The following is a 57,106-nucleotide window of genomic DNA, read 5'->3' on the forward strand; positions in this document are numbered from 1 at the left end:
TCAAGAAGCCAGAACCATTTCGTGAATCCCCTTGCCCGCAGGAACCATCGGCAGAACATTCTCTTCGCGACAGACCTTAAATTCCATCAAAACCGGGCCATCGATTTCAAGCGCCTGCGTGATTACGCCTTCGACATCCGCGACCTTATCAGTCCGCAAACCTGTTGCCCCATAGGCCTCGGCCAATTTAACAAAATCGATCGGCAACTCCATACAGGTCTGACTGTAACGTTTATTGAAAAAAAGTTGCTGCCACTGACGCACCATTCCGAGATAATTGTTGTTTAAAATGGCAATTTTAACCGGCAAACGGTACTGAACCAGAGTAGCCAACTCTTGCGAATTCATCTGAAAAGAGCCATCCCCCGAGATATCGATGACCTGGCGCTTCGGAAACGCAACCTGAGCACCTAACGCCGCGGGTAATCCATAGCCCATAGTCCCAAGCCCACCTGAAGTCAAAAAAGTCCGGGGCTGACGAAACTGAAAAAACTGAGCAGTCCACATCTGATGTTGTCCGACTTCAGTCGTGATAATGGCATCTGCAGCGCTCAGTTCGGAAAGTTTTTCAATGACATACTGTGGCTTGATAACTGACTCAGAAGAAGTATATCGCAACGGATGTTTCGCCTTCCAACCGCTAATGTCTGCCCGCCAGTTGACTGAATTGTGAACCATATCGGAGACTTCTTGCGGATACCCCTTCAGTTGAGTCAGCAGAGAGTTTAAAACAGACTTCAAGTCCCCGACGACCGGCAGGTCAACGCGCACATTTTTACGAATAGACGTTGGATCGATATCAAACTGGATAATCTTGGCTTTACTCGCGAAAGCATCAATGCGACCAGTTACACGGTCATCGAAACGGGCGCCGACCGCCACCAGCAGATCACATTCCGTCACAGCCATATTTGCGGAATAGGTACCGTGCATGCCGAGCATACCCAGAGACAGAGAATGGTTACCAGGGAAAGCCGCCATCGCCATTAAAGTCGTGGTGACAGGGACCTGGAGCAGCTCTGTCAACTGTAACAACTCCGGGGTGACATTCGCCAGGGTCGCCCCGCCACCAACATATAACACCGGACGCTTTGCTTTGAGAATCATCTGTGCGGCCTTGCCGATCTGGCGTTCATTTCCCTCGACCGTGGGCTTATAACCGCGCATCTTGACTGCTTCAGGGTAAACAAACTTCATCGAGGCAACCTGAATGTCTTTCGGCAGGTCAATCAAAACCGGACCTGGTCGACCGGTACGAGCAATGTAAAAAGCTTCCTTGATCATTCGCGGCAGATCGCGAATATCCTGCACCAGAAAGTTATGTTTGGTACAGGGGCGCGTAATACCGCACATATCCGCTTCTTGAAAAGCATCATTACCAATCAGCGCAGTCGGCACCTGCCCGGTAATAATCACCATCGGAATCGAGTCCATATAGGCAGTTGCTATTCCAGTAACGGTGTTGGTCGCGCCAGGGCCGCTGGTCGCGATAACCACACCGACCTTCCCCGTCGTACGCGCATACCCATCAGCAGCATGCACCGCAGCCTGCTCATGACGCGTTAAAATATGGTGAATCTGGGAATCATACAAATCATCATAGATATTGATGACCGCGCCACCGGGATAACCAAAAACCTGGTCAACCCCTTCAAGGCGCAGGCTTTCCAGAAGAATCTGCGAACCGGTCAACTTCAACGGTACCTCCTCACAAATGTTCTTGGCCTTCTCAAAGAGAGGGCTCTCTTAAATATTGAACTCGGCACAAGCCCAAACACAAAAAAATTGAATGCCATATAGATCCGTCAAACATGCAGACCGCTCAGGATCTGGCAGGAAAAACAACCCTGCCCATGCCAGCCGACCTTCCCTTTAGGGTTAAGCCCCCCATCATCTAGCTAAAACCGATACCATTGACCCCTAAATTTTTTCGATTCAAACAGCTTGGCCAAAAAACATTCCAGTAAAACTAAACACAGCCGATACAGTAAAGGGCCTAAGCATACAGCTTAAGCCCTTTACAACCATGTCATATGAATTCGCCCGGGGTCACTAACAGCCTGTGCTCGCGACGAGTTGCTCCATTTCATCCTTGCCCGCTAACTTCATCTTCTTGACATTCAATACTTCAAGTTCTTCCTGAGGGGAAAGGAAGCCTTTTTTCTTAAATTCATCCAGTCGTTTTTCAAACAGGGAGTGTTCTTCATAAAGCAGGCGAAACCGAGGGTTGGTGTCTAACAGTTGTTGCAGAATGTTCTGAGCTATTTCCATCTTTCACCTCCACGCAGGGGTTTAAGGACTGAAAGACCTACACTAAAAGAAAAACACAGCCGATCTCGGTTGTCAATAAATCATCGAAGGATCTGGCCCTGAAAATCAGCCGGTTTTAGATCGATTAATTTCCGCATCTGAAGGTCGAATATAAATCGGGTTCAGAAGAGCCGGCCCATAGTTTCCATTAAAATGATTCTGCCCAGAAGCCAAGACAGCGGCCGCTGAAGCACGTGGCTGATGATGACAGTCTGCCGGGAAGAGAGCTCGCTCCCCAAGTATGTTATCGATAAGCGGACGATAGAGCGCAACTGCATCACCGACCAAAGCGACGGGTCCGGTAAGTCGTTTAAGGGCGGCCTCTGGCGGCAGAACCAGTTCAGGACCGAGCGCAGCGGGGGAACCATTCTTCCAGTGGAAGAGCGCGGTATAGACCTCTTTTTTACGGGCATCAACAAAGACACAGATCGGAACAGGACAAAGCGGCAGGTTCATCGCCAACAGCTGTAAAGCAGAAACCCCGATCACAGGCAGATGCGCCGCCTGAGCAAGCCCCTTGGCTGTGGCCAACCCGATACGTAATCCGGTAAAAGAACCAGGCCCGTGCACCACGGCAATCAAATCAAGCTCGTCAATAGACAGAGCCCCAGCGTGCAATACCTGCTGCACCTGCTCAAGCAGACGCTCGCTGTGCGTCGCCTTGATATTGAGCAACAGCTCCGCGATCAGTTTTGATCCATCCAAAAGAGCGACACTACCGGTACTTGAAGCGGTATCTAGGGCAAGAATCTTCATAAATTCAACTCGACCAGAAAATCCGCGCCAGATCATTATAGAAGGCCAGAATCATCAGCATGATGAGCAACGCCAGCCCGATCTGCTGCAGAATTTCACGAGCGCGAACCGATATCGGCTTACGAAACACCAACTCGAAAACATAAAAGAAAATGTGGCCACCATCCAAAATCGGAATCGGCAACAGGTTCAAAATCCCGAGCTGAATCGAAATAAACGCCAGCACCGACAACACTGCTGACATGTCAGTTTGGGCGGCCTGCCCAGCGATCTGGACCACGGTAATCGGGCCGCCAATATTCTTGGCAGAGACGTGCCCGGTAAAAAGTTTTTGCACAAAGACCAGGGTCAGATCGATAAGTTCTATGGTTCGACCTGCTCCCTCACGGATGGCGGCCAGCGGGCCGAATTTTTTATTGACAGTCTGCTGCTCCGGCCCGATGCCAATCAGCCAGGCCCCACTATCATGAAGCTTGGGTTGCAATGGCATACGTAACTCTTGGCCACCGCGCTCAATAAGGAGGAGAACCTCCTTGCCTTCGGTCTGCTGAATGATGCGCTTCAAATCATACCAGGAAAAGATTTTCTGCCCGGCGATCTGCAGAATGAGGTCACCACGGTGCAGACCCGCCGCTGCCGCAGGCATACCCGGCATCAAACTGCCGATAACAGCCGGCTGTAAAGGAAGTATCCCGATAGACTGCAGACCTTCAAGGCTGCCATTTTCGGCAGGAATGACGACCGCCATTGGTTTGCCTTGACGGACAACCCCGAAGCGCAACGCCTCCCCTGCAAAATTGACTAGCTCCTTGTTGGCGTCGGACCAGGTCAAAACTTGATCATCGTTCAAACTTTGCAAACAATCGCCGGCGAGAAAACCGGCCTGGGCCGCTTCAGAGCCCGGTGTCACGTAACCGACGCAGGCAGGCTGATCAATATAAGCCGGGATCTGCGTCCCGACCATGTAGGTGACAGGCAAAATCAAAAAAGGCAGAATAAGATTCATCATTGGCCCGGCAGCAACAATCGCCAAACGCCGCATCACTGATTTGTCGGCAAATGATCGCTCGCGCTCCGCCGGGAGCAATTCTGCATCTTCCCCGAGTTCCCCACCCCCCTCACCGAGCATCTGGACATAACCACCCAGGGGGATGGCGCATACGAGATATTCCGTTTCTCCCCAGGTTTTTGAGATGATTTTTGGGCCGAAACCAAGAGAAAATTTAAGAATTTTTACCCCGGCAAGGCGGGCAACGCAGTAATGGCCAAGCTCATGCACAAAGACCAGAATCCCGAGCATAATAATTCCGGAAATGATGGTCATCGATTTACTCCTTCTTCAATCAGGTCTGATGCACAGCGTCGTCCCCAGAGATCAGCTTCAAGTACCTGTTCAAGGGCGCTGATGATCTTTGGCTCATGACTCAGCATGACCTTGGCAATAATCTGGGGGATTTGTAAAAAGCCAATCTTCTCCTGAAGAAAAGCCGCAACCGCAATTTCATTGGCCGCATTCATTACGGCGGGACAAGTGCCTCCCCTTTCAAGGGCCTGATAGGCAAGGGACAAACAAGGGAATCGCTGCAGGTCAGGTTCGGAGAAGCTCAGGTCCTCCATGAGACACAGGTCGAGCGGTTTTTGTTTCAAATGCAGACGTTCCGGCCAGGAGAGCGCGTAGGCAATCGGAGTCTTCATGTCCGGAATACCCAATTGAGCAATCAAGGCACCATCACAATATTCAACCAATGAATGAACAATACTCTGCGGGTGAATATGAACCGCGATCTGTTCGGCCGGAAGATCAAACAGCCAGCGTGCCTCGATCACTTCAAGCCCCTTGTTCATCATAGTTGCGGAGTCAATGGTAATCTTTTTCCCCATCTCCCAGTTGGGATGCGCCAGGGCATCTTTAAGACATACCCGTTGCAATTCATCCATGCTGGTCGTGCGAAACGGACCGCCTGAAGCAGTCAAAATTAAGCGTCGGACATCCCCGCTTCGTTGACCTGCCAAAGATTGGAATATTGCTGAATGCTCGCTGTCGACCGGTATCAATTGCACACCCTGTCGGGCGACCTCGGCCATAAACAGTTCTCCTGCAGCAACCAGAATCTCCTTGTTGGCCAGAGCAATGTCCTTACCCGCACTGACAGCTGCCATAGTGGGAACAAGGCCAGCTGCCCCAACAATCGCAGAGACTACCATTTTTACCTCGGGATGCGTAGCACACTGCACCAGGCCATCTACACCACACAGTATCTCAGGGCCTTCATGACCAAGTTCATGTCGAAGTAGTTCTGCTGAAACATCGTCAGCGACTGCAACTCGTTTTGGCCGAAAACGCACGATCTGCTCTCGCAGAAGTCTGATATTTGATCCAGCGGTCAAGCAGACGACACGGTAGCGCTCAGGGAAAGAGGCGACAATATCCAGAGTACTTACCCCGATAGAGCCGGTGGACCCCAGAATGGCCAGTGCTTTTTTATTATTATTGGACATCAGATATTTCTATGGTCTGTCTGAATGGCATATCAGGAGATAACCTGTGCCAGATAATAGGCGAGAGGAAAAGCAAACAACAGACTATCGAGCCGGTCGAGTATACCCCCATGACCGGGGAAAATTCCACCAGAGTCTTTAACTCCGCAAGCACGCTTGAGCAAAGATTCAAAGAGATCCCCGACCTGCCCAACAACGCCGATAAGCGTACCGACCAGAACGATATGACCGAACCCAAAAGCAGGCAGAAAAAGTTTGGCGGCAAGACCGACCCCCAGGCAAGATCCGACAAGGCCGCCCAAGGCGCCTTCAACACTCTTTTTGGGACTCACTGAAGGGTAAAGCTTATGTTTCCCAAACGAAACACCGACAAAATAAGCCGCACTATCACAAGCCATCACCGCAAACAGTACTAAAAAGACCCAGCCGCGACCATCAGGCAGTTGTCGCAGTAAAACCAGATGCCCAAGGAGTAGCGGTAAATAAACAAGCCCGAGAATCTGCCAACCTAAACGAAAGATCAACTGATCCAGGGGACCAAGGTTGAAGAGATACAACAGGGTCAAAAGGAGCAATGATGAAACTAGAAAAAGCAGGAGTAGATCGAAGCGGTGCAGGTAAAGAGGGATAATCAAAAGGCTGCCAGCTATCGAGCTCAAGTATTGCTCTGTAACACGCTCAGCTTGCAGCGCCATGCGATTGAATTCGAGCAACCCGACTAGGGAAAATGCGGCGGCAACCAGGGCAAAGATCCCCGAAGTGGAATAGTAAAGAAAAGCAATCAACAACGGCAAAGCGATCAGGGCTGTCAGGATGCGCTGTTTGATAGGCCCTCCCCTTCTGCGGTCTGTTCCGCGGTCAAGCCGAATCGGCGCCGCCGCTGTCGATAACTCTCCAGGGCCAGACGTAATTCAACAGGCCCGAAATCAGGCCAATAGGCATCAACAAAATAGAGTTCGGCATAGGCGAGTTGCCACAGCAGAAAGTTGCTTATTCTTAATTCTCCGCTGGTTCTGATCAGCAAATCAGGGTCTGGCACCCCGGCGGTGTCGAGGTTTGCATTAAATTCAGTCGCACCAATCTCTTCCGGGGCGAGCTCCCCTGCCGCAACCTTGCGGGCGAGGCGTCGGGCGGCCCGCACAATTTCATCGCGGCCCCCGTAGGAGAGGGCCAGTGTGAGCATCAACTTGTCGCCTGAAAGGGTCTCCTGCTCAGCAGAATCAAGGGCGTTGCGCACCTTAACCGAAAGCCGCTCTCGATCACCGATGACCCGCAATCTGACTCCGTCTTGCAACATCCGCTGACGCTGCGACGCCAGAAATTCTAGCAACAAAGCCATCAAGGTTTCAACTTCGGCCTCAGGCCGGCCCCAATTTTCAGAGCTAAACGCAAAGAGTGTCAGGTAGGATATTTGTTGAAGAACGCACTCATCAACAATCTCAACGACTGTCCTGACGCCCTGTTGATGCCCGGCAACACGTGGCAGTCCACGTGCCTCAGCCCAACGGCCATTGCCATCCATAATGATGGCCAGATGCCTTAATGGTGGGATATTTACGGTTTTATGTATCATCGAATCTGAACAACAACTCACAGCGAGAGGGAAGAAGAGAATAGTTTAGAGGTCGTTAAAATTAGCATGGCTGGACAACCTCCCGCAAGGTTTAAGAATTACCCCTTCGCCTTAAGAAGTTACAATAGAAAAGGCGCCCCATAGGCGCCCTTTCTATTCTCTATTTCCCAACTGTTCAGTCAACGATCGCACTGACCGGACAGCTGTCAACACAGGCGCGGCACTCGGTACAATCATCGCTGATCGCATAGATATCACCAGCTTCAGCAATCGCGCCGAGAGGGCAAGTATCAACACAGGTTCCGCAAGCAATACATTCTTCAGTGATTTTAAGCGCCATCTATCTTCTCCTTGTTGAAAAAGGGAAATCTGAATTCTTCAAATTTCCATGAGTTCCTGTTCTTTATCCTTTACGATCCCATCAACTTTCGCGACATACTCATCGGTCAATTGCTGCACATCCTTTTCACCCTGTTTCATCTCATCAAGGTTAATCTCTTTGTCCTTTTCCAGAAGCTTTAAGGTCTCATTCAGATCACGACGTGCGCCACGGATGGAGATTTTGGCTTCTTCGCCAATGCGACGAACCTGCTTGGCCATCTCCTTACGTCGTTCTTCGGTTAAAGCAGGAATCGGCAGCCGGATAATCTGACCGTCTGATGAGGGGTTCAACCCAAGGTCGGACTTAAATATCGCTCTTTCGATATCGGAAATCAGTTTTTTCTCCCAAGGTTGAATCACAATCAGTCGCGGTTCAGGGACGCTCAGATTTGCAACCTGACTCAACGGCGTTGGGGTCCCATAATAATCGACCCGGATATCGTCAAGCAGCGTTATCGATGCACGTCCGGTTCTGATTCTGGCGATATCACGACGCAAGGCTTGAAGCGCCTTGTCCATCGCAGATTTCCCTTCTCTAAGAGCATCCTTAACCATGTTTTTTAGCTCCCGTAACAATCGTGCCTATCGACTCACCACACACCACCTTCATGATGTTACCACTACGGGTCAAGTCGAAGATAATCATTGGTAGATTATTATCCATACAAAGTGAAGTTGCCGTAGCGTCCATAACCTGCAACCCCATTTGCAATACTTCCAGGTAGGTCAGATCATCATACTTGATTGCATTCTCATCCGTGGCAGGGTCCGCGGAATAGATCCCGTCAACCTTTGTTGCCTTGAGGATGACTTCTGCACCAATTTCCATGGCACGTAAACTGGCGGCGGTATCCGTCGTAAAATAGGGGTTCCCGGTCCCCGCACCAAAGATAACAACCCGACCTTTTTCCAGATGACGTTCTGCCCGGCGACGAATATACGGTTCGGCTATCTGTTTCATATCGATAGCGGACAAAACCCGGGTCGTAACTCCCTTTTTCTCGAGAGCATCCTGCATGGCAAGACTGTTCATCAACGTCGCCAACATCCCCATATAATCGGCGCTAGCGCGATCCATTCCCTTGGAGGAAGCGGCCAATCCACGGAAGATGTTCCCTCCACCTATGACCAGAGCGACTTCGACCCCCTTGGCGACGACCTCAGCTATTTCTGCTGCAATTGCAACAAGGATATCGGGAGAAATCCCATAACCCTGATCACCCGCAAGAGCCTCGCCACTAAGCTTTAAAAGAATTCGACGGTATTTGATTTCAGCCACATCAATCCCTAGCAATCAGGCAAACTTACTTGCTCAAAGCGGCAACTTCAGCAGCGAAATCGTCCTCTTTTTTCTCAATGCCTTCGCCCAGCTGATAACGAACGAAGCGACTTAGTTCAATGGCAACACCTAGTTCCTTGCTGAGCTTTTCAACAATTTTGTTAATTTTATGATCGGGGTCAATCACAAAGTCCTGCTCAAGCAGACAAACCTCGCCAAAATACTTGTTGATCTGGCCAACGATAATTTTGTCGACAATATTTTCAGGTTTTCCACTATCGAGCGCCTTGACCCGCATGATCTCCTTCTCTTTATCAACGATTTCCAAAGGAACCTGCTCGCGCTTAAGGTACTGCGGATTGGCAGCGGCAACATGCATGGCAAACTGACGAGCAAGGGCTTCGACCCGAGGATCCGTGGAGCTGGTTTTTAGCTCAACCAGGACACCGATCTTGCCAGCACCATGAATATAGGAAACAACACAGCCTACGCCGGCATTACAGCGATCAAACCGACGAAGACTCATATTCTCGCCAATTGTTGCAATTTGATGACTGAGTTCTTCGGCAACAGTCCGCCCCGTACCAGGGAATGCCAGGGTTTTGAGTTCTTCAATATCAACGACTTCACTGCTAAGACAAAGTGTGGCAATCCCTTGGACAAACTTTTGGAAATCCGCATTTTTTGCGACAAAGTCTGTTTCGGCGTTCACCTCAACAAGAACCCCCCTGGCGCCCTCGGCGGCAGCAACAACTACCCCCTCAGCAGCAATTCGACCTGACTTTTTAGCAGCGGCCGAAAGACCTTTTTTCCGTAAAAAGTCGACAGCGTCATCCATGTTTCCACCAGTTTCAGCCAGCGCTTTTTTGCAGTCCATCATCCCCGCGCCAGTTTTTTTGCGTAATTCAGATACCATCGATGCTGTGATGCTCACGTCTTCTGTCCTCCATACCGAGGTTTCCGCCGTACAAAAACGGAAAACCTTATTTATGTTTTGTTTACGCCAACGGCCAGGCACTTCTGCCCAGCCGTCGGAATGTCCAGATTGTGCGTCGTACTTTATTCTGGAGCAGGCACGACGACAGGAGTCTCTTCGACAGCAACCACCTGCTTGTCTACAGGAGCCTCTTCGACGGCAACCTCCTGCTTGTCTACAGGAGTCTCTTCGACGGCAACCTCCTGCTTGTCTACAGGAGTCTCTTCGACGGCAACCACCTTCTTGTCTACAGGAGTCTCTTCGACGGCAACCACCTTCTTGACGGCAGGAGCAGCCTTGGCCGCGGGTGCCGTTTCAACGACTACATCCTTACCCTCGGCAGCACCCTGCTTTGCCGCGGCCTGTTTTTCACGACCTTCATCACATGAATCTGCAATGCTCGAAGCAAAAAGCCGGATTGCACGGATCGCATCGTCATTACCAGGGATAATATAATCGATCCCGTCGGGATCACAGTTGGTATCAACAACCGCAACAACCGGAATGCCAAGGCGGTTCGCTTCTTGAACGGCAATCGCTTCTTTTTTGGGGTCAATTATAAAAATTGCACCAGGCAACTTTGCCATATTTTTGATGCCACCCAGGTTCTTTTCAAGTTTGGTACGTTCGCGATCAAGCTGCAGGCCTTCTTTTTTTGTCAACTTTTCGAAGGTGCCATCAGTCGCCATGGTCTCGATTTTTTTGAGGCGATCGATACTTTTCTTGATGGTGGTAAAATTGGTCAACATGCCACCGAGCCAGCGATTATTGACAAAGTATTGTCCCGCACGGAGCGCTTCTTCAGCAATGGCACCCTGTGCTTGCTTTTTCGTTCCAACAAACAAAACCTTGTCACCGGCTGCGACAGTTTCCTGAATAAATTCACAGGCAGAACGAAAATAGCGTACGGTCTTTTGTAGATCGATAATATAAATACCGTTACGTGCACCAAAGATATAAGGTTTCATCTTTGGATTCCAACGCTTGGTCTGGTGACCAAAGTGAACGCCTGCTTCCAACAGTTGCTTCATCCCTACTTGTGCCATTTTACTGCTCCTTGTTACAGTTCGGTTTGAGTCCTCCGCTTTCGTCTCTCCACCACCGGCTCAGGTATCGCTGAGACCCCGGTTGCAGTCAGAAAGCGTGCGTAATGATTAACCCGAGGTCTATACCATGCGCCGCTATTGCAATCAAGAGAAAATTCGTCGCTATCTGATGGGTATTCTTCAGACGAATTAATTTACAGATTTATCCCGGCTGTAATAAGATGCCGCCCATGAACACACGCCGCATCAACCGCTACATTTTCAACGAGACCCTTATCCCGACCCTTCTTGGGTTGGTGGTATTTACCTTCATTCTGGTCATGGGAAAACTCCCCGGACTGACTGAACTTGTTCTGAACAAGGGTGTCCCGCTGATAAGTATCCTAAAACTTTTCAGCTACCTGTTGCCGACCTTTCTCAGTATCACGATTCCGTTATCGTTCCTGCTCGGTGTCTTGCTCGCTTTCGGCAGATTATCAGCAGACAGTGAATTTATTGCCCTGAAATCAACCGGGGTCAGTCTCTATACACTCTTGAAGCCAATTTTATATTTTTCGATTGTGTGTGTCTTAATCACCGGATATCTAACTCTGTACGGTGAACCCCTCGGCAAATCAGCGTTCCGCGATCAACTCTTCACCATAGCCTCCGATCGTGCCGGCATCGGCATCCAGGCTGGGGTCTTTAACGATAGTTTTGAAGGGCTGATCATCTATGCGGAATCGACGGAAGACAAACAGGAACAGATGACGCATGTCTTCATTTCAGATGAGAGAGCCGCGGGGAATCCGGCCAACATTATCGCCCGTCAGGGCCAGTTTATTCATGATGCGCAAAACAAAACCCTGACCCTCAGGTTAAAAGACGGGACAATACACCACCTGGAAAGTGGAAAAACTGACAGCTACCAGACGGTCGGTTTCAGCACCTACGATATTAGTCTTGATCTTTCCAAAGGGTTGGCGGTCAATGCGGAGCGCTCGAAGTCCCTCGGCGAATACAGTCCATCACAACTGATTTCGGCGAAAAGACAGACAACCGATAAGCGCATGGCGACCCGCCTAGCAGTAGAGTTGCACAAGCGGATCAGCACTTCTGTCGCACCTCTGGTTTTCGCCCTTATCGGGATTCCTCTTGGCCTGCAATCGAATCGCTCGGGAAAGGGGGCCGGGTTTTCTCTCGCCCTGGGCATAGCACTAAGCTATTACGTCCTGCTTAACATCTCCGCTACCCTCGCCAGCAAGGGGGGTGTCCCTCCCGCATTCGCACTCTACTTGCCCAACCTGCTTTTCATCAGCGCCGGGATCCTTCTCATTAACCGGACTGCTCGCGAAAAACAATTCAGCTGGCCTTCGCTATGGGGAACAAGTTTTTTTTCCAGGCGTGGGAGGGCTAAAAAGTGAAACAGATTGACCGCTATCTGCTGCAACATTTTCTGCGAATCTTTACTCTGACCTTGATGGCGTGTGTAGGGATCTATTTGCTCGTCGATTTTTTCGAAAAGGCCAGCCGTTTTATCGAACATAAAGCCAGCATGTCTCAATACCTTATTTACCTGATCAACAGCCTTCCCCTGATCATCGTTCAGGTCACCCCGCTGGTCATCCTGATGGGAACAGTGCTCACTCTGGGAAGCCTTGGCCGCACCAATGAAATTACGGCCCTCCGCTCTTGCGGTATCAGTCTCTGGAGAATCGTACGCCCTTTAATGTTGACAGTGGGCCTGATATCAATCGGCTATCTCCTGATCAATGAGGTTCTGGCGCCAATCAGTACCCGTCAACTCACCCGCCTGCTCGACTATCAATTACAGGGAAAACCCGAACCCTCTCTCAACAGTGATCATATCTGGTACCGCGATGGCAACCGCATCATCAAGGTTGCCTTGGCTCTTCCGGAAAAAAAACGTCTACAGGGAATTTCAATCTTCGAAATGAGTAATGATTTCCGCCTTCAATCCCGTACCCAGATCCCGGAGGTTTATTTTCGCGAAGGTCATTGGTGGGCACCAAAAGCTCAAAAACGCACCTTTGATCTCAATTCCGGAGACCTGGTAAGTTCAACGGCATTAACAAAAAAAGTTATCGATTTTGATCGAAAACCCGCTGACTTCGTCCGTGCAGCCGAGCAGAGCCGATTTAAAAGCGCTCTGGATCTCTGGCAGAGTCGCCGCAAACTTTCTGCGGAAGGTTTTGATGTTACGCGATTATCGGTTGACCTGCATACCCGCCTGGCCGCGCCCTTTGCCTGCTTGATCATGGCCTTTCTCGGAGTCCCTTTCTCTTTGGGCCGTGGTCGTGGCAGCAGCATCGCCTTAGGTGTCGGTTTAAGCCTGGCGGTCGGCGTCGGATACTTCCTCCTGCAGTCTCTCGCACTCGCTTTCGGCTATTCGGGTGCCCTCCCGCCGGTTGCGGCAGGTTGGGCGGCAAATTTGATATTCCTGTTACTGGGGACTTATCTCATTCTGAGGACTCAGGATTAAACCGAATTTGTGAACAAATCGAGAAAAAGTCTATTCTGCAGAGAAGAACTGGCGGGATTCCTGGTATTAAACTCTTTTTGTGTCCAAGATTTTTTTGAAACAGCCCCGACCTATGGGTCGGGGCTGTTTATTTTTCAGTACCGATAGTGATCCGGCTTATAAGGTCCCTCAATCGGGATATCAATATACGCCGACTGTTCGGGGGTCAATGTTGTGAGTTTTGCACCCAATTTATCCAGATGCAGGCGCGCAACCTTCTCATCGAGTGTCTTCGGCAAGACGAAGACACCTTTTGCATAGTTTTCGTTATTGCAGTAAAGCTCGATCTGCGCCATGACCTGATTAGTGAAAGAGTTTGACATGACAAAACTGGGATGCCCCGTAGCGCACCCCAGATTGAGTAAACGACCTTCAGCCAACACGATCACCGCGTGCCCATCCGCAAAGACCCACTGATCGACCTGATTGCCGTGTTCAACGGGATTCTTGATATTGATCTTCTTGATTCCCGGCGTTTTCGCCAAACCTGCCATGTCAATCTCGTTGTCAAAGTGACCGATATTCCCAACAATAGCGTTATGTTTCATCTGCGCCATGTGACTCGCAGTGATAATATGGAAGTTACCGGTGGTGGTGACAAAGATATCGGCGCTGGCAACAACGTCCTCAAGAGTCTTGACCTCGTAGCCTTCCATCAGTGCCTGCAGGGCGCAGATCGGATCGATTTCGGTAACAATCACTCGTGCACCCTGGCCACGCAACGACTGGCAACAGCCCTTACCGACGTCCCCATAACCGCAAACCACTGCGACCTTACCCGAGATCATTACATCGGTCGCACGCATGATACCGTCAACCAGCGAGTGGCGACAGCCGTAGACGTTGTCGAACTTGCTCTTGGTTACCGCGTCGTTGACGTTCATCGCCGGGAAGGGCAGAAGGCCATCGCGTTGAAGCTGGTACAGGCGGTGGACGCCGGTCGTGGTCTCTTCGGTCACCCCCTTGATTGACGCCTGGATAGCCGTCCAGTTGTTGCGCTTTTCGGCGATCGAAGCCTTCATGCCGGTCACCAGTTCAACCCAGTCTTCAGGGTCATCGGCTTTTAATTGTGGCACCCCGTCAAGCTCCCATTTAGCACCATTTAAAACCATCATGGTTGCGTCACCGCCATCATCCAGAATCATGTTGGGGAGTTGACCACCAGGCCAGGAGAGAGCCTGCTCGGTGCACCACCAGTATTCTGCGAGGGTCTCCCCTTTCCATGCGTAAACTGGAATCCCCGTCGCCGCAATGGCGGCGGCGGCGTGATCCTGAGTTGAAAAAATATTACATGAGGCCCAACGAACTTCGGCTCCCAGCACAATCAAGGTTTCAATCAGGACCGCCGTTTGAATGGTCATATGCAACGAGCCGGTGATCCGCGCGCCTGCAAGCGGCCGGGCAGCACCAAACTCCTCACGCAGCGCCATCAAACCCGGCATTTCGACCTCAGCCATGCCTATCTCACGCCGCCCGAAAGCAGCCAGTTTCAAATCCTTAACCTTGTAGTCGGTAAATACACTCATTTTCAAAAAACTCCTGTCATCGTTTGTTCCGCCAACCACAGGCGGGAAGATTATGGTTTTTTCAGTTCTGTCAATATGACAGTGTAATCCAATTTTGCACCAACCAGAGGCTCACTCATCACAGAGTTAAAACCAGCCTTCCTCCCCCAGCCAAACAATTCTTCAGGGGTAAATCCAAGCCACTGATCTGCCAACTTTTCACGCATCCACTCCTCCTGATGCCGTAGTAAATCAGCAATGAACAATACCCCCCCGGGTCGCAGTACGCGGAAGATTTCGCGTAACACCGTCGATGGGTCGGAGGCATGATGCAGGACCATATTGAGAACAGCGGTATCGACAGACGATGATTCAAGGGGCAAATGTTCCATCTCCCCGAGGCGCAAATCAATACCGTCGGGATCAAACCCCTTAAGCCGCTGTCGAGCAGCTGCCAGCATTGCTGGAGCATGATCAACCCCGATGACCCGGTCACTCTTGCGACGCAACGCCTCCAGCAATCCACCTGTACCGACGCCGACCTCAAGCAAACAGCTGGAAAGCGGCAAGCTCGTCAGCAACCGATCAACATAATGCGGAGTCGGCAACAGCCGCCGCGCCAGATGATCCCAATCGCGGGCATGACGATCAAAGAAGAGTTGGCTGCGTTCTCGACGTGCCGCGAGTACCGAAAGGACCGCTGCTCGATCTGTCACCGCCTCAGCCAGTTGTTCGAACTCAGGTTTAAGAAAAGGGAGCAGGAGCCCGCAAAGAGAATCGGTCGGCTGCAGCCGATAATAGGCCCAAGTCCCCTCGCGCTTCACCGACAACACCCCAGCCTCAAGCAGAATCTTCAAATGCCGCGAAATGCGCGACTGCCCCATCTTCAGGATCTTTAACAGCTCCTGCACCGTAAATTCACCCTGCTGCAAAATGTTCAACAGGCGCAAACGGGTCGGGTCAGCCAACGCTTTAAAAAGTTCGAGCATTCCTATATCCAAATTTGTTTAATTAATAATATCGAGTTTTCTTGATATATCAAAAACCAGAAAACCGGGTCAAGTCTTTTCCCAAACAAAACCCGGCGGATCTAACCTGTCAGACTGAAGTTATTTTGTTTATCCGAATCCTCCGTTCGACAAAAAGCAACCAGAACCAGGTTGAATAAAACCAGATCCAGAGCAGAACAGTTGCAGCCAAACGTCCTGGTGGGTGGTTGGTCAACAGGTTGTAAATCGGTTCGAAAATTTTGACCCAGGTCATCTTCCCCTGTCCGGGTGGAACGCCTTTTTTGAATTCTCGCTTCGCATCCAGAGCAAAGGCCAATTGCCATGCGTGCCCCTGGACATAACTGCCACTCCGATACCAGACTTTCATTCGTTGACCGAAGGGAAGCCCGAGCATACTACGCCTCACCTGACGAAAAAAGGGACGCATGCGTAAAGTACCACTCACCCCCTGCTGACGATAAACCGAAATTGCTTGGGCAAAGAATTCTTCCCAACCGATACTGCGAAAGCACATGATCAAAGCGTTAAGGAGTTGGCGTTGCCAGAGTCCTTCGGTTTCAAACCGCCGGGCAGAGGTTGAAATCTCGGATGTCAGGAGCTCCCAGCGTCCGATCCGGCGTAAGCGCTCGGCAAAATCCGTATCTTCCATGACTGGCAGATTCTCACGAAAATGACCAACGCGCTGAAAGGTTTCGCGAGACAGCATAAAACCCTGATCACCGTGGATGCATTCCCGACGGGGTAAACGCGCCTTCCATTCATAATAGTAGAAACCAGGAGTTGCCGCATGATGCGAACGGTAACGAAAACGCAATGGAAACCGTCCCGCAACAAGATTACGCTTATGATCTTTCATTTGATCGAGCGCATTCCGCAGCGCACGATCGTCATAAAAACGGCTGTCAACATGCAGCAAGAGAAGCCAACCGGCGTTAGCCTTTAAAATCCCTGCGTTCAACTGCCGCCCTCTCCCCTTGGCACCAACCAGCAAGGAGACGCGAAATCCACAAAATCGCGCATATTCAGAAACCACCGCCGCAGGATCATCAGACGATCCGCCATCACTCAGGATGACTTCAAAATCGACATCTCGCTGGCGCACAAGATCTGTAAGCAGGCAGCGCAACTGTTCATTTTCATTTAAGATGGGGACGATAATAGAAAGTTCGGGGGTCATCAGTATCACTTTGTCAGGAATGATCTCGGGTAAAAAACGGCAGGTCAGATAAAAAGCGCTTCACATAGGCAAATACACTGCTATAAGATGAGTCTTTTTCCAATCCGGCCCGACCGCACTCGGCAGTCAGGACGATACCTTTTTCACCATATCGTATCAAGGGGAATGCCATGAGCGAAATTATTGATGTATATGCCCGCGAAATTCTTGATTCACGCGGCAACCCGACTGTAGAAGTCGAAATTGCCCTCGAAAGCGGCGTCATGGGGCGCGCCGCAGTCCCGAGCGGCGCTTCAACAGGAGAGCGCGAGGCGCTCGAACTTCGTGATGGCGACATGACACGCTACCTCGGCAAAGGCGTTCTCAAGGCCGTTGAGCATGTTAATAACATCATTGCAGCTGAACTGGTCGGCTTCGAAGCCAATGACCAGGTGGGAGTTGACCGCAAGTTGCTTGATCTTGACGGCACCGATTTCAAAAGCAATCTCGGCGCCAATGCACTCCTGGGTGTTTCAATGGCTTGTGCACGCGCTGCGGCCGAAGAGGCAGGCCTGCCGTTGTATCAATATATCGGCGGAGCTAATGCTAAAGAGTTACCGGTGCCGATGATGAATATTTTAAACGGTGGCGAACATGCCGATAATAATGTCGACATTCAGGAATTCATGATCATGCCGGTCGGCGCTGAAACCTTCAAAGAAGCCCTACGCATGGGCGCTGAAGTTTTTCATGCGCTTAAGAAGGTACTTAAAAACAAAGGCTACAACACTTCGGTTGGCGACGAAGGCGGCTTTGCACCAAACCTTGGCAGCAATGAAGAAGCATTACAGGTCATCATGGAAGCGATCAAGGCTGCGGGCTACAAAGCGGGCGAAGACGTCCTGCTGGCCCTCGACGTGGCAGCATCAGAGCTTTACAAAAACGGCAAGTACAACTTTGCCAACGAAAAACAAGCCATCAAGACCTCAGCTGAAGTTGTCGCCTTCTATGAAGATCTGGTCGCTCGCTACCCGATCATCTCGATTGAGGATGGCCTCGCCGAAAATGACTGGGACGGCTGGAAACTTTTGACCGAAAAGCTGGGAGGCAAGATTCAGATCGTCGGTGACGACCTATTTGTGACGAATACCAAAATTTTGAAAGAAGGCATTCAGAAGGGCATTGCCAACTCGATCCTGATCAAACTCAACCAGATTGGCACACTAACCGAGACCCTCGAAGCGATCGAAATGGCCAAACGTGCCGGCTACACTGCGGTTATTTCTCATCGTAGCGGCGAAACTGAAGATACCTTTATCGCAGACCTAGCCGTAGCGACTAATGCTGGCCAGATCAAGACCGGGTCTCTCTGTCGGACCGACCGTGTATGCAAATACAACCAGTTGCTGCGTATCGAAGATGAACTGGACAATGTTGCCGTTTTCGCAGGGAAAGAGGTTTTCTACAACCTGCGCTAACATCAGCTTGAATAAAAAAAGGCCCGTGAGTATGAGACTCACGGGCCTTTTTTTGATAATAGGATTGCCTTTCAGACTGGATAAAGGCGGTAACTGCTCCCCTCTTTTTCCCGCCGCACGCTCCCTGCTTGGTCAAACTTACGCAACCTCTTCTGCAGTTCACGTCGATCACTATCAGGAAAGCGCGCATACACTTCGGCTTGAGACAGTCCTGGGTTCAGTGCGACAAACGCCAGAATCTCAACGCCCAGATCTTCTTCAGTTGTAGTTACAATAGGGGCTTTTTCAGGTGTTGAGGCATCAAAAGGCGGCGTTTCAACAAATGAATGCTCCTCATGTTGATCCGACACTAGGTTCTGTTCCTCGCGAATTTCACGCTCAATGGTAAGAAGACGCTGGTAAACGTAATATCCACCGGCTATCAGGGTAGCCAGAAGCAGCAGCATAAACCAGTGCATAATTCAGCTATCCTCCTCCGAAAAATGATTCTCTTCCTGACCAAACCAATGATCAAACCAGGTCCGGTGATCTTTTTGTGCGAGAATCTTCAAATCATTCGGACCGAGCCAAACGCCCCCACAATTGACACAACGATCGAGCGGCACGCCTCTAAAACTTACGGGTTTCAGTTGCTCACCACACTTTGGACAACAATTGTGACAGTGTGACTTGATAAGGGTCGATTCTGCTTCCTTTTTCATCTGCTCAATCAGTTGCTGTTCCTGGCGATGAAAATATCCATTTTCGAGGGCTTTTTCCCGATCTTCCCAAGCGTCTTTCATAGGCACCTCCGTGGCTTAAAAGTAAATAGGATCGATACCATTATACCCGAAGGGGAGGTAAGAACAACTGATCCGGTCACGAAAGGCGATACCGCCCGGCACCGAAAGCTGCACCTTTCCCGAGCCCTAAAAGTTCACCGATCTTAAGTACTGGCCAGAGGTCCAAGAGTTCATCTCCTTCTAGGGTCAATTTCCCCATCAGGCCTCCGACCTCTTCTTTACGATCAAGAGAACGCCAATCCTGCCAAAAGAATCTGTTGGCCAAAGTCCTTACGCGTGCAGCCTGCTGTATCAGCAACTCAACATCAAAGACATCCTCCACCTCGGCCCAGATAGCACACATTCCGGTTACCCGGCGCAGCAAAAAAGGGAATACCTCTGTAAAGTCAGGTTTAAACAGGGGTCGACCATTTTTTAAAAGACGTGCGGGGGTCAGAAATTCGAGAGTAATTTTTTGCGGAATATGGGTCACAAAAAGTTCTGCCAGGTCAAGGAGTTGTGGGGTCAGGAGATAAGGGCCAGACCGCCACAGCGGCAGAGACTGGAGATTACAGTTATTCTCTATGCTGTCGAGATAAAAGCGACCCCTGTTCAGGGTAAGACCGATTTCTCCAAGAATTTCAAGCAAACCAGAAAAAACCTTGATTTGTCCTATGCCTCGGCCAAAAAAACAGACATTGAGCGAAAGCATATCGCCAGGTTCATAAGAAACAGCCTTCAATTGATCAATCTGCAACACAAACCCAGGCGCTGGCTGTTGAGTACGCCGCAGGATTTCTGAATCGAGCGCTCGCGGGGGGTGCAAGAGTTGGCGAAGTTCCTCCCGCTCTGCATCTACAATTAGCCCTGTATTTAACAGCCGGTTCAATTCTCGCCGCAGACGTAACAATCCATATGCGGGAAGCTCAAAATCCTCCAGCAACCGTAACTTATAGCCCAACAGGGTGTACTCAGCACGATGAAGTATATTTTCCAGCGAAGCGTGATTCAAGAGTCCAGACTCTTCCTTGCGTGCGCACGGCGATTCTGCTATACGTCTATCGCCCTGCCGCCAGACAAATTCGCCAGACAAGGCTGATGAAACGGAGATATCGATGTTCAGTTTTGAGCTTCTAAACAAAGATCCAAAAACCTCTGCCCGTCGCGGACGCTTAAAGACACCGCATGGCACCATAGAAACCCCAATTTTCATGCCTGTAGGGACCCACGGAGCGTTGAAGGCGCTGACCCCAGCGCAGGTCGAGGAAACTGAAGCTCAGATCATTCTGTCAAACACCTATCACCTGCACCTTAAGCCAGGGGAATCTCTGGTTAAGAAAGCAGGCGGGCTACATACTTTTATGAACTGGAAACGCCCTATCCTGACCGACAGTGGCGGGTTTCAGGTCTTCTCCCTGCCGAATAAACGTATCGGTGAGGAAGGTGTTCATTTTCGTCATGAACTGACTGGCGAAGAAATCTTTCTTGGGCCCAAAGAAGCGATGCAGATCGAGAACGATCTGGGCGCCGATATTATCATGGCCTTCGACGAATGTATCCCCTACCCGGCGACCCATGATTATTCTGCCAAATCTATCAAAAAAACCTTGCGCTGGGCCGAAAACTGTTTAAAACATCACGGGCGGAATGATCAGGCCCTGTTCGGTATTGTGCAGGGATCGATCTATCCCGATCTGCGCAAAGAATGCGCTGAGCAGTTGACCCTTATGGATTTCCCCGGTTATGCCGTTGGTGGCGTCAGTGTTGGAGAAGGGTTGGACCTGCTGAAAAAGGTGGTCGAATACACCGCTCCATTCCTTCCCGAAAATAAACCGCGCTACCTGATGGGAGTTGGGCTACCGGAAGATATTCTCGAAAGCATCGAGCGCGGGATGGATATGTTCGATTGCGTCATCCCGACCCGATATGCCCGCAGTGCCACGGTATTTACCAGTCGGGGAAAATTGCGCTTGACCAATCGCCAGTATCGACGTGATTTCTACCCGGTTGACCCGGCCTGCGACTGCTATTGTTGTCAAAATTTCACCCGCGCCTACCTGCACCACCTCTTTAATGCTAACGAAATCCTGTCGGCAACGCTATCGGCGATACACAATGTCCGTTTCTATCTCAACATGGTCGCCAGCGCACGCAAGGCGATCGAAGCCGGAGACTTTACAGGATTTAAAGATGACTTCCTTGGGGACTACGGCTCGACAGCCGAGATAAAGAAAAAAAAGAAATAAAAACAATCGCCTGGTCGATTTAGACCCTCGCCAGCCCGTCCGCCTGTTAGCCCTGGTCTCCGACGCGCAATTCAAGCAGAGAACTTTGCTCGGTCATACAATCCGGGCATTCAAAAATCCGTGTGTCATGCCACCAGGGTTCTTGCCCCCAATAGGCAGGATTGCCAATTGAATCAATATGCCGACACACCCGATTAAAATTCTTGGGCTCATCACATCTCCTGCAATATAGCCAGACCCTCCCCTCAACACAGGCCTGTAAAAATTCACCTGGATTAGACATAGCTTCCCTTTCAAAAGCAACCTCATCAGTGACATTTTAATGAAACTTGAAGAGATCGGCAATGTGCATAAATAAAAAAAGGGTCGACGCGAGTCGACCCTTCAAGATATTACAACTGAGTTTTAGCCTCAGATTTTGGTGATATTGCTTGCTTGAGGACCTTTTTGGCCTTCAGACACGTCAAAACGTACGCGCTCACCTTCGTTGAGGGATTTGAAGCCCTCACCAGAAATAGCCGAGAAGTGTGCGAACACATCAGGCCCATTGTCTTGCTCGATAAAACCAAACCCTTTAGCATCATTGAACCACTTAACAGTACCTTCAGCCATCTTTTCTACTCCTCATTGTTCTTTGTGAAATAAACTGCCTCAAAGTTAAGACAGACAAGCAGGTCATCCCCCCTGATGGGCCGACCCACGTCCTACTCTCAATAAACTCAAGTAATTAAACGTGGAGAAGGCCTCGATGTCAAGAGACATACTCATTTTTTTTTACGAAATAATGAGTACATATGGATTGGGCAGTTGCGGCCGTCAGTCAAATGCAACGACAAATACACCGGGGAAACCACTGTGCGCTAACTTTTCTTTTACAGACTCAGCCATCTGGAGTGAATGGAAATCACCAACACGGACACGATAAAGGGCTCGCCCATCGGTGTCGCTAAAATTAACATCAGTCCGCGTAAAACTTGGCTTTAATTTTTGGGCAAGTCGTTTGGCGTTGCCTTCCTGAGCGAAAGCTCCAACCTGAACGGCAAAGCTGCCGGTATCATAATCGACCGGCGCTGAGTAGATTTTTTTTGCCCCCTGCTGATGAGGATAACCGAGAGCAACAATGTCGACAGGGGCCGTCCCCTGCTCAACAACATCCAGCTCTTTCGCCGCTGAAAAAGAGAGGTCGATAACCCGCCCGGCAACAAAAGGACCCCTGTCGTTGATGCGCACCACGGCCGATTTGCCGTTGCGACGATTCGTCACCCGCACCTCAACCCCGAGAGGCAAAGTCTTGTGTGCGGCCGTCATCGCATACATATCGTAAATTTCGCCGTTACTGGTCAAGTGACCGTTAAACTTCTTACCGTACCAACTGGCTATCCCACGCTGAGTAAAACCCTGATGGTCACGCAGAGGTTGATATCTCTGGCCGTCAACTTCATATGGTTTTTGCCAGCCTTTCAGTTGGCGAGTCTCTGGAGTTTCAATGACTCTTGTCGTATGTGCACTACAAGCGGCCAGGACCAAGGTCAAAAGAACCCATCCAAAAAGACGCATCTGACTACTCTTCGATCTGGGTCATACCCCGAAAACGCTGATAACGTTGTTCGATCAGTTCATCGGGAGAGAGTTTCGACAGCTCTTCCAAATGACGTTTCAGATAATCTTTAAGGGTATTGGCCGCTGTTTTATGGTCACTGTGCGCACCACCAAGTGGTTCGGGGACCACATCATCAATCACGCAGCCCAACTCTTCAACATCTCGCGAAGTCAGCTTCAGTGCTTCGGCCGCCTGCGGCCCCTTGGTGCCGTCGCTCCATAAAATAGCGGCGCAGCCTTCTGGTGAAATAACGGCATAAACCGAGTATTCCATCATCAATACCCGGTTGCCGACCGCAATCGCCAATGCGCCGCCCGAACCACCCTCCCCGGCGATCGTGACAATAACAGGGACTTTAAGCAAAGACATCTCGCGCAAATTACGCGCAATCGCCTCGGCCTGGCCGCGTTCTTCGGCACCGATACCAGGAAAAGCACCAGGAGTGTCAACAAAAGTGAAGATCGGCAAGCCGAACTGCTCGGCCATCTGCATGACACGCAGCGCCTTGCGGTAGCCTTCAGGATTTGGCATGCCAAAGTTGCGGTAGACTTTCTCTTTGGTGTTCCGCCCTTTCTGATGCCCGATCACGCAACAGGGGCGACCTTCAAAGCGGGCGAAGCCGCAAACAAGGGCCGGGTCATCCCGAAAATTGCGGTCTCCATGGACCTCAAACCAGTCAGTAAAGATCAGGTTGATATAATCAAGCACGTAGGGACGGTCAGCATGCCGCGCCAGTTGAGTACGCTGCCAGCGGCTGAGATTTGAGAAAATTTCCTTTTTTAATTTTTCAGATTTTTTTTCAAGCTTCTTGATATCACTGCCAAAATCAACATTATCCGTTGAGAAATCACGGAGTTCGCCTATTTTTGCCTCAAGCTCGGCCAGAGGCTTTTCAAATTCAAGGTAGTTGCTCATCGATCGCTCCTTTGCAAAACGAAGGGCACAGCATATAGGAGTTTGTCCCAGGGTTCAAGCAACAAGGTCATGATGGCCGGGTCACTCAAAGGTCATTATATTATAACCGAACAGTTTTGCCGCTTCGGCCATGGCCTCGTCTGACGCCGCCATCCTCAGCTGTTCAGGGAGCCGGATAATGGTTTCGCTCCGGTTGGGGATGACCATATGCAGAGCAACATCACAGTTGCCACGATAACGCTGTACAATTGACTTGAGCTCGCGCAATTGCATCTCATCAAGCCCTGGTGTGGTCAGCCGGATATTAACCCGTCTGGTCTGCTTCTGCGCAGCGTCACGCAGCAATTCGACCTCATTAACCAGCAGCTTGCAGGCCTCCTCACCGACATCGAGTTCGCCGGTCAGCAAAAGAGGTTCCTCCCCTTTCAACAGTTCCATTGAGCTAGCGTAAACCTCAGGAAAAACCACGCATTCAACCGACCCGCACAGATCTTCAAGGCTGATAAAGGCCATCCGATCCCCTTTTTTGGTCATCAACTCCTTAATGCCGGAAACAATTCCGCACAAACGAACCTTCTCCTTGTCTGTCCGTTCTGTCAGCCCTGAGCTGTCACATGTGGTGAAACGCTTGATCTGGTCGGAAAAGCGATCTAAAGGGTGTCCCGAGACATAAAAACCAAGGGATTCCTTCTCATACGCCAGCAGATCTTTCTCATCCCATTCCTCAATTTCGGGGAGAACTCCATACCCATTCCCCGCAACCGAAACGACCTCATGGCTTCCGAACAACGACTCCTGGCCAGATTCTCTCTCGCGCTGCAAACGCTGACCGATCTCCATCGCCTCCTCAAACGCAGCCATAAACTGAGCGCGCTTCCCACCGAGAGTATCGAATGCTCCACACTTGATCAGGGCTTCGACCACTTTCTTATTGACCTTACGCAAATCGACCCGCTCACAAAAATCCTGCAGCGAATTAAAGGGCTTCCCTTTTCGTACCTCTATAATCGATTCGAGAGCCGCCGCCCCAACCCCCTTGACGGCACCAAGTCCAAACCGAATCGCTGTCGCGCTAACCGTAAAAGAGCGATCCGAGGCGTTAATATCAGGCGGAAAAACTTCGATCCCCATGGACCGCACTTCGCTGATATTTTTGATCACCTTGTCGGTATTCTCCATATCCTCGGTCAGCAGGGCGGCCATAAACTCAACAGGATAATGAGCCTTCAGATAAGCGGTGTGATAAGCGACCAGGGCATAGGCCGCGGAATGGGATTTATTGAAACCATACTCGGCGAACTTGGCCATCAAATCGAAGATCGCCTCGGCTTTCTTAACATCAAGTCTCTGCTCCCTGGCCCCGGTGAGGAAAGGCTCCTTCTCCTTAGCCATGACCACCGGGTCCTTTTTCCCCATCGCCCGCCGCAACAAGTCGGCACGACCGAGGGAATATCCGGCCAGCGTGCGCGCAATCTGCATGACCTGTTCCTGATAGACAATAACCCCATAAGTATCCTTCAGTATCGGTTCAAGCTGCGACAGCGTTTGGACGAAACTTTCAACCCCGTTCTTGCGTTTGATGAATGAGTCAACCATCCCTGACCCCAGTGGGCCTGGACGATAAAGCGCCACCATGGCAATCAGATCTTCAAAACAGCTCGGTTTGAGCTTGACCAGATATTCTTTCATTCCCGAGGATTCAAGCTGAAAAACGCCAGTCGTCTCGCCGCGCGACAGCAGTTCGTAGGTTTTCTTGTCATCATCCCCGATCAGCTTCAGATCGAAATCGGCAACGCCCCCCTCACGCACCAGCCGCACGGCGTTCTCGATAACCGTCAGGGTTTTCAGGCCCAGAAAGTCAAACTTGACCAGACCGATTTTCTCGACATATTTCATCGGAAACTGGGTGACCTGCCCGCCCGATTTCGGGTCAGTATACAGCGGTAGATACTCCGACAGCGGCTTCGGGGTCACCACCACTCCGGCCGCATGGGTCGAAGCATGACGAGTTAGCCCTTCAAGAGCCAGGGAAATACGGACCAACTCCTTAATTCTGGAATCCTTCTCGACCAGAGTTTTAAGTTTCGGCTCTTGCACCAGCGCATCTTTTAATGTGATACCAAGGACGTTCGGTACCATCTTGGCAATTTTATCGACCTCTCCGTAAGGGATATTCAGCGCCCGCCCGACATCCCGCAGTACCCCTTTGGCAAGCATGGTACCGAAGGTGATGATCTGGGCGACATTTTCGTGACCGTACTTTTCACGAACATAGTCAATCACCCGTTCACGACCATAAATGCAAAAATCGACGTCGATATCCGGCATTGAAACCCGCTCAGGATTCAGGAAACGTTCAAACAGCAGATTATACGGGAGCGGATCGATATCAGTGATACGGACCGACCATGCCACCAGACTCCCGGCGGCACTCCCGCGGCCAGGTCCGACCGGGACTCCGTTGTTTTTCCCCCAGTTGATAAAATCGGCGACGATCAGAAAATATCCAGGGAAGCCCATCTGAGCGATACAATCGAGCTCTGTCTGCAACCGAGCATGATACTCCTTAAGTTTCTCATCGCTAATTTCGCGCACCTTGCGCACCTCGCCCAGGCGTTCTTCGAGCCCCTGCCAACTCATTTCGGCCAGAACCTCATCCAGCGACTTGTCGGCCGGTTTTTCATACTGCGGAAAATGATAAGTATTGAAATCGAGCTCAAGGTTGCACTGAGCGGCGATCTTCAACGTGTTGGCTAATGCTTCAGGATGCTCGGGGAAAAGATCCGCCATCTCCTGCGGACTTTTGACGTAAAATTCATCGTTGGCGAAGCGCATCCGCTTCGGGTCATCCATCGTCTTACCGGTCTGGATACAGAGTAAAACCTCGTGGGCGAAGGCATCTTCGCGCCGCAGATAATGACAATCGTTTGTCGCAACCAGTGGCAGAGAGAGCTCACGCGAGAGCTGAATCAACCCGTCATTGGCCCTTCTCTGCTCAGGGATGTAATTCTCCTGCAGTTCCAGATAAAATCGTCCGTTATCAAAGATCTGCGACATTTCAGTCGCGCGGCGTAATGCCTCCTCCGGTTGACCGAGATTAAACAGGGTCGGCAACTCGCCACCGAGGCAGGCTGACAGGGCAATCAGTCCCTCATTGTGTTGAGCAAGCAGGTCCCAGTCGATCCGCGGCCGGTAGTAAAACCCCTCGCGATAGGCGGCAGAAATCAGACGGCAGATATTTTGATACCCGGCCAGGTTTTGACAGAGCAGAATCAGGTGATAAGAAGCCTCTGATGAGCCCCGCGCGTTCCCCTTGGTAAAACGGGATCCGGGCGCAACATAGACTTCACAGCCGACAATCGGTTTGATTCCGGCAGCATGTGCTTTGCTGTAAAATTCGACCGCGCCGAACATGTTGCCATGGTCTGTGACAGCCACCGCCGGCATATTAAAATCTTTGGCACGCGTGATCAGCTCATCAAGTTTGATTGCACCATCGAGCAGGCTGTATTGGCTGTGAAGATGAAGATGGACGAAAGCGGATGATTGCATAAAAGACAGGGCCCAAGGGAACGAGAATTAAAACTTAACTAGCTGATTTATTGAGGTTTTCAAATAAGGCAGAGCGCTGAAAAGCATGCTGATTTTGATGACGAATTCTAGCACCGCCGCAGCTCGAGGGTCAACCGAAACGACCTCCTCACCGCTGAATAAATCAATCCTTTATAAACCTGCGGCTGCCGGATACAATGGTCGATATACCTACAAAATATTACACAGGAGACAAACCCATATGCGTATTGAACATGATCTCAAGCTCGGCTTCAAGGATGTCCTGATCCGGCCCAAGCGCTCCACATTGAAAAGCCGTGCCGAAGTGAAGCTTGAGCGCAGCTACACCTTTCTGCACAGCCAATTGCAATGGAGCGGGGTGCCGATTATAGCAGCCAACATGGATACCGTTGGCACCTTCGCCATGGCCGAGGCCCTGGCCAAACACGATATGCTCTGCGCCCTGCACAAACACTACAGCTTGCAGGAATGGCAAGACTGGTTGAAGCAGGCAGGTGAAAATATCTATCAAAGGATTATGGTCAGTACCGGGACCTCGGACAACGATATGGAGAAATTAAAGGCGGTTTTAAGCATCGCACCACAGCTACAGTTTATCTGCATTGATGTCGCCAATGGCTACGCCGAATCCTTCGTCGACTTTGTCTCGCGGGTACGTGAAGCCTATCCGCAGATGACGATCATTGCCGGGAATGTCGTCACCGGAGAGATGGTCGAAGAACTGCTGCTCGCCGGGGCCGATGTCGTCAAAGTCGGAATCGGCCCCGGCTCAGTTTGCACCACAAGGGTAAAAACCGGAGTCGGTTACCCGCAACTTTCGGCGGTGATTGAATGTGCCGATGCTGCTCACGGTCTGGGTGGCAGAATCATCTCAGATGGCGGCTGCATCTGTCCTGGCGATGTTTCAAAGGCGTTCGGCGCCGGTTCTGATTTTGTCATGCTCGGCGGGATGCTCGCCGGCCATGATGAGAGCGGCGGTCAACTGGTTGAGCGTGAGGGGCTACAATACAAACTCTTTTACGGCATGAGTTCATCAACGGCCATGAGTAAACATGTGGGCGGTGTAGCAGAATACCGCTCTTCTGAAGGGAAAACAGTTGAAGTCCCCTATCGCGGGGTCGTTGAAGAGACCCTGCGTGACATTCTCGGCGGGGTGCGCTCTACCTGCACCTACGTCGGCGCTGCAGAACTGCGTGAACTGACTAAGCGCACGACTTTTATTCGCGTTCAGGAGCAGGAGAACCGCACCTTTTCCTGATTCTTTGTTGAGAAAGCTTCATTCAACCCATGCTTCTGGCATGTCGCCTCACGAACTGTCAGCTATCGTTTCCCAATCACAGGGGTTTAGTCAAAGGGCTAAACCCCATAAATATCTCTCAGGGATTCGGGTGGGATCTAAACTGTCGCTTTAGAAGCGAAGACTTCAACACCAAACTTTTTAAGCATGCTGACAAGTTTAATCAGCGGCAACCCGATCAGGGTGTTGTAATCATCCCCCGCCATTTTTTCCATCAGCGCGATCCCCAGTCCCTCAATTTTAAAGGCACCAGCACACTCGTAGGGCTTTTCACGCCGCACATAATCAATGATCTGGGCATCGCTCAATGCGCGTAAACTGACAGAAAACGCGGAAAAGTCAGTTTGATATGCGCTGTTCTCGCTGTCAAAGATGGCAATTCCGGTAAAAAATATGTGCGTGCGGCCGGCCATCTGCCTGAGCTGAGAGATTGCAGCCTCTTCGCTCCCCGGCTTCCCAACGGCCCGCCCCCGTTGATCAACAAAAACCTGATCGGAACCGATGATCAACGCATTGGGATAGCCCTCCGCAAGGCTCTGAGCCTTACCCAGGGCGAGATGTCGCACCAGCAGTTCGGGGGCGATCGCCGGATCAATCGTTTCTTTGAAGGATGGAGCCGCGGTAATGAAGGGCAGTTGCAACTGCCGCAGCAATTGCAGACGGTAAGGACTGGTCGAAGCCAGAATCAGTTGGCGCATAGAGTTCCCCGCTGGGCAAAAGATTCCAATCTTTACCGCAGCAGTTCACAAAAAGCAACGTCAACCCACCACTCCAACAAGGGTCAGCCCAGCTGATGTTTACGCCAGACAGGTCCCGGTTCACAGATCCACTGATGAGGACGTTCTATGCGGCTCATAGGCCAGAATGGCGCGCAGGAAGGTTCGGCGACGGCCACAAATTTCTGCAACCATTGGCCTGTCTCGGAATTGAATGATTTTTCACTACGAAAACTGAGCTCTTTAAAACACCGGGTGAGCCCCTCTTCAAGGACCTCCTGCTCGTAGCGGCCGGAGAGGGAATCTCCTTCACTCTCCCATATCGGCAGGAGGACAACCTTCAGTTGATCGCCTACGCAGGCTTCGAACCAGTCTTCGGCGCTGCCGTCTCCGACGATCCCGGATATTTTGAGGCCGGCTGAAGATGGTTGAATTGAAGAGATGGCAAAGTAAAAGGAATTCTCATACCCGGAGAGATTGAAGTGAGAAATCATTCTGTCCTCCTTTAGACGTTAAAGACTGTTTGCTGCTTCAGTACAGTCTACGCACAAGAGTGACAGAATATTACACACAGCCTCAGACTGTGGACTTCTCAAGGGTCTGGCGTAGAGCCTGTAAAAATTTCTCACGCAGGGTCTCGGGACCGAGGATCTGCACATGCGGGAGCATTGAGAAGAGCCAGGAGAGAATTTCAGTATCACCGGCGGCGCTGAATTGCAGGCGCACTGCACCGTCTGGACACTCTTCCAGTTGTTGCTGCGGGTGCCAGATTCGTTCACGGATCAGATGGGCGATCGGTTCGGCAAATAGCAGATCAAGGCTACGCTCCGGCCCCTCGTCGATCAATCCGAAGGCGCTGCCCGTAAGCTGAGCGGGGCGGTAATCGTCCGGGACCTCGAAGCGGTCGTCGACGGGACTGACCGCCTCGATCCGATCCAGCAGAAACAGGCGTAACGCCTTGCGATTATGCGCATAGCCGCCCAGGTAGAGCGAACTGTTATAAAAAAGCAGGGTGTACGGATCGAAAAGATAGTCGGCCGCTTCGCGCCGCGCCGGGGCGTAACGAATTTTGCAGCGTTGCTGTTTGAGCAGGGCCTGACGCAACAGGGTCAGAATTTCACGCTTGCCACTATAGTCACGAAAGCCTTGAATTTTAGAACTGCCCGCTTCGGCAATCCGTTCGAGATGCGCAACCGAACGGGCTGGAAGGCCAGAACGCAGGCGATTGAAGACCGCATCGAGATCCTCTTGAAAGGGGGTCCCCTGAAGGAAGTCGAGCTGACCGCGACACAGGTAAAGGGTCATCAGCTCTTCAAGGGAGAAGGTGATCGGCGGCAGGTTCTTGAAACCGGCGACAAAACGATAAATCACTTCGCCTGAATCCTGACGTTCCTTGATCAGCGGATATCCGGCCTCTTCTATCGCGACCAGGTCACGGTAGACCGTACGCCTGGTCACCTGACACTCCTCGACAAGTTCCTCGACCGTCGCCCCGAAACGCTGCTCAAGAATCCGGATAACGTCATGCAGACGCGCCGCCTGGCTGTACTTCTTAGCCGGTTTGCCAGGTTTTCTAAGTCTATTTTTCATCGTTCTTCAAGTAGTAGGTGTATTTGTGTGATTTCCCCTGGACCTGATCGACCGGATATTTACGGATATTCTTCTCCATCTTGGCCAGCACGGTTTCCGCCAGATCCAACTTGAGAAAATTAGCCATGGACAACGAATAGATGATGATATCAGCCAACTCCTCCCCCATCTCGGCCAGCGCTTTATCATCCAGCTGTTTCGACTGCTCGACGGTCAGCCACTGAAAATGCTCCATCAACTCGGCAGCTTCGATCGCTATCGACATGGCGATATTCTTCGGCGTGTGAAATTGCTCCCAGTCCCGCGCGTGAACAAAATCGTCCATTTTCTCCTTCAAATCCTGCAGGGTGATGCGTGCATCGCTCATGTCAATTCCATTTCTGTTAGCGCCCGTTTTTAGATGAGATCAAAAACCGTTGAGGTAGGGAATTTCGGTAACGCGCTGACGAACCTTCCCCATATTTTCCAGCAATTGTCCGGTTGCATCCCAGAGGCCGCGCAAAAACATCTGCCGCGCCCCTTCAGGGATGCTGGCGGCAAACGTCAATTCACCTGCGCGCACCTGCCCGGCGACAAGGTCAACCTCAACCCGCAGCTTCGGATCAGCTTCGATCACCGATTGCAATTTCTCGATCTCGGACGCTGACAGGCAGACACAGGGCAGGCCGAGCGCAATATTATTATTGAAGAAGATTTCGGCGAAGCTGGAGCCGACCACAGCATTGATCCCCCACTTCTGCAACGACTGCGGGGCGTGCTCGCGTGAAGAGCCGCAGCCAAAGTTGTTTCCGGCGATCAGGATACTGGCGCCAGCGTAAGCGGCGTTATCAAATGGATGAACTTTGCCTGCGGTTTTTAACTGAATCCGGTCATCGGCAAAAACGTGCTCACCGAGGCCGTCAAAGGTCACACAACGTAAAAAACGCGCCGGGATAATGCGGTCGGTGTCGATATCGTTGCCGCGCAAAGGGATGGCGCGGCCGCTGATTGTGGTAATGGCACTCATGACTTCACCTCCCGCTTTAATAAGGGCCGCACATCGCTGACCTTCCCTTCAAGGGCCGCGAGTGCCACCATCGCTGGCGACATGAGCAAGGTGCGACCAGAGGGTGAACCCTGGCGCCCTTTGAAATTGCGGTTACTGGTGCTGGCGCAGATCTGCCGACCGATCAGCTTGTCCGGGTTCATCGCCAGACACATCGAGCAGCCGGCGTTACGCCAGTCAAAGCCATGGGCGACAAAGATTTTATCCAATCCTTCAGCTTCGGCCTCAGCCTTGACCGCTTCGCTCCCCGGCACGACCACGGTTTTAACCGAAGCGGGCACCCTGCCACCATGCAGTTGACAGATATGCGCCACTTCGCGCAGATCACTGATGCGGCCATTGGTGCAGCTGCCGATAAAGGCGACATCGATCGCCAGGCCGAGCATCGACTCCCCAGGTCTCAGATCCATATATTCATAGGCCTGCCGAATAAGATCCTGCTCCTCCTCTTCAAAGCTGGCGACCTGCGGCAGCGCTTCATCCAGCCCCAGCGCCTGCCCCGGCGTGATCCCCCAGGTCAAGGTCGGCGAAATGTCACTGGCATCGAAGCGTACCAGATCATCATAGTCGGCATCGACATCCGAGGCGATACTCCGCCACCAGGCGACCGCCCGCTGCCATTCATCCCCCTTAGGCGCAAACTCGCGACCCTTAAGGTAATCGAAGGTGATCTGATCGGGATTGATATAGCCACAGCGCGCGCCGCCTTCGATCGCCATATTGCAGATCGTCATACGCTCTTCCATCCCCAGCGCCTCAATACAGCTGCCGGCGAATTCGTAGGCGAAACCAACCCCGCCTTTGACGCCGAGATGGCGGATGATGTGCAGAATGACATCCTTGGCAAAGACCCCGGGTGCCAGTTTGCCGTTGACCTCAACCCGCCGCACCTTGAGCGGCTCCATCGAGAGGGTCTGGGAGGCGAGCACATCGCGCACCTGGCTGGTGCCGATACCGAACGCGATGGCGCCGAATGCGCCGTGGGTCGCGGTGTGACTGTCGCCGCAGGCCACGGTCATCCCCGGCTGCGTCAGACCCAGCTCCGGCGCGATGATATGCACCACCCCCTGTTTGCCGCTGCCGACGTTATAAAGCCGGATTCCGCTTTCTCTGGTGTTTACTTCCAGCGACTGCATCATCTCTTCGGCCAGGGTGTCGACAAAAGGACGAGTCTGATCAGCGGTCGGAACAATATGATCCACGGTCGCGAGAGTCCGCTCGGGAAAGGCCACCGTGAGATTTCGCTCACGCAACATGGCGAAAGCCTGCGGACTGGTGACTTCATGAATCAGGTGCAGTCCGATAAACAGCTGCCGCTGTCCGCCTTCCAGTTGGCCAATCTCATGCAGCTGCCAGACCTTATCAAACAGGGTGCCACGGCTCATAAGTTTTCTCCCCGACAAATCGAGAGGACATTCAGGTCTCGCACCGCGCCACGGTCGGCGCTGGTCGCCATCGCCGCATAAACTCGCAGCGCGGAACTCACCTCACGCTGGCGCCCCACAGGTCGCCAGCCGCCATCAGTTCTGGATTCCATCGCCTTACGGCGTTTGGCCAATTCGGCATCGCTGATGTCGATGCGGATGCTCCGCTGCGGGATATCGATCAGAATGGTATCCCCCTCTTCGACCAGGGCGATAGCCCCGCCACTGGCCGCTTCAGGCGAGACATGGCCGATCGACAGTCCGGAGGTTCCACCCGAGAAACGACCGTCGGTCACCAGGGCGCAGGCCTTGCCGAGTCCTTTGGACTTGAGGTAACTGGTAGGATAGAGCATCTCCTGCATGCCGGGGCCACCCTTGGGCCCTTCGTAGCGGATCAGGACCAGATCACCTTCTATAATCTGGTCAGCGAGAATCGCTTCGACCGAGGCTTCCTGACTCTCGAAAACACGGGCGCGCCCGCTGAATTTTAAGACCGACTTATCGACGCCGGCCGTCTTGACGATGCAACCGTTGGGCGCCAGGTTGCCGTAGAGCACCGCCAGTCCACCGTCCAGGCTGTAGGCATGGGCCAGATTGCGGATGCAGCCGGTTTCGCGATCCTGATCAAGACTCTCCCATTGGCGGTCCTGACCAAAGGCTTCGAGCATCGGCCGTCCACCGGGTGCCGCAAGGTATCGCTGTTGCGCTTCTGGCACTGCATTTCCCGCGATATCCCAGCGATTCAACGCTTCTGCCAGGGTCGGCGCATACACCGTCGCCACCGAGGTGTCGAGCAGCCCGGCTCGTGCCAGTTCGCCAAGAATGGCGAAGACCCCGCCGGCGCGATGGACATCTTCCATGTGAAAATCTGGAGTCGAAGGTGCCACCTTGCACAGGTGCGGCACCTTGCGCGAGAGGGCGTCGATCTCCTGCATGTTGAAAGGCACGCCAGCTTCCTGCGCGGCGGCCAGCAAGTGGAGTACGGTATTGGTCGAGCCGCCCATGGCGATATCCAGGCACATGGCGTTACGGAACGCGGGCAGGGTTGCTATGTTGCGCGGCAAAACGCTGCGGTCCTCCTGTTCATAGTAACGTTTCGTGATCTCGACTATCCGACGTCCCGCTTCTTCAAACAGGTCACGACGGCGCACGTGGGTTGCCAGCAGCGAGCCGTTGCCAGGCAGGCTCAAGCCCAGCGCCTCGGTCAGACAATTCATCGAGTTCGCGGTAAACATCCCCGAGCAGCTGCCGCAGGTCGGACAGGCTGAACGCTCAACCTCAAGACATTCAGCATCACTGATCTTGTCATCGACTGCCATGACCATGGCATCGACCAGATCAAGCCCCTTCTCTTTTCCATCGAGAATAACCTTGCCGGCTTCCATCGGGCCGCCGGAGACAAAGATTGCAGGGATATTCAACCGCATGGTGGCGTTAAGCATGCCGGGGGTAATCTTGTCGCAGTTGCTGATGCAGACCAGCGCATCGGCGCAGTGGGCATTGGCCATATACTCGACCGAGTCGGCGATAATCTCGCGGGACGGCAGACTGTAGAGCATGCCGCCATGTCCCATGGCGATGCCATCATCAATGGCGATGGTATTAAATTCTTTGGCGATGCCGCCGGCCTTTTCGATCTCGCGACAGACCAATTGCCCGAGATCCTTCAGATGCACATGACCCGGCACAAATTGGGTAAAAGAATTGACCACGGCGATGATCGGCTTGCCGAAGTCCCCCTCTTTAACTCCAGTTGCGCGCCACAGGGCGCGGGCACCGGCCATATTGCGGCCACTCGTCGTCGTTGCTGAACGGTATGGAATCATCACCTGCTCCTTCTAAATAAATTAGGCCTTCGACGTCGTCGAAAACCGCTCCTATAAATATACGCTGAACTCCCTTTGCGATGTAACCGTCGACCCAACTTTTCATCGTCTTAGCCGGACGTAAAAGTTGCGTAAAACCACAGCGGCAGTGAGCTACTGTAAAGCGGGACATGTTACAAGAAGATAACAGATATGACCAGAGAGGATTCACGCGATGGAAGATCTAGGGAAAAAACCGGCCTACGGATTCGGTGAAGAGATCGCCAACAGCGTGACCCATGGTATCGGGATCCTGCTTGCCATTATCGGCCTGGTGGTGATGCTCTATTTTTCGGAGCGCTATGGCAACCGATGGCATCTGGTTTCCTGCAGCATTTTTGGCGTCACCCTGGTCTTTTCCTATACGGCCTCGACCCTCTACCACAGCATCCCGATGGCTGGTCCCAAACGGATTCTGCGGATCTTCGATCATGCCGCGATCTATCTGTTGATCGCCGGCACCTATACCCCCTTCGCCCTGATCAGCCTGCGCGGGCCATGGGGCTGGTCACTCTTCGGCACCACCTGGGGCCTGGCCATCACCGGTATCCTGTGCAAGATTTTCATCCCGCGAAAAATCGCTGGCCTTTCGACCCTGCTCTACATTGCCATGGGCTGGGTCGTGGTCATCGCAGCACGGCCGATGTTAACCCACGTTGAACCCGGCGGGTTGATCTTGTTACTCGCAGGTGGACTGGCCTACACCGGCGGCGTTATCTTTTACGCCTGGGAGCGCATGCCCTACAACCATATGGTCTGGCACCTGTTTGTCATGGCTGGCAGCACCTTGCATTTTTTCGCGATTCTGCTCTATGTGATACCCGGACCCGCCGGGGTTTAAGCCCTTCAGGACGAAAAAGCAGACCAACGCTTGTCTGTTGCATAGCTCCTGCACACCCGCGACCTTATCTGCCTAAATTTACAGCAGGCATCCTGGGACAACAACGATCAGTATCCGCAAAACAGGCCATTTAAAAATGGCACGAAGTCTGCTTTGTTGACTGCCATGATCCACAGGCATAATCCGTCGGACAGATTCGAGTAGTTAACCGACAATGCCCCGACAGACCCAAGAAGAAAAGTAACCCGGGTAGCAGAACGATGATGTCCTGCCGTAACCCTGAATCAAAGAGCAAAGGTGCTCTGACCTTCCACATGAAGGTCAGAGCACCTTTTTTTTTAAAAAAAATACGCCACATCATCCGGCAGATCTTGCTGATCTGGCCGACTCTATCAATGCGGCATTGTCGCAAATTTAAAGGAGCAGAACCACATGAAAACCCAAAAATCTATTGTCGCCCTTTTCGCCCTGCTGGTTTTGGCCAGCGTCACTATTCCGGCTGCAACTGCCAGCGCTGCCATCAAGGTTGAGGGCGATGCCTACGCCGGCATCAGCAGCAAATACCTGTGGCGTGGATTCGATCTCAGTAATGGTAAAGCCGTTGCCCAGGGGGGCATGGACCTCAGCGCCCATGGTGTGACCCTCAGTTACTGGAGTAATCTGGATTTACGCAGCAGCGAGTTGAATGAAACCGATTTCACCATCGACTATTCTACTGATTTAAACGATAAATTGGCCTTAAGCGTGGGCAACATCTTCTACGCTCTGGACGGTGCGTCTGATACCAATGAACTCTATCTGGGCCTCAGCCTGAAAACCTTGCTGTCACCGACCCTGACTGTCTATTACGACTATGACCAGGCGCAGGAGACCGGGCTGTACTACACCCTGGCGATCAGTCACGATCTAGAGATCAGTAAAGACTTCAGCCTCAGCCTGGGAGGGCTGATCAGCTATAACCAGAAAAGTGACTACGCCGTCGGCAACTACAGCGCCCTGCACAACTACGAATTGAGCCTGTCCGGGGCCTACGCAATCACCGATCAAATCAGCATCAGCCCCAGCATCATCTATTCGAATGCCCTGAGTGACACCGCAAAAAATTCGCCCAACCCTATCGGCAGCGAATTCGTCGGCGGCCTGAATCTGACTCTGAACTTCTAGAAATCAATTTTTTTATAGCTGGAATGATTTATTAAACGTGAATGGGCCATCTCGGTAAAATGAGGTGGTCCATTCATGTTTGTCTTTGGCTTAAAGACGGGCTCACAAACTCACCCGGACTCTAAAACTAATCTATTTTAGCGGTCCGAAGCCTGAGAGCGTTGCTCACCACCGACACCGAGCTCAAACTCATGGCCGCCGCCGCGATCACCGGGCTGAGCATAATGCCGAAGACCGGATAAAGTACCCCTGCGGCCAGCGGCACCCCGAGAGAGTTGTAGATAAAGGCGAAGAAAAGATTCTGGCGGATGTTGCTCATGGTTGCGCGACTGAGCTTGCGCGCCCGGATGATGCCGGTCAGATCCCCCTTGACCAGGGTCACGCCAGCCGATTCCATGGCGACATCGGTGCCGGTGCCCATGGCGATCCCGACTTCGGCAAGCGCCAGTGCCGGGGCATCGTTGATGCCGTCACCGGCCATAGCCACCAGTTCGCCGGCGTCCTGAAATTTCTTCACCACCGCCGCCTTTTCATCCGGCAATACCTCCGCAATGATTTCATCGATGCCGAGCTGTTTGCCGACGGCTTCAGCGGTCGCACGGTTGTCACCGGTGAGCATGACGATCTTGATCCCCTCGGCATGCAGCTGGCGTATCGCTTCGGGCGTCGATTCCTTGATCGGATCGGAGACCACCAGCAGACCGGCGAACTTGCCAGCAACGGCAAGATACATCACGGTCTGGCCCTCGCTGCTCATCTGTTCGGCTTGGGTTGATAGAGCAGAGCAATCGATAGAATTGTCTTGTAGCAGTTTGACATTGCCAAGGAGAATCTCGACATCATCAACCTTGCCTGAGACCCCTTTCCCGGTATGGGATTCAAATCCCTCGGCTTCGACCAGGGTCACCCCCTGATCACCAGCCCCGGCTACCAGAGCCGCAGCCAGGGGATGTTCGCTGTTTTTCTCGAGACTTGCGGCGAGAAAAAGCAGGCGCTTTTCCTCTGTTTCTCCGGCCGGAATCACGGCGGTCAGCTTCGGTTTCCCCAGGGTCAGGGTGCCGGTTTTATCAACCACCAGGGTCGTGACTTTGCGCAGGGTTTCGATCGCTTCGGCGTTTTTGAACAGTATCCCCATGCCGGCGCCCTTACCGGTGGCAACCATGATTGACATAGGCGTCGCCAGCCCCAGGGCACAGGGACAGGCGATAATCAGCACGGAAACCGCCGCGATCAGCGCGTAAGCCAGGCGCGGTTCGGGACCGACCAGCATCCAGACGCCAAAAGCCAGCAGGGCGCATGAGATAACAACCGGCACGAAATATCCGGCGACCTGGTCGGCCAGTTTCTGGATCGGCGCGCGCGAACGCTGGGCATCGGCCACCATTTGAACAATTCGTGCCAGCAGGGTTTCGTTGCCGACCATCTCGGCCCGCATGATCAGGCTGCCACTGCTGTTGATGGTCGCACCGATCAGCTTATCCCCCGCCTCCTTGGTGACCGGCAGTGGTTCACCCGAAATCATCGACTCATCGACGCTGCTGTTCCCTTCAACAACCTGACCATCGACCGGGACTTTCTCTCCCGGTCGAATACGCAAGTGATCGCCGGCCTGCACCTGGTCGAGGGGGATGTCCTCATCGCTGCCGTCGGCATTGACCCGGCACGCGGTCTTGGGCGAGAGCCCGAGCAGCGCCTTGATCGCTGCACCGGTGCGACTGCGGGCGCTCAGTTCGAGCATCTGCCCCAATAGAATCAGGGTGACGATCACCGCGGCAGCCTCAAAATAGACCCCCACCGCACCGTCGGCTCCGCGCATGTTGGCCGGGAAGATCTGCGGCACCAGGACTCCGACCAGGCTGTAGCCATAGGCAACCGAAACCCCCAGGCCGATCAGGGTGAACATGTTCAGACTTTTATTTTTTAGCGACTGGATGGCCCGGACATAAAAGGGGAAGCCGGCCCAGACGACCACCGGTGTGGCGAGCAGCATCTCAAGCCAGTTGAACACCCGGCCTGAGGCGAGGGTTTCAAGCCACTGTCCACCGGGGAGCATGTCACGCATGGCGATGATGACCAGCGGCAGCGAGAAGATCGCCGCAAAGATGAAACGTCTGCGCATATCGGCATATTCCGGATTTTCCTCATCCTCCAGCGATAAAGTCCGGCTTTCGAGCGCCATACCGCACTTGGGGCAACTGCCCGGAGTCGCCTGCACTACTTCGGGATGCATCGGGCAGCTGTATTCGGTGCGTGTCGCCTGCTGCGGTGAGCTCAGCTTTTCCAACGCCATGCCGCATTTCGGGCAAGATCCAGGCCCCTGCTGCTCCACCTCCGGGTGCATCGGGCAGCTGTAAATGGCTTCGGTTACAGCAGCAACCTCATCTACAGTAGGTGGTTCCGGGTGCAGATAGTGCTCGGGATCAGCGACGAACTTCACCCGACACTTGTCCGAACAGAAGCGGAAGGTTTCTTCCTGCCATTGGGCTGTGCCGCCTTTCGACTCGGAGGTCACCTGCATGCCACAAACGGGGTCTTGCATAACGCAAACCTTTCAGTTTTGGAAATGAGGTTTATTGAAAGAGGCTTTCGGGGTCGTCAGGTGTGTGCTCAGCAAGGGACTGTTTAAGCTGTTCAGCTGTCAACACCTTGCGAGCCGCGCTTATCGCCTGGAGATGACGGACCTGAATATCGCCTTCAAGTTTCTGCACTTTGCGAACCAGGGGCTCGGCATCTTTCAGCGACCAGTTGTCACTGTCCAGCAGATCGGCCAGGTCCATTCGGGCAATTTTTGCTTCAGCGGCGTTGCGGATATTGTCCTTGCGGCATTCTGAATGGAGCGCTTTGAGTTTACCAACCTGCTCAGGAGAGAGCCCCAGTTCTTCGGCACGATCAAGGTAGAACATGTGGACCATCCGCTGTTGCATCATGCCCATTTTCCCGGCGCCCATCATCTTACCCATGCCTGCGCCCATCATGCCGCCCATCCCATCACCCATCATGCCCATCATGCCCCTCTTCTTCGTCTTGGAACATGAGGACTGCTCAGCCATGCAGGGCATCTGGCCCTTCCCCTGCTGGCCCATCATTCCTGGGGTGGCTGTCGCGGAAGGTTGCATCCCGCAAGGACGGTGGTCTTGGTGCTCAGCTGCAGCCATGCTGGAGAGGGCGGTGGTCCCTATGAAGAAACTGACCAGAATTGCGGTGAAAAATACTCTTTTCATGATGATCTCCTATTGTTGGTATTGAAGTTGTTTGACGTTTCGCTGATAACCAGGCAAAGACGGACTCTTACTTATGCTCTACTCTGTTATCCTTGCTGTCCTGCTTCTGTTCCTTCTTGTGCCCACCACAGCAACCGCCGTTCCTCATCATCATGATAAAAAACGCGCCGATTGCCAGATACCAGAGGATATTTATTAATGTCAGGTTCATATGTCCACCTCGCTCTTGCTAATGATGACATTTTTGGCAGTCATCTGCGGCCAGACCCTCAAGGATCGGGCACTCATCAATTGAACCAAGCCCGTCACAGGCAGCGTTCAGGTGCTCCAGCACCCCGAGCATCCGGCTCAAATCTTTAATTTTCAAGCGTATCGCCCTGATTTTATCGGCGGTCTTCGCTTTCACCTCTGACCTCCTGGCCACGGGATTCTGTTGCAACTCCAGCAACTCCTGGATTTCATTCAGGGAGAAGCCCAGGTTCTGGGCTTTTTTGATGAAACGCAGCCGGGTCGCGGTTTCCAACGGATAAACCCGGTAGTTCGATTCGGTCCGCAGTGGCTCGGCCAGCAGCCCCCGCCGCTCATAAAAACGAATACTGTCGATGGAGACTTCAGCCTCCTTTGCCAGCCGGCCGATGGTTAAAGAATGATGCATCCAGTTCCTCCATGTTCAAGGTGAAAACAGCGAGTTCTGTCTATCTGATGTCTCGAGCTTAAACCCTGGACTATAGTCCAGAGTCAAGGGTAAAAAAATACCGAGCCTTGGAACAAACTCAGGCCCGGATTCAAGTTGTAAGTGCAACTCTAATAGTTTGGTTTGAAGGATAAGCTGCGGTAGGCTCACGGCTTCTTTCACCGACCAAAGTTAGAGGAGCGCGATGATGCACTACACACAGCTTACCCGAGAAGAAAGATATCAGATTTCCGCCTTGAAAACAGCCGGTCAATCGAAGGCGCAAATGGCCAAGGTTCTTGGCCGCCATAAATCCACCATTGGCCGGGAGATGGCACGCAATTGTGGGTTGAGAGGCTACAGACCCAAGCAGGCTGATGGTCTTGCTGTAAGTCGTCGTCAGGAAAAGGTCACTTGCCGTATCACTCGCGAGTCCTGGGCGCGCGTCGAGCAGTTGACCCGCGAATACTGGAGTCCAGAGCAGGTCAGCTATTGGCTGCGGCAGGAAGAATGTCTCCATGTTAGTCCCGAGTGGATTTATCAATATGTTCTTCGTGACAAGCGGGCTGGTGGTGACATCTACCGATATCTGCGCTGTCAGAAACAACGTAAAAAGCGTTACGGTGCGCCAGATCGTCGTGGCCAGCTCAAAGGGCGCGTTTCGATCGACGAACGACCAGAGGTGGTCAACGAACGGAGTCGAGTCGGTGATTGGGAAGCCGATACGGTCATTGGCAAACAAGGCAGCGCTGTTTTGGTTACCCTCGTGGAACGCAAGACCCGTTGGAGCATGATTGGCAAGGCACCCGATCGGACAGCAAAAAAGGTTCGGGCTGTCATAGTGAAACGATTACTACCGCTGGCCTCACACGTGAAAACGTTGACTTACGACAACGGGAAAGAGTTTGCCTTGCATCTGGACATTGACGAGATGCTTCAGTCTAGCGGTTATTTTGCGCACCCTTATCATTCGTGGGAACGCGGCTTAAACGAGAACACCAATGGCCTTATTCGCCAGTTCTTCCCAAAAGGCAAGGATCTCGCTGAAGTGACTGACGAAGAGATTCAGAGAGTGATGAACAAACTCAACAACCGCCCCAGAAAATGCCTTGGATTTAAAACCCCCAATCAGGTATTTTTTGGAATCAATCCACCGGTTGCACTAGCGAATTGAATCCGCCAGGTTTAAAAAGAGATAATTAAATTAATAGCTTGCCTGAAGCAGCAAAAGACGGGTCAGGCCGGATGACCGACCTCACCCTCACTCAGGCAGATAAAGACCACTGTAACGCAGCGGGACACCGGCGTCCCAAAATGAACGGAGAGTTCGCTTGTAGTTTTAGAAACTGATCGCCCCGTAAAATCCAGCAGTATAATCGGGGCTGCTGTCACTTAAGCCCTGCCCAAGATAGGCGCCGATGCTCCCCTGTTGCGACACCCGGTAGCGGGTCTGCAGCTGCACCTCCAGCTCATCGGGATTGCCAGCAAAGGCGGCGGTCGCCCCGGAGAGTGCGAGCCCGGCATCCAGTTTTCGGGTCAACTGGTAGCGAACGGAGCCCTGATAAGTCCAGTAGTTATCCGGATTGTAGGCCGTCGTCGAGCCGGGCGTTACATAGAGTGCCTCGGCATACAGGGACCAGTCGCCGAAAACCTTGCCAACACTGAGCCCAGCGCCAAAATCGAAGGCGCCGGTTCCGAGCCCTTTGTTTTTATCAGCTGTAGGGAACTTGAGATAAACCAGAGGACGAAGCATCGGAGTAGTGTCGGATTCTGGAAACAACGTATAACCGGTCGTCAGGGTGACATCTCCGAGACCAGTTTGCGATTTGGTTTGGCTGGTGCTGGTGGTTGTCCCGCTACCCATGCCGCCCATGCCACTTCCAGAAGTACCCCCCGTCATGCTCCCGGAGGTCTGCATCGGGAAACGCGTCCCTCCCAGAGAAACGGTCGAACCGGCATCCTGATAAAGATAGGGGATCTCCAGCGAGAAATCGAGACGTTCACTGGGGTAGTAGCCGATGATCAGGGGGATACTGTAACTGTCGGTCGTCTGAGACGTGCCGTAGTTACCGCTGGCAAAGTCAAACCCGAGACTCACCGAGAACTGAGGGTTGGATGCGCCCAGTGCGCTGGTTGAAAGGCAAAAGAGAAGACTGGGGATAATCAATAGTAATCCGCTCCTGAGGGTCAGGTACTTCCAAGTTTTCATATACAGTCCTTTCAAGGTTTCATTTCTTCCTAGTGACCCATACGCCGCATCGGCAGGCGTTGCATTCCCCCTGCCGGTCCCATATTGTGCTGGCCGCCCATGTAATTTTGCCGCAGTTGCCGGGCACGCTCGGCGCGCTCGGCCTCAGGCAGATCTTTCAACTGCTCCAGCTCCTTACGCAGTTGCTGTCGTTGTTCTGGAGTCAGTTTTCTGAAGTTCTGATACGTCTGACGCAATTGCTCGCGCCGTTCGGGGGACAAGGCTTGCCAGCGCTTGAAGCGTTCCTGAATCCGTTGCTGTTGCTGAAGATCCAGTGCCTTAAAGCGCTGCAACCGTTGACGCAATTGCTGCCGCTGCTCCGGGGGCAACTGCTGGTACTGCTGGTAACGCTCGCGCAGGGCTTGCCGCTGCTCCGGCGACAGCTGCTGCCAGCGCTGAAGAAGTTGGGCCTCAGAGGTCTGGCTAACCAGGGGTTCTTTAGCTCCCTGCGTAGCTGAATCAGCGCCCAGCGCATGAATGGGCAGAAGCAACATCCCGAGGAAGATTATCATCCGAATTTTTTTCATTTTTTCTCCTCCCCGGCGCTCAGTAGGTTTAAATCTTTCAACATGTCCATCTGCTGTAAAAGCTCCAAATGTGCGATGACCTGCTGATCCTCCGCACTGACCTGAGCCTTCGGCTCTTTTTTTTGTTCGTCACCCTGTTCGGCAGCAAGGGCTCGATGCACCGGGAAAAACATGAGGCAGAGCACCAGCCAATACAGGCAAAAACTTTTTCTCATCCGGTTACCCCTGGCTGGCGAGTTGTTGCAGCAGATCGAGGTTTTCCAGCAGATCGAGATTCTGCAGAAGTTCAAACTGATCCAGCACCTCCTGCTCGGCGACCTGAGTTGTGACCACGGGGACAGGCGGTTCTATCTGCTGCCGCAGGTTCAGGGTCAATGTCATAACCAGAGCTCCTGCCAATGCCCAGCCCAGTGCAGGTCGACTGAAACGACGCCGCTGAGGCAACTTTTTCATAACGCGGGCACTGAAATTCGTCAGCTCACCGTCTGTGAGTTCGGGCACGCCTGTCGGCACCAGATTTAAAAATTTCCGTATTTCGGCAAGTTCGCTACGGCAGAGAGAACACGTTTGCAGGTGTTGTTCGACCTGCAGCTTGTCTGCGTCATCGAGGTCACCAAAATGAAACAGGCTGAGCTGCTCTGTCGGGCAGGCGTTTAATTGTGTTTTGCTGGTCATGATAGACCTCCTTGCAGGTCTTTTAACTCGTTCCGCAAAAAATGGATGGCGCGGTGAAGATGGGCCTTAACCGTCCCGACTTCAAGCTCAAGGACGCTGGCGATCTCCTTGAGCGGCATCCCTTCATGATGCCGCAGGATAAAAACCATCCGCTGTCGCGCCGGAAGTTTATCCATCGCCTTGGTCATTGTTCGTCCCGCCTCCCCGGCCAGGTAGATTTCCCCCGGATTCGCACCCGGATCGGCCGCCTGCTCCAACGGATCCTGATCATCCTCAGTGTTGCGCAAGAAAAAAATCTTCTGCTTCAGCTTCTGCCGCCGTAGATGATCAATCGCCAGACGACTGAGGATCTGGTACAGCCAGGTCGACAGGCTGCTCTCTCCACGAAACTTCGCAATATTCTTATGCAGCCGGATAAAAGCTTCCTGAGCCAGATCTTCGGCATCTTCGCGGTTACCGACCATACGCCAGGCCATCCCGATCAGGCGGGCTGAATTAGCGTTGACCAGCGCCTCGAAGCTGCTCTCATCTCCAGCCTGAAGCTGAGCCAAAAGAATTTTTTCGGTACCTGCATCCATCGAGAGAGCGTATCCGCCTCTTCCTCGTACGTCAATGTTGCATGAGAAACAATTCTACTGACTCAGATCACGAAAATCAGTGCCACTACCGGAATCTATAGCTTTGACGCTTGAAGGGGATAAAAGGTTTACCCAGTAGATAATTATTTTTTTGATACGTCACTCTGGCGTCTCCTTGAAACAAAAAATCATGATTCCATATTTTTTTGTAAACCTTTCCAGAGACCGATCGTCAAAGACACTGAAGCGTCAAAAGCGGCCTGATACTTTAAAATTGCGTAAGGAGTAAGATCATGAATAGAGCTTTCATCTGGACCCTGCTGGTCCTTCTGATTCTGACGGGCTGTGCCCCCGGAGTCGGGCCCAAAGAACAGGGGGGAGTCTTGTTAGGGGCAGGGACGGGTGCCTTGTTGGGCTCTCATCTCGGACGCGGTCATGGCAGCATGGTTGCAGTGGCGATCGGCACACTGGCCGGGGCCATGATTGGTCAGGAGTTGGGACATTCACTCGACCAGGCAGACAGACTGGCGATGAATCAAAACTTGCAGGAAGGGTTGGAACACAATCATAGCCAGGAAACAAACAGCTGGAATAACCCGGACAACAAACACTGCGGAAGCCTGACGCCGATAAAAACCTTCCGGACCGCCAAAAATGATTATTGCCGCGAATACCTGCAAACGGTGGTCATCGGTGGTCAAGAAAGCCGCGCCTATGGCACCGCCTGTCGTACCGCTGATGGCAGCTGGAAGATCGTAAAATGAGAAATAGTTTTCAACCAGAGGCAGAATGTCTGCCCCTGATGAATGGGGACAGATTGTCCCGGAAAAGTTACCCAATCCAAAACATCTAAAGAGGTGAAACCATGAAGAACAAAACTTTGCACATGGCACTGGTGATACTAACGGCATTGGTCCTGATCACAGGGCTGAGCGCCTGCGGTGGCGGCGGCTCAACGACGCCTGCCACGACCGGTGCAACCCTGAGCGGCAGCGCTCAGTGAATATGAACCGAAACCTGAATCCGATCCTTTTAAGGGAGAACCACATGAATAAGATAAGGACCTTTTTAAGCATGGCCTTGCTGATTTCAGTGATGACCGCCACCAGTGCCATGGCTTTAACCGCGAATCATGCCTATACCGTGCAGCTCCACAGCGTTTCTGCTGCTGGCGTCCCGAGTTCAACGCCGGTGGCACAGATGAACGCCACCAGCGACATGAACGGCAAACTCAGCTTTCAGTTCAGCAATGTCCCTGACTCCGGCAGCACCCCATTTCTGATGATCCGGATCATGGACGGCACTACAATAGTGCGGCAGTCACTCGCCCCGGCGCCGACAGCCGGACAACAGTTGCAGATGGGGGTGAGTGAAATCAGCCACCGTCAGACCCAGGCTGCCCTGCAGGCGATGATGGGCGCAACCAGCACCGGTGAAGCCGCGCTTCGCGCCATGTTCCCCCTGACCATGATTGCCACTGGCGACATGAGCGACGCAGATGCCGCAAACTTTGGTCAGGCAGCCCAAACAGCCGCCACGACTTTCGCTAACTATCTCGGTACTAACGGCGCGACGACAACGCAGATGACCAACTTCCAGAACAGCCTGCTCGACGCCATGCGGACCTTTGCCGCTGAAAATAAGACGGCAGTGAATGATACCGCGGCAAACACCGCCGCTCGGCAATTCGGTCTTGCAAATGCCCAGTTAATGACCGCGATGATGCAGGCCGGGGAGACCGCCGGCATCGATCCGACCCTGCTGGCGGACGCCTTTGATCAAGCGGGCCAGGCCATGGCTAATTCAACCGCATTGGCCAGCCTCTCCCCCGGTCAATTCGCCGCCATGCAGGTCAACTTCATGGCCGGGACTCAACAGCGCCAGATGCTGGGCCAGTTACATGGTTACGCTGCGGCCATGCCGGTTGTTGACGCAAGCCCCGTCCAGACCCAGACCCTGACCACAGCGATGATCGCTCTGCAGAGCGCCATGCATACAGCGCGGCAGACCTTTCAGATGACCTTCGCCGACCCGGCGAACCTGCCGCTCCAGACCACACTTAATACGGCACTGGAAACCATGCAAACCGCGATAGATAACGCTTTAGGCGACTTTAACACTGCGACTGACGGTGGCACCCAGATCGGCACTATGCTCGACACCATGGCGAGTGGCATGAACGGAATGGGCGGCATGATGGGTGGGACAATGATGACAGGCACGACCCTTGCGGGCTTGAATCTGGGGATGATGCAGACCACCATCGGCGGGCCACTCCAGAATTGGTCGACCATGATGGTCGCAGCGACCAATCTGCTTCCTTCCGTCACAAATATGAGCTACACCCCAGTCACCAGCGCGTTGACAACCCAGCTCTCAGCTCTCTCACCAGCAAGCATGCCGATCGCTCCCGACTTAAGCCTGCTCCCCACGAGTCCCGACAAGAGCCTGCTGCAGTTGCAGTACGACCTGATGCTGGTTCACCTGATCGATGTTCAGATGGCGACCAATCTGGCCCCGCTGGACCCGGCCTCGATGGCCACGATCAGCGCCGCTGATCTCGCTAACCGGGATTCGGTCATGCTTGGGCTGGGCGGGCTGACAGTTGGGCAGAAGAACGCATTGATGCATGCCATGAGCCCTCTGCATCAGATCTAAGAACAGAGCAAAAGGAATGTTGAACGGGGGGCGGCCAGGACTGGCGCCCCCTTTTTTATTCCCGCTTCGCCGCACTGATCCCGGCCAGGTAGCCGGTTGACCAGCAAACCTGCAGATTAAAACCACCAGTCGGGCCATCCAGATCGATCATTTCACCGGCAAAATAAAGGTTAGCAATCTTTTTCGAGCGCATGCTGCGCATATCGATATCCTTCAGCGAAACACCTCCGGAAGTAACAATCGCTTTCTTGTAGCCACCAACCCCACTGACCGGAAGCTCCAGATTCTTGAAGAGTCCGAGCAGTTGCAGGCGTTCCTCGCGCGAAATCGAATGGCACTTTTTTTGCGGATCAATAGTTGAAAGTCGCAGAAAGATCGGGATCAAGGCCTTCGGCAGCAGGCCGTCGAGGGAGTTTGCGAAGTTTCGATTGGCATTCTCGGCGAATTCACGCTGCAAGCGCCGATCGAAGGTCTCGCTGTCCAGCGCCGGCTTCAGATCGAGGGAGAGGCTGACCACCCCCTGTTTGAGCGCATCGCGTACGACAGCGCTGAGGTCAAGGATGATCGGGCCACCGATCCCCTCACGGGTAAAAAAAGCCTCGCCGAAACGCTCGGCCAGCACTTTGCCTTGCTGGACAACCTGAACTTGTACGTTCTTTAAATTGAAATTATTGACTTCAGCGGTCCAGTCAACATCCAAAACAAGCGGAACCAGCGCCGGTTCCGGCGGAATCAAGTGATGACCGCTTTGTTCGGCCCAAGTGTAACCGTCACCGGTACAACCGGTCTCGGGATAGGAGAGCCCACCGGTTGCGACCACGTATGCGGTGGCGGAGAATTCCCCCTTTGGCGTCAGGACCGAAGAGATCTCCCCATTGTCAAACGTGAATTTTTCGACCCGGCAAGAGGTCAACAGTTCAACACCGGTCTCCTGCAGAAATCCTTCAAGAACCTTCTGCACCGATGCCGCGTCCCCCTCTGCAGGAAAGATGCGCCCTCCGCGCTCCTCCCTCAGCGGTAACCCGCGCTCTTCAAAAAAGCTGACTAGATCCCTTACTCCAAAGGCGTAAAGGGCGGTCAGAAACGCCTTGCCGTTACGGCCAAAGGCTTCCACAAACCGACGCGGATCCTCCTCGGCATGCGTCACATTACAGCGTCCTTTGCCGGTGATCAGTACCTTGGCTCCACAGCGCCGGTTTTTGTCGATCAGTAAAACATTTTGCCCCTGCTGCGCAGCAAACCCGGCGGCAAAAATACCTGCAGGGCCACCACCAATAATGATGACATCATACGTTCTCATTTTCGCTCTTTTCCGTTATTCGTTTATATTATATTCAGAGATTCCATCATCTCAGGCTTTTAGTGCCGTTACGAGGAGAAAAAAATATCTTCTTTTTTTGCGATATCGACCGGCAGAAAAATGTTGCAATCCCATTGAATGTGCATCAAAGCCCCTGGGAACTCCGGCAAAAAAAAGGTCCAGCGCTGAGCTAGCCGAACCCATACCTATGTTGCGATGCAACAAATATTGCAACACTTTGATTTATTTGAACTTTTAAACGATCTTACACCAGAAAAATTTTACCTTTTGGTACTTGTAATCCTGGGTTTTTAACCTATCCTTTCACCGAAGATTTACTAATAATCGCCTTCAGGGAACCGCTGTCTACCTGACTTATGGCAACAAACAAGGAGGAATTTCGGCATGAAAAAGTTTATCGTATTGCTCATCGTTGGGTGTATCACGGCAACTGTCATGGGAGCTATGGCGGCCGATGGTCCGGCAGAAATAAAGTTGAGTAGCAAGATGGGAGACGTAACCTTCTCCCATGCAAAGCACCAGTCCAAAATTGCAGAATGCACCGAGTGCCATCACAAAGGACTAGAAACGCCGAAATGTACCAGCTGTCACGGCGTCAAAGCGGGGATTCCCGATGCAAAAAAAGTTTTTCACGCACAATGTAAGGGTTGTCATGCAAAATCTGGCGGACCGACCAAATGCAAAGATTGCCACGTGAAATAACTCACCCAACGTGCTCCATAGTTTAAAAAATGAAGCCACCGCAATCACTGCAGTGGCTTCTTTTTTTGAGAGGAAAGACCGCTAATTCTTAGGAAAATTGAGAAACGCCTAGCCAGCCGAACTTTTTAAACCTCTCACTCTTGCTGCCTCGAAGTACCGTTTTACTCATGAGTTCAATTTTCCGAACAAGCATTCGATATTCAAGGTCTATATCGTCAGAATTCGGTCGGTTTCTGCGATGATTGCCCGCATTCCACGAAAAGCTTTGACTCCAAAATCGACAGGAGTGCAAGAGGAGATTCTGGCTCGAACAAAAAACTGGTCGAGTGTCTTAGGCCATTAATTGGGTCTCAAATACAAAGACCTCTTTCTCAGCAGAGCAAAAACGGTTCCCATAGCAGAATATAATAGCGTTGATCCATAAAAATACAGGATTTAAGCGAAAGTGCCAGGCACGATCAACAACTCCGGATTAAGGAGGGAATACATGCACCTTAAACTGGCTAGCAAGTACACCTGCTTTTCCTGCGGTGTCCTGATCATAACCATGCTCGTTTTTACCTTTTTTCATATCACCAAACTGAAGAGAACCTTTTTAGACGAGGCCGTTTACGAAGCGGATACCCTGAACGAGATATTGCAGCGGACCACTTATCATCAGATGCTGAACGATGATCGTGAACAGCTTCAACAAGTCATTGATGAAGCAGGCCAAATCAAACGGATCGAGAGAATTCGTATTTTCGGCCGTGAAGGAGTAATCCGTTTCTCCACCGATCACCATGAAATCGGCACTGCTCTCAACAATAAAGCCGCCGGCTGCGCCTTCTGTCATTTGAATGAAAAAACAACCTTGCTCGACACGACAGCCGAAAACCGCAGCCGGACTTTTATCGATGCCACCGGAAAAAACGTGTTGGGGATGACAAAAGGGATATATAACGAAGAAAGTTGCTATACCGCTGCGTGTCATTTCCATAAGTCAGGGGAAAAGAAACTCGGGGTACTCGACGTTGTCGTCTCACTCGACCAGATGAGCAGCATGACTCTGGATCATTATGCAGATATGTTCATATCTGCGTCCTTGTTGTTACTGGTTCTATCCATTTTTCAATATTTTTTCATAAAAAAATATGTTTCCAACCCACTGAACAAATTGCTTGAAGATACATATCAACTGGGTCAGGGCAATCTGGATGCCAGGATCGATAGCTGGCCTCAAAATGAATTCGGAACGCTTTGCCTGTCATTCAACCAGATGGCGCAGAACCTTGCTCAGTCCAGAAATGAACTCCGTGAATGGGGGAATACCCTGGAACGTAAGGTATCAGATCGGACCGAGGAGATTAAAGCAATGCAGGCGCAATTGGTGCAGGCCGCCAAGTTGGCTTCATTGGGGGAACTGGTTGCCGGCATTGCCCACGAAATTAACAATCCTCTCAGCGGGATTCTGATGTTTTCCTCACTGGCCATAAAATCTCCTGACCTATCACCACAAGTCAAAGAGAACCTGGAAGTGATTGTTTCAGAAACCAGGCGTTGTGCAAAAATTGTTAGCGCACTGCTCGAGTTCTCCCGAGAATCGATCCCCGAGAAACAACCCTGCTCCATTAACCAGATTCTCAACGAAACGCTGAAGCTGGTTTCCAAGCAGGAGTTATTCCATAACATTAAGGTAAAAAGTCAGTTTTTAGATTCTTTGCCGGACATTTGCGCCGATTCTGCTCAGGTGCAGCAAGTATTTTTTAATATGATGATCAATGCTGGCCAGGCGATGGAAGGGCGAGGAGTTTTGCAGCTGTCAACTGAGCTGGGCGGAGGGAACCAGTCGATAATCATCAAAATAATCGATAATGGGGTCGGCATCAGTAAGGAACATCTGGATAAAATCTTTGATCCATTCTTTTCAACCAAGGGCGAGAAGGGCTTCGGCCTCGGCCTGTCAATTTCCTACGGAATCATCAAAAATCATGGTGGAGAAATTCAGGTGCAGAGCCAAATTGATGAAGGGACCAAATTTACGATTACCTTACCCCTCCAGCGGGAAGATGTCTCCTCTGCAACAAGAAGTTGCCGTACTATTTCAGAAGATGGCGAGCATACTGAACAGGACTAAACTCTTTAAGAGGCCCTGTGTTTTCTAACCGAAATACCAAACTTTTTCAGCAGGGCCTGAAAGTTGGGACGCAACATGCCAGTCTCCTCTGCAGCTTTGGTGACACTCCAATTATTTCTTTCGAGCGCGGCAAACACAAACGCCTTTTCAACCGGCTCAACTGCCCGCTCCCGGGCCAACTGCTTCTTCTCTTTTAACTCTTCAGTATTCAGTGGAGTGAGATGTATATCTTCAAAACCATTCCCGTCGACCGGTAGCTCAAGATCACTTCTGGAGATTTTCTCGCCCTGAGCGAGGACAACCGCCCTTTCAATAATGTTTTCCAGCTCACGGACATTACCCGGGAAGCTATAGTGCTCCAGGGCAACCTGTGCCTCGGGGGTAATCCCTTTGACTTCCTTGCCGATTTCCTCAGAAAACTTTCGGATGAAGTGATTAATCAGCGTCGCAACATCCCCTTGCCGTTCTCTGAGCGGAGGAAGGTCAATCGGGATGATGTTAAGCCGAAAATAGAGATCATCGCGGAATGTCCCTTTCTCGACCATGGCTTCAAGGCTTTTGTTGGTTGCCGCGATCAGCCGGATGTCGATGCTGGTTGCCTTGATATCCCCGATCGGAGTGACTTCGCGTTGCTGCAGTACCCGCAACAGTTTTGACTGAGTGGTCATGCTGAGATTGGAAATTTCGTCAAGAAACAGACTACCGCCACTGGCAACGGTAAAGAGACCGGGCTTGGCGTGAATGGCCCCGGTGAAGGAACCTTTGACATGGCCGAACAATTCACTTTCAAGTAAATTTTCCGAAAGGGAGTTGCAATCGACGGCAACAAAGGGCTGAACTTTGCGTAAACTGTTATTGTGAATAGCCCGTGCCACCAGTTCCTTTCCGGTTCCGCTCTCGCCGTGGATGAGCACCGTGCTGTTGGTCGGGGCAACCTGTATCAAGCGTTGAAAAACCTTCTGCATCGACTTGCTGGAACCAACCATGCTTCCACAGGTGGGGGGTACAATCTGTTCTACACTCTGCGGAAGCGACGCCAAAATAAACGCCCGGTGCTTTTCTGCGGCTTTGACTTTTAGAACGATCTGGTCCGCCTCGAAAGGTTTGGTCAGATAATCAAAGGCCCCGTTTTTCATCGCCTCAACGGCGGAATCAACTGTTGCGTAACCGGTAATTATAATAACAGGTACGGCGGGCTGTAGAATCTGAACGGCTTTTAAAACTTCAATGCCCTGGATGAACGGCATTTTCAAATCGGTAATGACGATATCAAATTCGTCTTTCTGCAGCTTTTCCAAGCCGGATTTCCCGTTTGAGGCAAGATCGACTTGAAACCCCTCCAGAGAAAGTGCCTGACGAAGGCCTTCGCGAATAACAGCTTCATCATCAATAACTAAGACTTTACTCGGCTTGTCCATAATCACAGTTCCTACTCCCTCTTCATCTCATCATAAACAGATTTCAATAGTCGGCTATCCCCAGACTCTTACTCATATACGAAACGAGCTGTTCTCACACAATAGCACCTCAATAAATCAGTTCAGATAATTCTTCAGGCCAAGGAACAAGTAATCACATTATAACCTAGACCCGGATAAGAGCCACATCTTGTCGACAGTATTTCTACGGCACAGACTATGTGCCTGAAGAGGAGATAGATAAAAATCTTATTCAATGTACATTTCATTCGTAAACCGACTTAACCCAAACAAATACCTTGTAAAATCAAATACATAAAGATATCTGCTCCTCAAGGGGCAGGGTTCTCCTCCCCTACCTATGTATATAAATTTTATTTAATTACACCATCTACATGTCTCAATACTCAGATGCTACCTAAGAAAATCCATGTAATTACAGTAAGTTATATTTTTAATAAGCGCTAAACAAATTTCGGCACAACTGATGCGTTAGTAAATAAGCAGGAAGGTAAGACTAATCAGTAAGGAGGACGTCATGAAAAACATCATCCGCAATACCTTGGTTGTTCTAGCTAGCTTTTCGACTATCACTTACGCCGCGGCAGACGCTGGGAGTGGCGGGGGCAGCTTCCTGCTGACACTGTTTCTCGGTTTTTTTGCTCTGATTATCGTTCTTCAATTGATACCAGCTGCCATGCTGTTTGTCGGGATGTTAAAAGGCTTGTTCATTCACAATCCTAAGAAAGAGGAACATCCTAACTGAGCATTACCAAAGGGATCCGTTCGTTAATTTAAGAAAGGGTGTGGTCATGCAAGGTCTACTCATTGCCAATGAAAATCGCCAGTCACGGGACCGGTTGGCCCGTCTCTTTGTCGCAGATGATTTTCGGGTGACGACAACGGATGCGGTGGTCAACGCCTTGGAAGGTATTCTCGATAATTCGATCCAGGTGGTGGTATTGGGCGGGGAATTTAATGAGATGCACGTTGTCAAGTTGATACCGTTACTCAAGAAATGCAATCCATTTCTTTCCATCATTTTGGTCGCGGATGAGATCCCGCTCAATCTGCTACGTAAAATCCGCAAGGAGGGCATCTTTTATCATGCCTTAAGTCCCACCGGGGATGAAGATCGGGAAGAAATTTATCAAGCAGTTCTCTGTGCTTTCAGAACTTATCAGACGCGCAGGGATGCGCCGAACTCAACTCAACCGAAGGAGGTTTCCATGCGAAGCGTTAAAACGATTCTTACCAGTTTAGTCCTTGCGCTCCTGGCGGTGGCCCCGTCACTGGCGGCGGACACAGGAACGACCTATACCAGCGGTATCTTGGTGCTTGTTTTCGTAGGTGTTTGTGCTCTGCTGATTGTTGTTCAACTGCTGCCTGCAATCCGCGCTCTGTTCGACATGACCAAGGATGCGGCGGAAAAGAGACCCGCAAGCAAGTACAGCGCTGTCACTACCAAGAAGCATTAGCGAGCGCCAGAAAGGAGACTTACGATGCTTGAGCTATTCACACATATTGGCAAGGTCACCGAGGTGTTTACTCTGGTTGACTATTACACCTACATCAAAGGCATGGAGTATTTAATTTGTATTGCGTTTTTCGTCACTTTTCCGATGTTTTATCGCTACATCAACCACGAGGACTAGCGTTTTGGCTCCTTAGTGTTAAAACGATAGCAGGTGACCGTATTCAATAATATCTGGCTGCCTTGAGCGTAAAGCACGGTTGACCGACCGGCAGCCAGAATCACTAAAGGAGACGTGGCGCTATGTTTGTTGCTTCGGGTTGGCAGGTGATGGGTGTTTTTCTCTTAGCGATGTCTTTGCCATTTGCCGAGAACAGCTTTGGCATGGATGCTCCTGATACCATCGTTATCGATATTTTATCCAAGTACTACGAGCCGGTCGAATTCAACCATCAATTACACGTCGATATCGCCGAGGATTGCTCGGTTTGCCATCATCACACCACCGGGACCGGGACAGTAAATCCTTACTGTGCAAAGTGTCACGCTCAAAAGCAAGAGATGGCGACTGTAGCTTGTGTGGACTGTCACGCCGCTGAGACGTTCTCCTCCGAGGCGATCCATCGCCAGAGCCAAATGGATCTATTCCATATCGATGTAAACGGGTTAAAGGGGGCCTATCACCAAAATTGCCGGGGTTGTCATCAGGAGAAGGATGGGCCGACCGGTTGTCAGACTTGCCATATCAGAACCCTGGCAGGGGATGAATTTTATCATTCTGGAACTTTTGCGCCCCCCCCCCAACCCCAGGGTGAATGACTGACGGTAGACGTCACTTCCTGTAATTATTGAACGAGCTACGCAAGGAGATGTCACCATGAGTAAAGTAAGTCGCAGAAGATTTTTAGCTGGCGGTTTGGCAAGCGGGGCAGCAGTGCTGTTGGCTCCGGCCAAAAAAGTACTGGCCGCCGGTTCTTTCTCAGGATACCCGGATGGAATGGGGGTATTAGTTGATCTGACCAGGTGCCTCGGTTGTCGCAGCTGCGAGGCCGCTTGCAACAAGGAGCAGAATCTACCGCTCCCCGACCTTCCGTTTGATGACCTGTCGGTTTTCGATCAAACTTTCCACGGAGGCACCCAGAAACGTCGCCCGACGGAAAAGGCATACACGGTGGTCAATCGCTATGAGCCGCCGGAGTTGCCCAAACCGGTTTACCGCAAGGTTCAGTGCAATCATTGCAACGAGCCTGCGTGCCTGACCTCCTGTTTTGTCAACGCTTACACCAAGACTCCGGAAGGCGCCGTCATTTATGACAAGAGTGTCTGCGTCGGATGTCGTAACTGCATGATTGCCTGCCCGTTTAACGTTCCAGCTTACAGCTACTCCGAGGTTCTCGATCCGGTGATCAAGAAGTGCATCTTCTGCTACGACACGCGCCTTAAGTTTGGCAAACCGCCGGCATGTGTCGAGATTTGCCCCTCTCAGGCCCTGACCTTCGGCAAGCGTAAAGATCTGCTATTAATTGCCCGGTTGCGGATCAAGAGATCTCCCGAGACCTACCAGCCTGAGATTTACGGCGAGAAGGAGGTCGGAGGGACCAGCTGGTTGTATCTCTCTGCAGTCCCTTTCAATGAACTTGGCTTCGATACCAATTTGCAGAAAGAGCCGATCATCAACAATGTCAAGGGCTTCCTCGGCATGGTACCGATGGTCCTGGCAATCTGGCCCGCTCTATTTACCGGATTCCATCTCTTGGCGACCAAGCACAAAGATCAGGGGCATGAAGAGAGTCACGGAAAGGAGGGGAAACAATGAACAGATTGGCGGAACACGGAATCAACGCCCTCGACGGGGCGGAAAAACCTGATAGTAAAAAATGGAACCTGATGGAGAAGCTGTGCCTCGGCCTGCCCCTGGATCAGTACGTCAATCAGGTCCTGCGCAACAAATTTAATTGGCTGCTCTGC

General features: G+C 52.0%; 59 protein-coding genes (1 of these 59 cut by a window edge). 19 read left to right on the top strand and 40 right to left on the bottom strand.

The window, feature by feature from the left end; translation table 11 throughout:
* The 12 genes from ilvB to rpsB form a co-directional block, all read right to left on the bottom strand.
* On the bottom strand, positions 1-1,698 hold the full coding sequence (ilvB, locus tag D888_RS0110615; protein ID WP_020676535.1) for a biosynthetic-type acetolactate synthase large subunit: 1,698 nt from the start codon (positions 1,696-1,698) through the stop codon (positions 1-3).
* A gap of 354 nt (positions 1,699-2,052) precedes the next feature.
* On the bottom strand, positions 2,053-2,271 hold the full coding sequence (locus D888_RS0110620; RefSeq protein ID WP_020676536.1) for a DUF465 domain-containing protein: 219 nt from the start codon (positions 2,269-2,271) through the stop codon (positions 2,053-2,055).
* A 105-nt stretch (positions 2,272-2,376) separates the two neighbouring features.
* A complete protein-coding gene (gene tsaB / locus D888_RS0110625; RefSeq protein WP_026362338.1) occupies positions 2,377-3,066 on the bottom strand; it encodes a tRNA (adenosine(37)-N6)-threonylcarbamoyltransferase complex dimerization subunit type 1 TsaB in 690 nt (229 codons plus the stop codon).
* Between the two features lie 4 nt (positions 3,067-3,070).
* On the bottom strand, positions 3,071-4,390 hold the full coding sequence (gene rseP / locus D888_RS0110630) for an RIP metalloprotease RseP (RefSeq protein WP_020676538.1): 1,320 nt from the start codon (positions 4,388-4,390) through the stop codon (positions 3,071-3,073).
* Positions 4,387-5,565 (bottom strand): 1-deoxy-D-xylulose-5-phosphate reductoisomerase, encoded by a 1,179-nt coding sequence (locus D888_RS0110635; RefSeq protein WP_020676539.1) that lies wholly within the window; start codon positions 5,563-5,565, stop codon positions 4,387-4,389. Before D888_RS0110635 ends, rseP begins: the two co-directional genes overlap by 4 nt.
* A gap of 32 nt (positions 5,566-5,597) precedes the next feature.
* Positions 5,598-6,353, bottom strand: coding sequence for a phosphatidate cytidylyltransferase (locus D888_RS0110640; protein WP_020676540.1), 756 nt, complete (start codon positions 6,351-6,353; stop codon positions 5,598-5,600).
* Between the two features lie 20 nt (positions 6,354-6,373).
* Entirely contained in the window at positions 6,374-7,138 is a 765-nt protein-coding gene (gene uppS / locus D888_RS0110645) for a polyprenyl diphosphate synthase (protein WP_033423243.1), read from the bottom strand.
* A gap of 175 nt (positions 7,139-7,313) precedes the next feature.
* A complete protein-coding gene (locus tag D888_RS0110650) occupies positions 7,314-7,478 on the bottom strand; it encodes a DUF362 domain-containing protein (protein ID WP_020676542.1) in 165 nt (54 codons plus the stop codon).
* 38 nt (positions 7,479-7,516) lie between these two features.
* On the bottom strand, positions 7,517-8,074 hold the full coding sequence (gene frr, locus D888_RS0110655) for a ribosome recycling factor (protein WP_020676543.1): 558 nt from the start codon (positions 8,072-8,074) through the stop codon (positions 7,517-7,519).
* A complete protein-coding gene (gene pyrH / locus D888_RS0110660; RefSeq protein ID WP_020676544.1) occupies positions 8,067-8,798 on the bottom strand; it encodes a UMP kinase in 732 nt (243 codons plus the stop codon). Before pyrH ends, frr begins: the two co-directional genes overlap by 8 nt.
* A 25-nt stretch (positions 8,799-8,823) precedes the next feature.
* On the bottom strand, positions 8,824-9,732 hold the full coding sequence (tsf, locus tag D888_RS0110665; protein ID WP_026362341.1) for a translation elongation factor Ts: 909 nt from the start codon (positions 9,730-9,732) through the stop codon (positions 8,824-8,826).
* Between the two features lie 125 nt (positions 9,733-9,857).
* Positions 9,858-10,820 (bottom strand): 30S ribosomal protein S2, encoded by a 963-nt coding sequence (rpsB, locus tag D888_RS21390; RefSeq protein WP_020676546.1) that lies wholly within the window; start codon positions 10,818-10,820, stop codon positions 9,858-9,860.
* 230 nt (positions 10,821-11,050) lie between these two features.
* Between rpsB and lptF the strand changes: the two genes are divergently transcribed.
* Both lptF and lptG read left to right on the top strand, forming a co-directional pair.
* Complete coding sequence (gene lptF / locus D888_RS0110675; protein ID WP_020676547.1) at positions 11,051-12,223, top strand: LPS export ABC transporter permease LptF; 1,173 nt, start codon at positions 11,051-11,053, stop codon at positions 12,221-12,223.
* Positions 12,220-13,302 (top strand): LPS export ABC transporter permease LptG, encoded by a 1,083-nt coding sequence (gene lptG, locus D888_RS0110680; RefSeq protein WP_020676548.1) that lies wholly within the window; start codon positions 12,220-12,222, stop codon positions 13,300-13,302. Before lptF ends, lptG begins: the two co-directional genes overlap by 4 nt.
* Positions 13,303-13,436: 134 nt before the next feature.
* Here lptG and ahcY read toward each other — a convergent pair whose 3' ends face one another.
* From ahcY to D888_RS21395, 3 genes are all read right to left on the bottom strand, one after another.
* Positions 13,437-14,867 carry an adenosylhomocysteinase gene (ahcY, locus tag D888_RS0110685; protein ID WP_020676549.1) on the bottom strand — a complete coding sequence of 477 codons (1,431 nt, stop codon included), beginning with the start codon at positions 14,865-14,867 and terminating at the stop codon, positions 13,437-13,439.
* Between the two features lie 50 nt (positions 14,868-14,917).
* The gene (locus tag D888_RS0110690) at positions 14,918-15,835 is read right to left on the bottom strand and encodes an ArsR/SmtB family transcription factor (protein ID WP_020676550.1); all 918 of its coding nucleotides are present in this window, start codon (positions 15,833-15,835) and stop codon (positions 14,918-14,920) included.
* Positions 15,836-15,944: 109 nt separating this feature from the next.
* Entirely contained in the window at positions 15,945-17,033 is a 1,089-nt protein-coding gene (locus D888_RS21395) for a TIGR04283 family arsenosugar biosynthesis glycosyltransferase (protein WP_020676551.1), read from the bottom strand.
* Positions 17,034-17,203: 170 nt separating this feature from the next.
* On the opposite strand from D888_RS21395, the gene eno reads away from it, so the two are divergent.
* Entirely contained in the window at positions 17,204-18,490 is a 1,287-nt protein-coding gene (eno, locus tag D888_RS0110700; protein ID WP_020676552.1) for a phosphopyruvate hydratase, read from the top strand.
* A 71-nt stretch (positions 18,491-18,561) separates the two neighbouring features.
* On the opposite strand, the gene D888_RS0110705 is transcribed toward eno, so the two are convergent.
* The 3 genes from D888_RS0110705 to cas6 all read right to left on the bottom strand — a co-directional run bounded on the left by D888_RS0110705 (position 18,562) and on the right by cas6 (position 20,263).
* A complete protein-coding gene (locus tag D888_RS0110705) occupies positions 18,562-18,948 on the bottom strand; it encodes a hypothetical protein (protein ID WP_020676553.1) in 387 nt (128 codons plus the stop codon).
* A 3-nt stretch (positions 18,949-18,951) separates the two neighbouring features.
* Positions 18,952-19,272, bottom strand: coding sequence for a TFIIB-type zinc ribbon-containing protein (locus D888_RS0110710; protein WP_020676554.1), 321 nt, complete (start codon positions 19,270-19,272; stop codon positions 18,952-18,954).
* A gap of 76 nt (positions 19,273-19,348) precedes the next feature.
* The gene (gene cas6 / locus D888_RS0110715; RefSeq protein WP_020676555.1) at positions 19,349-20,263 is read right to left on the bottom strand and encodes a CRISPR system precrRNA processing endoribonuclease RAMP protein Cas6; all 915 of its coding nucleotides are present in this window, start codon (positions 20,261-20,263) and stop codon (positions 19,349-19,351) included.
* 103 nt (positions 20,264-20,366) lie between these two features.
* On the opposite strand from cas6, the gene tgt reads away from it, so the two are divergent.
* Entirely contained in the window at positions 20,367-21,497 is a 1,131-nt protein-coding gene (gene tgt, locus D888_RS0110720) for a tRNA guanosine(34) transglycosylase Tgt (protein ID WP_020676556.1), read from the top strand.
* A 411-nt stretch (positions 21,498-21,908) separates the two neighbouring features.
* Here the strand turns inward: tgt and D888_RS0110730 are convergent, their stop codons facing one another.
* From D888_RS0110730 to dnaE, 4 genes are all read right to left on the bottom strand, one after another.
* Complete coding sequence (locus D888_RS0110730; protein ID WP_020676558.1) at positions 21,909-22,109, bottom strand: cold-shock protein; 201 nt, start codon at positions 22,107-22,109, stop codon at positions 21,909-21,911.
* A gap of 204 nt (positions 22,110-22,313) precedes the next feature.
* Positions 22,314-23,054 (bottom strand): septal ring lytic transglycosylase RlpA family protein, encoded by a 741-nt coding sequence (locus D888_RS0110735; RefSeq protein WP_020676559.1) that lies wholly within the window; start codon positions 23,052-23,054, stop codon positions 22,314-22,316.
* 4 nt (positions 23,055-23,058) lie between these two features.
* Positions 23,059-24,012, bottom strand: coding sequence for an acetyl-CoA carboxylase carboxyl transferase subunit alpha (accA, locus tag D888_RS0110740; protein WP_020676560.1), 954 nt, complete (start codon positions 24,010-24,012; stop codon positions 23,059-23,061).
* Between the two features lie 81 nt (positions 24,013-24,093).
* Positions 24,094-27,564 (bottom strand): DNA polymerase III subunit alpha, encoded by a 3,471-nt coding sequence (gene dnaE, locus D888_RS0110745; protein ID WP_020676561.1) that lies wholly within the window; start codon positions 27,562-27,564, stop codon positions 24,094-24,096.
* Between the two features lie 241 nt (positions 27,565-27,805).
* On the opposite strand from dnaE, the gene D888_RS0110750 reads away from it, so the two are divergent.
* A complete protein-coding gene (locus D888_RS0110750; RefSeq protein WP_020676562.1) occupies positions 27,806-28,843 on the top strand; it encodes a GMP reductase in 1,038 nt (345 codons plus the stop codon).
* Positions 28,844-28,980: 137 nt separating this feature from the next.
* On the opposite strand, the gene D888_RS0110755 is transcribed toward D888_RS0110750, so the two are convergent.
* The 7 genes from D888_RS0110755 to ilvD form a co-directional block, all read right to left on the bottom strand.
* Positions 28,981-29,580, bottom strand: coding sequence for a Maf family protein (locus D888_RS0110755; protein ID WP_020676563.1), 600 nt, complete (start codon positions 29,578-29,580; stop codon positions 28,981-28,983).
* An 83-nt stretch (positions 29,581-29,663) separates the two neighbouring features.
* Positions 29,664-30,092, bottom strand: coding sequence for a hypothetical protein (locus D888_RS0110760; RefSeq protein ID WP_020676564.1), 429 nt, complete (start codon positions 30,090-30,092; stop codon positions 29,664-29,666).
* A gap of 82 nt (positions 30,093-30,174) precedes the next feature.
* Positions 30,175-31,188, bottom strand: a complete 1,014-nt coding sequence (locus tag D888_RS0110765) for a helix-turn-helix transcriptional regulator (RefSeq protein WP_020676565.1) — start codon at positions 31,186-31,188, stop codon at positions 30,175-30,177.
* Positions 31,178-31,555, bottom strand: a complete 378-nt coding sequence (locus D888_RS0110770; protein ID WP_020676566.1) for a nucleotide pyrophosphohydrolase — start codon at positions 31,553-31,555, stop codon at positions 31,178-31,180. The genes D888_RS0110765 and D888_RS0110770 overlap by 11 nt, the downstream gene beginning before the upstream one ends.
* Positions 31,556-31,594: 39 nt before the next feature.
* On the bottom strand, positions 31,595-32,194 hold the full coding sequence (gene leuD / locus D888_RS0110775; protein ID WP_020676567.1) for a 3-isopropylmalate dehydratase small subunit: 600 nt from the start codon (positions 32,192-32,194) through the stop codon (positions 31,595-31,597).
* Positions 32,191-33,618 carry a 3-isopropylmalate dehydratase large subunit gene (gene leuC / locus D888_RS0110780; RefSeq protein WP_020676568.1) on the bottom strand — a complete coding sequence of 476 codons (1,428 nt, stop codon included), beginning with the start codon at positions 33,616-33,618 and terminating at the stop codon, positions 32,191-32,193. The genes leuD and leuC overlap by 4 nt, the downstream gene beginning before the upstream one ends.
* Entirely contained in the window at positions 33,615-35,483 is a 1,869-nt protein-coding gene (gene ilvD, locus D888_RS0110785; RefSeq protein ID WP_020676569.1) for a dihydroxy-acid dehydratase, read from the bottom strand. Before ilvD ends, leuC begins: the two co-directional genes overlap by 4 nt.
* A gap of 214 nt (positions 35,484-35,697) precedes the next feature.
* Here ilvD and trhA point away from each other — a divergent pair, with 214 nt between their 5' ends.
* Together trhA and D888_RS0110795 are read left to right on the top strand one after the other, a co-directional pair.
* A complete protein-coding gene (trhA, locus tag D888_RS0110790; RefSeq protein WP_020676570.1) occupies positions 35,698-36,363 on the top strand; it encodes a PAQR family membrane homeostasis protein TrhA in 666 nt (221 codons plus the stop codon).
* Positions 36,364-36,795: 432 nt separating this feature from the next.
* Complete coding sequence (locus tag D888_RS0110795; protein ID WP_020676571.1) at positions 36,796-37,527, top strand: TorF family putative porin; 732 nt, start codon at positions 36,796-36,798, stop codon at positions 37,525-37,527.
* A gap of 127 nt (positions 37,528-37,654) precedes the next feature.
* On the opposite strand, the gene D888_RS0110800 is transcribed toward D888_RS0110795, so the two are convergent.
* The 4 genes from D888_RS0110800 to D888_RS21400 form a co-directional block, all read right to left on the bottom strand.
* Positions 37,655-40,066 carry a heavy metal translocating P-type ATPase gene (locus D888_RS0110800; RefSeq protein ID WP_020676572.1) on the bottom strand — a complete coding sequence of 804 codons (2,412 nt, stop codon included), beginning with the start codon at positions 40,064-40,066 and terminating at the stop codon, positions 37,655-37,657.
* Positions 40,067-40,097: 31 nt separating this feature from the next.
* Positions 40,098-40,748: a Spy/CpxP family protein refolding chaperone gene (locus D888_RS0110805; RefSeq protein WP_020676573.1), complete on the bottom strand. Its 651-nt coding sequence runs from the start codon at positions 40,746-40,748 to the stop codon at positions 40,098-40,100.
* A 67-nt stretch (positions 40,749-40,815) separates the two neighbouring features.
* The gene (locus D888_RS24335; protein WP_020676574.1) at positions 40,816-40,959 is read right to left on the bottom strand and encodes a hypothetical protein; all 144 of its coding nucleotides are present in this window, start codon (positions 40,957-40,959) and stop codon (positions 40,816-40,818) included.
* Between the two features lie 18 nt (positions 40,960-40,977).
* Complete coding sequence (locus D888_RS21400; RefSeq protein ID WP_020676575.1) at positions 40,978-41,403, bottom strand: MerR family transcriptional regulator; 426 nt, start codon at positions 41,401-41,403, stop codon at positions 40,978-40,980.
* A 226-nt stretch (positions 41,404-41,629) separates the two neighbouring features.
* On the opposite strand from D888_RS21400, the gene D888_RS0110820 reads away from it, so the two are divergent.
* Positions 41,630-42,595, top strand: a complete 966-nt coding sequence (locus D888_RS0110820; RefSeq protein WP_020675961.1) for an IS30 family transposase — start codon at positions 41,630-41,632, stop codon at positions 42,593-42,595.
* Between the two features lie 165 nt (positions 42,596-42,760).
* Here the strand turns inward: D888_RS0110820 and D888_RS0110825 are convergent, their stop codons facing one another.
* Genes D888_RS0110825 through D888_RS0110845 form a run of 5 tightly spaced genes read right to left on the bottom strand, consistent with a single transcriptional unit; the run spans position 42,761 to position 45,449 of the window.
* Entirely contained in the window at positions 42,761-43,630 is an 870-nt protein-coding gene (locus D888_RS0110825; protein ID WP_083928839.1) for a transporter, read from the bottom strand.
* Positions 43,631-43,659: 29 nt separating this feature from the next.
* The gene (locus D888_RS21405; RefSeq protein WP_020676577.1) at positions 43,660-44,196 is read right to left on the bottom strand and encodes a DUF3106 domain-containing protein; all 537 of its coding nucleotides are present in this window, start codon (positions 44,194-44,196) and stop codon (positions 43,660-43,662) included.
* Positions 44,193-44,411, bottom strand: a complete 219-nt coding sequence (locus D888_RS0110835; RefSeq protein WP_020676578.1) for a hypothetical protein — start codon at positions 44,409-44,411, stop codon at positions 44,193-44,195. Before D888_RS0110835 ends, D888_RS21405 begins: the two co-directional genes overlap by 4 nt.
* 4 nt (positions 44,412-44,415) lie before the next feature.
* The gene (locus D888_RS0110840; RefSeq protein WP_020676579.1) at positions 44,416-44,871 is read right to left on the bottom strand and encodes an anti-sigma factor family protein; all 456 of its coding nucleotides are present in this window, start codon (positions 44,869-44,871) and stop codon (positions 44,416-44,418) included.
* Positions 44,868-45,449: an RNA polymerase sigma factor gene (locus tag D888_RS0110845; protein ID WP_020676580.1), complete on the bottom strand. Its 582-nt coding sequence runs from the start codon at positions 45,447-45,449 to the stop codon at positions 44,868-44,870. Before D888_RS0110845 ends, D888_RS0110840 begins: the two co-directional genes overlap by 4 nt.
* A gap of 293 nt (positions 45,450-45,742) precedes the next feature.
* On the opposite strand from D888_RS0110845, the gene D888_RS0110850 reads away from it, so the two are divergent.
* From D888_RS0110850 to D888_RS0110860, 3 genes are all read left to right on the top strand, one after another.
* The gene (locus D888_RS0110850) at positions 45,743-46,213 is read left to right on the top strand and encodes an RT0821/Lpp0805 family surface protein (protein ID WP_020676581.1); all 471 of its coding nucleotides are present in this window, start codon (positions 45,743-45,745) and stop codon (positions 46,211-46,213) included.
* A gap of 101 nt (positions 46,214-46,314) precedes the next feature.
* Positions 46,315-46,452 carry a hypothetical protein gene (locus D888_RS24000; protein WP_020676582.1) on the top strand — a complete coding sequence of 46 codons (138 nt, stop codon included), beginning with the start codon at positions 46,315-46,317 and terminating at the stop codon, positions 46,450-46,452.
* Positions 46,453-46,496: 44 nt separating this feature from the next.
* The gene (locus tag D888_RS0110860; protein WP_020676583.1) at positions 46,497-48,107 is read left to right on the top strand and encodes a hypothetical protein; all 1,611 of its coding nucleotides are present in this window, start codon (positions 46,497-46,499) and stop codon (positions 48,105-48,107) included.
* A gap of 55 nt (positions 48,108-48,162) precedes the next feature.
* Here the strand turns inward: D888_RS0110860 and D888_RS0110865 are convergent, their stop codons facing one another.
* The gene (locus D888_RS0110865) at positions 48,163-49,407 is read right to left on the bottom strand and encodes a BaiN/RdsA family NAD(P)/FAD-dependent oxidoreductase (RefSeq protein ID WP_020676584.1); all 1,245 of its coding nucleotides are present in this window, start codon (positions 49,405-49,407) and stop codon (positions 48,163-48,165) included.
* A gap of 405 nt (positions 49,408-49,812) precedes the next feature.
* Between D888_RS0110865 and D888_RS0110870 the strand changes: the two genes are divergently transcribed.
* Both D888_RS0110870 and D888_RS21410 read left to right on the top strand, forming a co-directional pair.
* The gene (locus tag D888_RS0110870) at positions 49,813-50,130 is read left to right on the top strand and encodes a cytochrome c3 family protein (protein WP_020676586.1); all 318 of its coding nucleotides are present in this window, start codon (positions 49,813-49,815) and stop codon (positions 50,128-50,130) included.
* A 487-nt stretch (positions 50,131-50,617) separates the two neighbouring features.
* The gene (locus D888_RS21410) at positions 50,618-52,246 is read left to right on the top strand and encodes an ATP-binding protein (RefSeq protein WP_020676587.1); all 1,629 of its coding nucleotides are present in this window, start codon (positions 50,618-50,620) and stop codon (positions 52,244-52,246) included.
* A 5-nt stretch (positions 52,247-52,251) separates the two neighbouring features.
* Here the strand turns inward: D888_RS21410 and D888_RS0110880 are convergent, their stop codons facing one another.
* Positions 52,252-53,664 (bottom strand): sigma-54-dependent transcriptional regulator, encoded by a 1,413-nt coding sequence (locus D888_RS0110880; protein ID WP_020676588.1) that lies wholly within the window; start codon positions 53,662-53,664, stop codon positions 52,252-52,254.
* A gap of 538 nt (positions 53,665-54,202) precedes the next feature.
* On the opposite strand from D888_RS0110880, the gene D888_RS0110885 reads away from it, so the two are divergent.
* From D888_RS0110885 to D888_RS0110910, 6 genes are all read left to right on the top strand, one after another.
* A complete protein-coding gene (locus D888_RS0110885; RefSeq protein WP_020676589.1) occupies positions 54,203-54,430 on the top strand; it encodes a hypothetical protein in 228 nt (75 codons plus the stop codon).
* A 46-nt stretch (positions 54,431-54,476) separates the two neighbouring features.
* Complete coding sequence (locus D888_RS24765) at positions 54,477-55,142, top strand: hypothetical protein (protein WP_020676590.1); 666 nt, start codon at positions 54,477-54,479, stop codon at positions 55,140-55,142.
* A 24-nt stretch (positions 55,143-55,166) separates the two neighbouring features.
* Positions 55,167-55,319 (top strand): hypothetical protein, encoded by a 153-nt coding sequence (locus D888_RS24340; protein WP_020676591.1) that lies wholly within the window; start codon positions 55,167-55,169, stop codon positions 55,317-55,319.
* A gap of 122 nt (positions 55,320-55,441) precedes the next feature.
* Positions 55,442-55,957, top strand: coding sequence for a cytochrome c3 family protein (locus D888_RS0110900; RefSeq protein ID WP_020676592.1), 516 nt, complete (start codon positions 55,442-55,444; stop codon positions 55,955-55,957).
* A 58-nt stretch (positions 55,958-56,015) separates the two neighbouring features.
* The gene (locus tag D888_RS0110905) at positions 56,016-56,954 is read left to right on the top strand and encodes a 4Fe-4S dicluster domain-containing protein (RefSeq protein WP_020676593.1); all 939 of its coding nucleotides are present in this window, start codon (positions 56,016-56,018) and stop codon (positions 56,952-56,954) included.
* Positions 56,951-57,106 carry the start of a polysulfide reductase NrfD family protein gene (locus D888_RS0110910; protein WP_020676594.1) on the top strand. 1,149 nt of this gene lie beyond the right edge of the window, so 156 of the gene's 1,305 nt are visible here — the first part of the coding sequence; its start codon is at positions 56,951-56,953; the stop codon falls past the right edge of the window. The genes D888_RS0110905 and D888_RS0110910 overlap by 4 nt, the downstream gene beginning before the upstream one ends.

Source organism: Geopsychrobacter electrodiphilus DSM 16401 (assembly GCF_000384395.1).
GTDB lineage: Bacteria > Desulfobacterota > Desulfuromonadia > Desulfuromonadales > Geopsychrobacteraceae > Geopsychrobacter > Geopsychrobacter electrodiphilus.

Bases quoted from the DNA above. Each gene is read 5' to 3' on its own strand.
- D888_RS0110620 (WP_020676536.1), bottom strand. From the start codon at position 2,271: ATGGAAATAGCTCAGAACATTCTGCAACAACTGTTAGACACCAACCCT.
- tsaB (WP_026362338.1), bottom strand. From the start codon at position 3,066: ATGAAGATTCTTGCCCTAGATACCGCTTCAAGTACCGGTAGTGTCGCT.
- rseP (WP_020676538.1), bottom strand. From the start codon at position 4,390: ATGACCATCATTTCCGGAATTATTATGCTCGGGATTCTGGTCTTTGTG.
- D888_RS0110635 (WP_020676539.1), bottom strand. From the start codon at position 5,565: ATGTCCAATAATAATAAAAAAGCACTGGCCATTCTGGGGTCCACCGGC.
- uppS (WP_033423243.1), bottom strand. From the start codon at position 7,138: ATGATACATAAAACCGTAAATATCCCACCATTAAGGCATCTGGCCATC.
- D888_RS0110650 (WP_020676542.1), bottom strand. From the start codon at position 7,478: ATGGCGCTTAAAATCACTGAAGAATGTATTGCTTGCGGAACCTGTGTT.
- frr (WP_020676543.1), bottom strand. From the start codon at position 8,074: ATGGTTAAGGATGCTCTTAGAGAAGGGAAATCTGCGATGGACAAGGCG.
- rpsB (WP_020676546.1), bottom strand. From the start codon at position 10,820: ATGGCACAAGTAGGGATGAAGCAACTGTTGGAAGCAGGCGTTCACTTT.
- lptF (WP_020676547.1), top strand. From the start codon at position 11,051: ATGAACACACGCCGCATCAACCGCTACATTTTCAACGAGACCCTTATC.
- ahcY (WP_020676549.1), bottom strand. From the start codon at position 14,867: ATGAGTGTATTTACCGACTACAAGGTTAAGGATTTGAAACTGGCTGCT.
- D888_RS0110690 (WP_020676550.1), bottom strand. From the start codon at position 15,835: ATGCTCGAACTTTTTAAAGCGTTGGCTGACCCGACCCGTTTGCGCCTG.
- D888_RS21395 (WP_020676551.1), bottom strand. From the start codon at position 17,033: ATGACCCCCGAACTTTCTATTATCGTCCCCATCTTAAATGAAAATGAA.
- eno (WP_020676552.1), top strand. From the start codon at position 17,204: ATGAGCGAAATTATTGATGTATATGCCCGCGAAATTCTTGATTCACGC.
- D888_RS0110705 (WP_020676553.1), bottom strand. From the start codon at position 18,948: ATGCACTGGTTTATGCTGCTGCTTCTGGCTACCCTGATAGCCGGTGGA.
- D888_RS0110710 (WP_020676554.1), bottom strand. From the start codon at position 19,272: ATGAAAGACGCTTGGGAAGATCGGGAAAAAGCCCTCGAAAATGGATAT.
- tgt (WP_020676556.1), top strand. From the start codon at position 20,367: ATGTTCAGTTTTGAGCTTCTAAACAAAGATCCAAAAACCTCTGCCCGT.
- D888_RS0110730 (WP_020676558.1), bottom strand. From the start codon at position 22,109: ATGGCTGAAGGTACTGTTAAGTGGTTCAATGATGCTAAAGGGTTTGGT.
- D888_RS0110735 (WP_020676559.1), bottom strand. From the start codon at position 23,054: ATGCGTCTTTTTGGATGGGTTCTTTTGACCTTGGTCCTGGCCGCTTGT.
- accA (WP_020676560.1), bottom strand. From the start codon at position 24,012: ATGAGCAACTACCTTGAATTTGAAAAGCCTCTGGCCGAGCTTGAGGCA.
- dnaE (WP_020676561.1), bottom strand. From the start codon at position 27,564: ATGCAATCATCCGCTTTCGTCCATCTTCATCTTCACAGCCAATACAGC.
- D888_RS0110750 (WP_020676562.1), top strand. From the start codon at position 27,806: ATGCGTATTGAACATGATCTCAAGCTCGGCTTCAAGGATGTCCTGATC.
- D888_RS0110755 (WP_020676563.1), bottom strand. From the start codon at position 29,580: ATGCGCCAACTGATTCTGGCTTCGACCAGTCCTTACCGTCTGCAATTG.
- D888_RS0110760 (WP_020676564.1), bottom strand. From the start codon at position 30,092: ATGATTTCTCACTTCAATCTCTCCGGGTATGAGAATTCCTTTTACTTT.
- D888_RS0110765 (WP_020676565.1), bottom strand. From the start codon at position 31,188: ATGAAAAATAGACTTAGAAAACCTGGCAAACCGGCTAAGAAGTACAGC.
- D888_RS0110770 (WP_020676566.1), bottom strand. From the start codon at position 31,555: ATGAGCGATGCACGCATCACCCTGCAGGATTTGAAGGAGAAAATGGAC.
- leuD (WP_020676567.1), bottom strand. From the start codon at position 32,194: ATGAGTGCCATTACCACAATCAGCGGCCGCGCCATCCCTTTGCGCGGC.
- leuC (WP_020676568.1), bottom strand. From the start codon at position 33,618: ATGAGCCGTGGCACCCTGTTTGATAAGGTCTGGCAGCTGCATGAGATT.
- ilvD (WP_020676569.1), bottom strand. From the start codon at position 35,483: ATGATTCCATACCGTTCAGCAACGACGACGAGTGGCCGCAATATGGCC.
- trhA (WP_020676570.1), top strand. From the start codon at position 35,698: ATGGAAGATCTAGGGAAAAAACCGGCCTACGGATTCGGTGAAGAGATC.
- D888_RS0110795 (WP_020676571.1), top strand. From the start codon at position 36,796: ATGAAAACCCAAAAATCTATTGTCGCCCTTTTCGCCCTGCTGGTTTTG.
- D888_RS0110800 (WP_020676572.1), bottom strand. From the start codon at position 40,066: ATGCAAGACCCCGTTTGTGGCATGCAGGTGACCTCCGAGTCGAAAGGC.
- D888_RS0110805 (WP_020676573.1), bottom strand. From the start codon at position 40,748: ATGAAAAGAGTATTTTTCACCGCAATTCTGGTCAGTTTCTTCATAGGG.
- D888_RS24335 (WP_020676574.1), bottom strand. From the start codon at position 40,959: ATGAACCTGACATTAATAAATATCCTCTGGTATCTGGCAATCGGCGCG.
- D888_RS21400 (WP_020676575.1), bottom strand. From the start codon at position 41,403: ATGCATCATTCTTTAACCATCGGCCGGCTGGCAAAGGAGGCTGAAGTC.
- D888_RS0110820 (WP_020675961.1), top strand. From the start codon at position 41,630: ATGCACTACACACAGCTTACCCGAGAAGAAAGATATCAGATTTCCGCC.
- D888_RS0110825 (WP_083928839.1), bottom strand. From the start codon at position 43,630: ATGAAAACTTGGAAGTACCTGACCCTCAGGAGCGGATTACTATTGATT.
- D888_RS21405 (WP_020676577.1), bottom strand. From the start codon at position 44,196: ATGAAAAAAATTCGGATGATAATCTTCCTCGGGATGTTGCTTCTGCCC.
- D888_RS0110835 (WP_020676578.1), bottom strand. From the start codon at position 44,411: ATGAGAAAAAGTTTTTGCCTGTATTGGCTGGTGCTCTGCCTCATGTTT.
- D888_RS0110840 (WP_020676579.1), bottom strand. From the start codon at position 44,871: ATGACCAGCAAAACACAATTAAACGCCTGCCCGACAGAGCAGCTCAGC.
- D888_RS0110845 (WP_020676580.1), bottom strand. From the start codon at position 45,449: ATGGATGCAGGTACCGAAAAAATTCTTTTGGCTCAGCTTCAGGCTGGA.
- D888_RS0110850 (WP_020676581.1), top strand. From the start codon at position 45,743: ATGAATAGAGCTTTCATCTGGACCCTGCTGGTCCTTCTGATTCTGACG.
- D888_RS24000 (WP_020676582.1), top strand. From the start codon at position 46,315: ATGAAGAACAAAACTTTGCACATGGCACTGGTGATACTAACGGCATTG.
- D888_RS0110860 (WP_020676583.1), top strand. From the start codon at position 46,497: ATGAATAAGATAAGGACCTTTTTAAGCATGGCCTTGCTGATTTCAGTG.
- D888_RS0110865 (WP_020676584.1), bottom strand. From the start codon at position 49,407: ATGAGAACGTATGATGTCATCATTATTGGTGGTGGCCCTGCAGGTATT.
- D888_RS0110870 (WP_020676586.1), top strand. From the start codon at position 49,813: ATGAAAAAGTTTATCGTATTGCTCATCGTTGGGTGTATCACGGCAACT.
- D888_RS21410 (WP_020676587.1), top strand. From the start codon at position 50,618: ATGCACCTTAAACTGGCTAGCAAGTACACCTGCTTTTCCTGCGGTGTC.
- D888_RS0110880 (WP_020676588.1), bottom strand. From the start codon at position 53,664: ATGGACAAGCCGAGTAAAGTCTTAGTTATTGATGATGAAGCTGTTATT.
- D888_RS0110885 (WP_020676589.1), top strand. From the start codon at position 54,203: ATGAAAAACATCATCCGCAATACCTTGGTTGTTCTAGCTAGCTTTTCG.
- D888_RS24765 (WP_020676590.1), top strand. From the start codon at position 54,477: ATGCAAGGTCTACTCATTGCCAATGAAAATCGCCAGTCACGGGACCGG.
- D888_RS24340 (WP_020676591.1), top strand. From the start codon at position 55,167: ATGCTTGAGCTATTCACACATATTGGCAAGGTCACCGAGGTGTTTACT.
- D888_RS0110900 (WP_020676592.1), top strand. From the start codon at position 55,442: ATGTTTGTTGCTTCGGGTTGGCAGGTGATGGGTGTTTTTCTCTTAGCG.
- D888_RS0110905 (WP_020676593.1), top strand. From the start codon at position 56,016: ATGAGTAAAGTAAGTCGCAGAAGATTTTTAGCTGGCGGTTTGGCAAGC.